The 57,671-nt window shown below is 44.7% G+C and carries 50 protein-coding genes, 8 tRNA genes and 1 pseudogene (2 of these 59 running past the window's edge); 24 read left to right on the forward strand and 35 right to left on the reverse strand.

Annotated features, from left to right (window positions below):
- The 8 genes from sdsA to KT990_RS05685 all read left to right on the forward strand — a co-directional run.
- A protein-coding gene (gene sdsA, locus KT990_RS05650) for an All-trans-nonaprenyl-diphosphate synthase (protein ID WP_218209286.1) crosses the window boundary here: on the forward strand, positions 1-49 show its 3' end. The gene continues 929 nt to the left of window position 1, outside the view; only the last 49 of its 978 coding nucleotides appear in the window; its start codon lies off the left edge, out of view; its stop codon occupies positions 47-49.
- 15 nt (positions 50-64) lie between these two features.
- Complete coding sequence (locus KT990_RS05655; RefSeq protein ID WP_218209287.1) at positions 65-2,107, forward strand: site-specific recombinase; 2,043 nt, start codon at positions 65-67, stop codon at positions 2,105-2,107.
- A gap of 159 nt (positions 2,108-2,266) precedes the next feature.
- Positions 2,267-2,869 (forward strand): phosphatase PAP2 family protein, encoded by a 603-nt coding sequence (locus KT990_RS05660; RefSeq protein ID WP_180101361.1) that lies wholly within the window; start codon positions 2,267-2,269, stop codon positions 2,867-2,869.
- A 35-nt stretch (positions 2,870-2,904) separates the two neighbouring features.
- Positions 2,905-4,170 carry an efflux RND transporter periplasmic adaptor subunit gene (locus tag KT990_RS05665; RefSeq protein ID WP_034608437.1) on the forward strand — a complete coding sequence of 422 codons (1,266 nt, stop codon included), beginning with the start codon at positions 2,905-2,907 and terminating at the stop codon, positions 4,168-4,170.
- Between the two features lie 13 nt (positions 4,171-4,183).
- Entirely contained in the window at positions 4,184-7,360 is a 3,177-nt protein-coding gene (locus KT990_RS05670; RefSeq protein WP_005169787.1) for an efflux RND transporter permease subunit, read from the forward strand.
- Positions 7,360-8,832 (forward strand): multidrug efflux RND transporter AdeIJK outer membrane channel subunit AdeK, encoded by a 1,473-nt coding sequence (gene adeK / locus KT990_RS05675; protein ID WP_005097784.1) that lies wholly within the window; start codon positions 7,360-7,362, stop codon positions 8,830-8,832. Before KT990_RS05670 ends, adeK begins: the two co-directional genes overlap by 1 nt.
- A 106-nt stretch (positions 8,833-8,938) precedes the next feature.
- Entirely contained in the window at positions 8,939-9,295 is a 357-nt protein-coding gene (locus KT990_RS05680; protein WP_005097785.1) for a YbjQ family protein, read from the forward strand.
- Positions 9,296-9,298: 3 nt separating this feature from the next.
- Positions 9,299-9,748, forward strand: coding sequence for a YbjQ family protein (locus tag KT990_RS05685; RefSeq protein WP_159138255.1), 450 nt, complete (start codon positions 9,299-9,301; stop codon positions 9,746-9,748).
- Positions 9,749-10,098: 350 nt separating this feature from the next.
- On the opposite strand, the gene KT990_RS05690 is transcribed toward KT990_RS05685, so the two are convergent.
- Together KT990_RS05690 and KT990_RS05695 are read right to left on the reverse strand one after the other, a co-directional pair.
- Entirely contained in the window at positions 10,099-10,596 is a 498-nt protein-coding gene (locus tag KT990_RS05690) for a DUF2505 family protein (RefSeq protein WP_005097789.1), read from the reverse strand.
- Between the two features lie 147 nt (positions 10,597-10,743).
- Positions 10,744-11,019, reverse strand: a complete 276-nt coding sequence (locus KT990_RS05695; protein ID WP_100357877.1) for a hypothetical protein — start codon at positions 11,017-11,019, stop codon at positions 10,744-10,746.
- A gap of 170 nt (positions 11,020-11,189) precedes the next feature.
- Between KT990_RS05695 and KT990_RS05700 the strand changes: the two genes are divergently transcribed.
- Positions 11,190-12,074: an alpha/beta fold hydrolase gene (locus KT990_RS05700; RefSeq protein ID WP_180049588.1), complete on the forward strand. Its 885-nt coding sequence runs from the start codon at positions 11,190-11,192 to the stop codon at positions 12,072-12,074.
- 53 nt (positions 12,075-12,127) lie between these two features.
- On the opposite strand, the gene KT990_RS05705 is transcribed toward KT990_RS05700, so the two are convergent.
- Complete coding sequence (locus KT990_RS05705; protein WP_005097792.1) at positions 12,128-12,613, reverse strand: hypothetical protein; 486 nt, start codon at positions 12,611-12,613, stop codon at positions 12,128-12,130.
- Positions 12,614-12,984: 371 nt separating this feature from the next.
- On the opposite strand from KT990_RS05705, the gene KT990_RS05710 reads away from it, so the two are divergent.
- A complete protein-coding gene (locus tag KT990_RS05710) occupies positions 12,985-13,452 on the forward strand; it encodes a GNAT family N-acetyltransferase (RefSeq protein ID WP_081273089.1) in 468 nt (155 codons plus the stop codon).
- On the opposite strand, the gene KT990_RS05715 is transcribed toward KT990_RS05710, so the two are convergent.
- The 5 genes from KT990_RS05715 to KT990_RS05735 all read right to left on the reverse strand — a co-directional run bounded on the left by KT990_RS05715 (position 13,449) and on the right by KT990_RS05735 (position 18,252).
- Positions 13,449-15,251, reverse strand: a complete 1,803-nt coding sequence (locus KT990_RS05715; RefSeq protein WP_218209288.1) for a diguanylate cyclase — start codon at positions 15,249-15,251, stop codon at positions 13,449-13,451. The two genes, KT990_RS05710 and KT990_RS05715, sit on opposite strands and share 4 nt — an antisense overlap.
- A gap of 229 nt (positions 15,252-15,480) precedes the next feature.
- Positions 15,481-15,819, reverse strand: coding sequence for an FKBP-type peptidyl-prolyl cis-trans isomerase (locus KT990_RS05720; protein WP_005097798.1), 339 nt, complete (start codon positions 15,817-15,819; stop codon positions 15,481-15,483).
- Positions 15,820-15,903: 84 nt separating this feature from the next.
- A complete protein-coding gene (locus KT990_RS05725; RefSeq protein ID WP_005097799.1) occupies positions 15,904-16,527 on the reverse strand; it encodes an MgtC/SapB family protein in 624 nt (207 codons plus the stop codon).
- An 85-nt stretch (positions 16,528-16,612) separates the two neighbouring features.
- Positions 16,613-17,143 (reverse strand): YaeQ family protein, encoded by a 531-nt coding sequence (locus KT990_RS05730; RefSeq protein ID WP_005097801.1) that lies wholly within the window; start codon positions 17,141-17,143, stop codon positions 16,613-16,615.
- Between the two features lie 101 nt (positions 17,144-17,244).
- Entirely contained in the window at positions 17,245-18,252 is a 1,008-nt protein-coding gene (locus KT990_RS05735) for a CobW family GTP-binding protein (RefSeq protein ID WP_218209289.1), read from the reverse strand.
- A gap of 390 nt (positions 18,253-18,642) precedes the next feature.
- Here KT990_RS05735 and KT990_RS05740 point away from each other — a divergent pair, with 390 nt between their 5' ends.
- Together KT990_RS05740 and KT990_RS05745 are read left to right on the forward strand one after the other, a co-directional pair.
- Complete coding sequence (locus KT990_RS05740) at positions 18,643-18,873, forward strand: hypothetical protein (protein ID WP_005097806.1); 231 nt, start codon at positions 18,643-18,645, stop codon at positions 18,871-18,873.
- A 348-nt stretch (positions 18,874-19,221) separates the two neighbouring features.
- Positions 19,222-20,826: a bifunctional 3-(3-hydroxy-phenyl)propionate/3-hydroxycinnamic acid hydroxylase gene (locus KT990_RS05745; RefSeq protein ID WP_218209290.1), complete on the forward strand. Its 1,605-nt coding sequence runs from the start codon at positions 19,222-19,224 to the stop codon at positions 20,824-20,826.
- Positions 20,827-20,908: 82 nt separating this feature from the next.
- Here the strand turns inward: KT990_RS05745 and KT990_RS05750 are convergent, their stop codons facing one another.
- The 7 genes from KT990_RS05750 to KT990_RS05780 all read right to left on the reverse strand — a co-directional run bounded on the left by KT990_RS05750 (position 20,909) and on the right by KT990_RS05780 (position 27,195).
- Positions 20,909-21,523 carry a glutathione S-transferase family protein gene (locus tag KT990_RS05750; RefSeq protein ID WP_180078251.1) on the reverse strand — a complete coding sequence of 205 codons (615 nt, stop codon included), beginning with the start codon at positions 21,521-21,523 and terminating at the stop codon, positions 20,909-20,911.
- A 133-nt stretch (positions 21,524-21,656) separates the two neighbouring features.
- Positions 21,657-22,550, reverse strand: coding sequence for a LysR substrate-binding domain-containing protein (locus tag KT990_RS05755; protein WP_005097811.1), 894 nt, complete (start codon positions 22,548-22,550; stop codon positions 21,657-21,659).
- A 1-nt stretch (position 22,551) separates the two neighbouring features.
- On the reverse strand, positions 22,552-23,751 hold the full coding sequence (locus KT990_RS05760) for an MFS transporter (RefSeq protein ID WP_218209291.1): 1,200 nt from the start codon (positions 23,749-23,751) through the stop codon (positions 22,552-22,554).
- Positions 23,752-23,782: 31 nt separating this feature from the next.
- Positions 23,783-24,346, reverse strand: coding sequence for a TetR/AcrR family transcriptional regulator (locus tag KT990_RS05765; protein WP_005169748.1), 564 nt, complete (start codon positions 24,344-24,346; stop codon positions 23,783-23,785).
- Between the two features lie 511 nt (positions 24,347-24,857).
- Positions 24,858-25,379 (reverse strand): acyl-CoA thioesterase, encoded by a 522-nt coding sequence (locus KT990_RS05770; RefSeq protein ID WP_004280680.1) that lies wholly within the window; start codon positions 25,377-25,379, stop codon positions 24,858-24,860.
- A gap of 289 nt (positions 25,380-25,668) precedes the next feature.
- On the reverse strand, positions 25,669-25,845 hold the full coding sequence (locus KT990_RS05775) for a hypothetical protein (protein ID WP_005097818.1): 177 nt from the start codon (positions 25,843-25,845) through the stop codon (positions 25,669-25,671).
- A 345-nt stretch (positions 25,846-26,190) separates the two neighbouring features.
- Positions 26,191-27,195 carry a patatin-like phospholipase family protein gene (locus KT990_RS05780; protein WP_218209292.1) on the reverse strand — a complete coding sequence of 335 codons (1,005 nt, stop codon included), beginning with the start codon at positions 27,193-27,195 and terminating at the stop codon, positions 26,191-26,193.
- 124 nt (positions 27,196-27,319) lie between these two features.
- On the opposite strand from KT990_RS05780, the gene chrA reads away from it, so the two are divergent.
- A complete protein-coding gene (chrA, locus tag KT990_RS05785; RefSeq protein WP_218209293.1) occupies positions 27,320-28,525 on the forward strand; it encodes a chromate efflux transporter in 1,206 nt (401 codons plus the stop codon).
- Positions 28,526-28,579: 54 nt separating this feature from the next.
- Here the strand turns inward: chrA and KT990_RS05790 are convergent, their stop codons facing one another.
- Positions 28,580-30,055, reverse strand: coding sequence for an alanine/glycine:cation symporter family protein (locus KT990_RS05790; protein ID WP_071850767.1), 1,476 nt, complete (start codon positions 30,053-30,055; stop codon positions 28,580-28,582).
- 43 nt (positions 30,056-30,098) lie between these two features.
- Positions 30,099-31,337, reverse strand: coding sequence for a sodium/glutamate symporter (gene gltS, locus KT990_RS05795; protein WP_218209294.1), 1,239 nt, complete (start codon positions 31,335-31,337; stop codon positions 30,099-30,101).
- Positions 31,338-32,250: 913 nt separating this feature from the next.
- On the opposite strand from gltS, the gene KT990_RS05800 reads away from it, so the two are divergent.
- The gene (locus tag KT990_RS05800; protein WP_005097826.1) at positions 32,251-32,958 is read left to right on the forward strand and encodes a nitroreductase; all 708 of its coding nucleotides are present in this window, start codon (positions 32,251-32,253) and stop codon (positions 32,956-32,958) included.
- Between the two features lie 79 nt (positions 32,959-33,037).
- Here the strand turns inward: KT990_RS05800 and KT990_RS05805 are convergent, their stop codons facing one another.
- Positions 33,038-34,255 carry a multidrug effflux MFS transporter gene (locus KT990_RS05805; RefSeq protein WP_180101340.1) on the reverse strand — a complete coding sequence of 406 codons (1,218 nt, stop codon included), beginning with the start codon at positions 34,253-34,255 and terminating at the stop codon, positions 33,038-33,040.
- Between the two features lie 139 nt (positions 34,256-34,394).
- On the opposite strand from KT990_RS05805, the gene yccS reads away from it, so the two are divergent.
- From yccS to KT990_RS05825, 4 genes are all read left to right on the forward strand, one after another.
- Positions 34,395-36,569 (forward strand): YccS family putative transporter, encoded by a 2,175-nt coding sequence (gene yccS, locus KT990_RS05810; protein ID WP_074383432.1) that lies wholly within the window; start codon positions 34,395-34,397, stop codon positions 36,567-36,569.
- An 85-nt stretch (positions 36,570-36,654) separates the two neighbouring features.
- Positions 36,655-37,215: a YcxB family protein gene (locus KT990_RS05815; RefSeq protein ID WP_005169724.1), complete on the forward strand. Its 561-nt coding sequence runs from the start codon at positions 36,655-36,657 to the stop codon at positions 37,213-37,215.
- Between the two features lie 170 nt (positions 37,216-37,385).
- Complete coding sequence (locus KT990_RS05820) at positions 37,386-39,965, forward strand: PepSY domain-containing protein (RefSeq protein WP_218209295.1); 2,580 nt, start codon at positions 37,386-37,388, stop codon at positions 39,963-39,965.
- A gap of 95 nt (positions 39,966-40,060) precedes the next feature.
- Positions 40,061-40,855 carry a YdcF family protein gene (locus KT990_RS05825; RefSeq protein WP_218209296.1) on the forward strand — a complete coding sequence of 265 codons (795 nt, stop codon included), beginning with the start codon at positions 40,061-40,063 and terminating at the stop codon, positions 40,853-40,855.
- 24 nt (positions 40,856-40,879) lie between these two features.
- Here the strand turns inward: KT990_RS05825 and KT990_RS05830 are convergent, their stop codons facing one another.
- The 11 genes and pseudogenes from KT990_RS05830 to KT990_RS05880 form a co-directional block, all read right to left on the reverse strand.
- Entirely contained in the window at positions 40,880-41,338 is a 459-nt protein-coding gene (locus KT990_RS05830) for a DUF2750 domain-containing protein (RefSeq protein WP_005097833.1), read from the reverse strand.
- Between the two features lie 71 nt (positions 41,339-41,409).
- Positions 41,410-41,485 (reverse strand) — tRNA-Val (locus tag KT990_RS05835).
- A gap of 99 nt (positions 41,486-41,584) precedes the next feature.
- A tRNA-Asp gene (locus tag KT990_RS05840) sits at positions 41,585-41,661 on the reverse strand.
- Between the two features lie 12 nt (positions 41,662-41,673).
- A tRNA-Val gene (locus tag KT990_RS05845) sits at positions 41,674-41,749 on the reverse strand.
- Positions 41,750-41,818: 69 nt separating this feature from the next.
- Positions 41,819-41,895 (reverse strand) — tRNA-Asp (locus KT990_RS05850).
- A gap of 14 nt (positions 41,896-41,909) precedes the next feature.
- Positions 41,910-41,985 (reverse strand) — tRNA-Val (locus tag KT990_RS05855).
- Positions 41,986-42,006: 21 nt separating this feature from the next.
- Positions 42,007-42,083: transfer RNA gene (locus KT990_RS05860), tRNA-Asp, on the reverse strand.
- Between the two features lie 48 nt (positions 42,084-42,131).
- A tRNA-Asp gene (locus KT990_RS05865) sits at positions 42,132-42,208 on the reverse strand.
- A gap of 28 nt (positions 42,209-42,236) precedes the next feature.
- Positions 42,237-42,312: transfer RNA gene (locus KT990_RS05870), tRNA-Val, on the reverse strand.
- Between the two features lie 492 nt (positions 42,313-42,804).
- The gene (gene elsL / locus KT990_RS05875) at positions 42,805-43,338 is read right to left on the reverse strand and encodes a cell wall-recycling L,D-carboxypeptidase ElsL (protein WP_218209297.1); all 534 of its coding nucleotides are present in this window, start codon (positions 43,336-43,338) and stop codon (positions 42,805-42,807) included.
- Positions 43,339-43,460: 122 nt separating this feature from the next.
- Positions 43,461-43,814, reverse strand: a pseudogene (locus KT990_RS05880) (YbaN family protein); the annotation flags it as partial.
- A gap of 87 nt (positions 43,815-43,901) precedes the next feature.
- On the opposite strand from KT990_RS05880, the gene KT990_RS05885 reads away from it, so the two are divergent.
- The 3 genes from KT990_RS05885 to dapE all read left to right on the forward strand — a co-directional run bounded on the left by KT990_RS05885 (position 43,902) and on the right by dapE (position 46,300).
- Complete coding sequence (locus KT990_RS05885) at positions 43,902-44,777, forward strand: DUF1853 family protein (RefSeq protein ID WP_218209299.1); 876 nt, start codon at positions 43,902-43,904, stop codon at positions 44,775-44,777.
- Between the two features lie 112 nt (positions 44,778-44,889).
- Positions 44,890-45,042, forward strand: coding sequence for an entericidin A/B family lipoprotein (locus KT990_RS05890; RefSeq protein WP_004280704.1), 153 nt, complete (start codon positions 44,890-44,892; stop codon positions 45,040-45,042).
- 121 nt (positions 45,043-45,163) lie between these two features.
- Positions 45,164-46,300 carry a succinyl-diaminopimelate desuccinylase gene (gene dapE / locus KT990_RS05895; RefSeq protein ID WP_159138274.1) on the forward strand — a complete coding sequence of 379 codons (1,137 nt, stop codon included), beginning with the start codon at positions 45,164-45,166 and terminating at the stop codon, positions 46,298-46,300.
- 65 nt (positions 46,301-46,365) lie between these two features.
- On the opposite strand, the gene KT990_RS05900 is transcribed toward dapE, so the two are convergent.
- The 6 genes from KT990_RS05900 to pilG all read right to left on the reverse strand — a co-directional run bounded on the left by KT990_RS05900 (position 46,366) and on the right by pilG (position 54,900).
- Positions 46,366-46,824 carry a hypothetical protein gene (locus tag KT990_RS05900; RefSeq protein WP_218209300.1) on the reverse strand — a complete coding sequence of 153 codons (459 nt, stop codon included), beginning with the start codon at positions 46,822-46,824 and terminating at the stop codon, positions 46,366-46,368.
- Between the two features lie 3 nt (positions 46,825-46,827).
- Complete coding sequence (locus KT990_RS05905; RefSeq protein ID WP_218209301.1) at positions 46,828-51,291, reverse strand: Hpt domain-containing protein; 4,464 nt, start codon at positions 51,289-51,291, stop codon at positions 46,828-46,830.
- A gap of 168 nt (positions 51,292-51,459) precedes the next feature.
- On the reverse strand, positions 51,460-53,532 hold the full coding sequence (locus tag KT990_RS05910; protein ID WP_005097845.1) for a methyl-accepting chemotaxis protein: 2,073 nt from the start codon (positions 53,530-53,532) through the stop codon (positions 51,460-51,462).
- Between the two features lie 46 nt (positions 53,533-53,578).
- Positions 53,579-54,115 carry a chemotaxis protein CheW gene (locus KT990_RS05915; RefSeq protein WP_005097846.1) on the reverse strand — a complete coding sequence of 179 codons (537 nt, stop codon included), beginning with the start codon at positions 54,113-54,115 and terminating at the stop codon, positions 53,579-53,581.
- A 5-nt stretch (positions 54,116-54,120) separates the two neighbouring features.
- Positions 54,121-54,489 (reverse strand): response regulator, encoded by a 369-nt coding sequence (locus tag KT990_RS05920; protein WP_005097847.1) that lies wholly within the window; start codon positions 54,487-54,489, stop codon positions 54,121-54,123.
- A 27-nt stretch (positions 54,490-54,516) separates the two neighbouring features.
- Positions 54,517-54,900: a twitching motility response regulator PilG gene (gene pilG / locus KT990_RS05925; protein ID WP_005097851.1), complete on the reverse strand. Its 384-nt coding sequence runs from the start codon at positions 54,898-54,900 to the stop codon at positions 54,517-54,519.
- A 287-nt stretch (positions 54,901-55,187) separates the two neighbouring features.
- On the opposite strand from pilG, the gene KT990_RS05930 reads away from it, so the two are divergent.
- The 3 genes in view from KT990_RS05930 to KT990_RS05940 are tightly spaced (at most 51 nt apart) and all read left to right on the forward strand, a layout consistent with a single transcriptional unit that may run on beyond the window.
- A complete protein-coding gene (locus KT990_RS05930) occupies positions 55,188-55,835 on the forward strand; it encodes a hypothetical protein (RefSeq protein ID WP_180096939.1) in 648 nt (215 codons plus the stop codon).
- A gap of 51 nt (positions 55,836-55,886) precedes the next feature.
- Positions 55,887-57,014: an efflux RND transporter periplasmic adaptor subunit gene (locus KT990_RS05935; protein ID WP_100329131.1), complete on the forward strand. Its 1,128-nt coding sequence runs from the start codon at positions 55,887-55,889 to the stop codon at positions 57,012-57,014.
- Between the two features lie 24 nt (positions 57,015-57,038).
- Positions 57,039-57,671 carry the start of an efflux RND transporter permease subunit gene (locus tag KT990_RS05940; protein ID WP_218209302.1) on the forward strand. It continues 2,475 nt past the right edge of the window, so only the first 633 of its 3,108 coding nucleotides appear in the window; its start codon is at positions 57,039-57,041; its stop codon lies off the right edge, out of view.

Here is a 57,671-nt window from a genome sequence, read left to right on the forward strand (position 1 = left end):
TCAGGCTCTGATTAATCTGGCCAAACTGGCCCTTCACCGTATACAGTAAAGTTTAAGCCCGCCTATGCATATTAATTTTCTTGATCTTTTCCAAAACATGCAGCATCAGCTTGAACAACCTCAGGCGGTGCTGGATGAAAATCTTCTGATTGAACTGATAGAAAGAATCAGACCAGAAGACAGCAGAAATACCGAAGAAATCGAAGCAAAATTCAATGCATTTATCCAGGCTTTGTTACTGACGCCGAATGCAGTGTCAGCACTACAGACCTTTACCCTGCGAATCATTAACCGCTATAAGCAGACCAGCCTGTTTTCCGATACCGGCATTTTGTCTCTGGATGGTTTCTGGAATCAGCTTAATCAGCGTATTGGTGCGCATGTCCTGCCGATCATTCCAGACCATCAGCAATTACAGGAATTGTTTCGCAAGGTTTTTTATCAGCCTAACGATAAATACTGGCTCGACTATTTTGATGAAGATGACTGGCAACGGTTATTTTCGGTTTTGAATCAGGGACATTCCAATCAACCTGAAAAGACCCGGATTAAAGATCAGATCATCAAGGCCCTGACCATTTTGTCGTATCGGATCAGTGGTATTGGTCTGCATCCTGAATTTATTAATGCACAGCCGGAACTGATGGAATATGAATCTCCTTTTCTGGTGCAGAACCGTGAGATTAACGAATTTATTCAGGAATACAAAAAACGCTATAACACGGTCACGCTGGTCGATTCGATCACCCCGCCAGATGCTTCGCAAGCGCTGGTCATGCTGGAACAGTGCCATGATGTCGTGGCAAAAATTCGCCGCTCTACCAAACGGATTGGGGTCAGTGTGAGTCTGACCTATATGCTGGCACTGCTGGAGCAGTGTCTGGAGCGGGTTGAAATCCTGCTCAACATGGTCATGGACGAGGATGACCTACGCTACCAGTCCATCGGCCTGTTTATTGCAGATATCACTGAAGCGATTTATAGCGAACGCAGTGTACGTGCCCTGCTGGCGACCAACAGTGAACTCCTGGCCTTGCAGGTGACTGAGAATGCCAGTAAAACTGGCGAACACTATGTCAGTACTGACAAAAAAGGCTTTCTGGCCATGTACAAATCGGCCGCCGGTGCAGGTGCAATCATCGCGACGATGGCCACCCTGAAAATCCTGATGACACGCCTGAGCATGGCGCCTCTCATGCAGGCCTTTAGCTATAGCATGAATTATTCGCTGGGTTTTATGCTGATTCATGTGCTGCATTTTACCGTGGCGACCAAACAGCCAGCGATGACAGCCGCTGCACTGGCGGCCACAGTCCAGCAACGCAAAGGCTCAAAAATGGCGCAAATTGCCGAGCTGGCTGCGCTGATTGTGAATATTATCCGTACCCAGTTTGTGGCAATTCTGGGCAATATTTCGATTGCCATTCCGGTGGCGGCATTGATTACCTTAATGTGGGACGTTGCTCTGCATGAACCCTTAATGAATCATGCCAAGGCAACCAAAACCTTACATGACCTGAATCCCTTTACCTCTTTGGCGATTCCGCATGCTGCGATTGCCGGGGTATGTCTGTTCCTGTCCGGGTTATTGGCCGGTTATTTTGACAATATGGCCGTCTACCGCAAGGTAGGCCCCCGCCTGAAAGCCCATATACGTTTATCGCAATTGATGGGACAGGAACGGTTGTACCGGTTTGCAGATTATATTGAACGTAATCTGGGAGCGCTGGCAGGTAATTTCATGTTTGGCATCATGCTCGGCAGTATGGGCACCATTGGTTTTATTCTGGGGTTGCCGCTCGATATCCGGCATATTGCCTTTGCCTCGGCCAACTTTATTCAGGGCCTGATCAATATTAATGGCCCGGATATTGGCTTGATTGTGGTGTCTTTCCTCGGTGTGTTGTTGATTGGCCTGACCAACTTATTTGTCAGTTTCAGTTTGACCATTATTGTGGCCTTACGTGCACGACGGGTGCGTTTTGAACAGTGGAAACCGTTGGCAAAACTGGTCATGACTCACTTCCTGACCCGGCCAAGTGATTTCTTCTGGCCCCCCAAGCAAAGCATTGAAATTGACGAAAATCATACATCGACGAAATCTTAAAACTGCGACAATTACAGTATATTTAGCAACAAATTCCTTACTAAAAAAATGGAATTCGCATAAAATACGCACACTTGAAAAAAAGTGTACTGACAAGTACACTTCTACTCCAGACAATTAACCGATCTGCGAACGGTTAAAGGGACAAGGATTTTTGGCATGCATTACTTGTTACTTTTTGTCGGTATTTTATTTTTAATTTTCAGTGTGTTCATCCTGAATATCCCTGCTTTAAGCAAGCTTGATTTGCACGCAGTGGAAGGGATGAGTCTGTATCGCACCGAGTTTTGGAATCGAATTACTCTGTCCTTATCAGTGATAGGTGGCATGCCATTTGTATTATTTTTATCCACACTATGGTGTATTGCCTTGCTGTGGTATAAAAAGCATACAAGCGTAATTTTTATATGTATCGGAATTATCGGAGGAATACTCCTAGCTTGGCTGTTAAAGTTTGCAATTGCCCGACCCCGACCACCAGAGTCCTTGCATCTGGTTGAAAGTTTTGGAAGTTCCTTTCCAAGTGCGCATAGTCTGTATGCGGCATGTCTGGCTTGTCTGGCAATTTACATGTATCGGCAACATTCTCGCTTTACCATCATCATGATCGGTGCAGGCTTATGGATGCTGATGATGGGGATTTCAAGAGTTTATCTAGGCGTACATTTTCCTTCAGATGTCATATCCGGCTGGAGTATCAGTTTTATTTGGATTTCGTTGTGGTATATGGTCTGGATCAGATATTGCGCGGCGCACAAATAAGAAAATTTAGATAAAGATCTAATAGAGGTGAAACAATGATGTCTGCAAAGCTTTGGGCACCTGCCCTGACTGCTTGCGCATTAGCAACAAGTCTTGCACTTGTTGGTTGTAGCAAAGATCCAAAAGAGGGCCAGCAAGCTGGTGCTCAACAACAGATGCCACCGACTGAAGTCGGTGTTCTTGTTGCACAACCACAAAGTGTAGAGCAGTCTGTAGAGCTCTCGGGTCGTACAACAGCATTTGAAATTTCAGAAGTACGTCCGCAAGCCAGTGGTGTGGTGCTTAAACGCTTGTTCACTGAAGGCAGTTATGTGCGTGAAGGTCAGGCTCTGTACGAAATCGATTCAAGCACCAACCGTGCGACCGTGGATAATGCTCGTGCAGCAATTGCCCGTGCTGAAGCCAATCTGGGTGTATTACGTGTGAAGGAAGGCCGTTACCGCCAGCTGGTTGGAACCAATGCCATTTCTAAACAAGAATATGATGACATCGTGGCACAGGTCAAACTGGCTGAAGCCGATCTGAATGCCAACCGTGCCACCTTGCGTAATGCCGAAATTAACTTGGGCTATTCGACTGTACGTGCACCGATCTCGGGCCAGACCAACCGTTCCTCTGTGACTGCGGGTGCATTAGTGACGGCGAATCAACCAGAGCCATTGGTTACCATTCAGCGTTTAGATCCAATTTATGTGGATATCAACCAGTCGAGTGCCGAGCTTTTACGTTTACGTCAGCAGCTCAACAAAGGCGATTTGAATAGCTCAAACAACACTAAAGTGAAGTTAAAGCTTGAAGATGGCAGCATCTACCCGATTGAAGGCCGTCTTGCATTTTCGGATGCCAGCGTAAATCCGGAAACAGGTACGGTGACTTTACGTGCGGTATTCCCGAACAAAAACCATTTACTCCTGCCAGGTATGTTTGCGACTGCGCAAATCGTACAGGGTGAAGTGCCCAATGCCTTCCTGATCCCACAAGCGGCGTTGACCCGTACTCCAACAGGTCAGGCAATGGCGATGCTGGTCGGTGCTGATGGTAAAGTGGCACCACGTCCAGTCACGACCACCGGCTCTCAAGGCAACAACTGGATTGTGACTGAAGGTCTGAATCCAGGTGATAAAGTGATTGTGGACGGGATTGCAAAAGTGAAACCTGAACAGCAAGTTGTAGCTAAACCTTATCAACCTCAAGCTGCTGCGCCACAAGGTGCTGCACCGCAACAGCCTGCAGCAAGCGAGAAAAAGGCAGATGATGCAAAGAAAGAACAACCTGAACAAAAACCTGCTGCAAATGCATAAGGAGTAATGGTTCATGGCTCAATTCTTTATTCATCGCCCGATTTTTGCATGGGTGATTGCATTGGTTATCATGCTGGCCGGTATTTTAACCATCAGCAAAATGCCAATTGCACAATATCCAACGATTGCTCCGCCAACCGTGACCATTTCTGCGACTTATCCAGGTGCATCTGCTGAAACTGTTGAAAATACAGTCACCCAGATCATCGAGCAGCAGATGAACGGTATGGATGGCTTACGTTATATCTCGTCTAACAGCGCGGGTAACGGTTCTTCTTCTATTTCCTTGAACTTTGACCAGGGTGTTGATCCTGATATCGCACAGGTTCAGGTTCAGAACAAATTACAGTCTGCCACTGCACTTCTTCCCGAAGATGTACAGCGTCAGGGTGTGCGTGTCACCAAATCCGGTGCCAGCTTCCTTCAGGTATTGGCTTTCTATTCACCTGATGGCAGCCTGACCGCCGATGACATCAAAGACTATGTCAACTCGAATATTTCTGAACCTTTAAGCCGTGTGGCCGGGGTTGGTGAAGTTCAGGTCTTTGGTGGCTCTTATGCGATGCGCATCTGGCTAGATCCGGCCAAAATGGCCAGCCTGCAAGTAACACCGAGCGATATTGCGACTGCAATTCGCACCCAGAACGCACAGGTTGCGGTCGGTCAGCTTGGTGGTGCTCCTGCTGTTGAAGGTCAAGTGCTGAATGCAACCGTAACGGCTCAAAGCCTGTTACAAACCCCAGAACAGTTCAGCAATATCTTCCTAAAAAATACCACTTCGGGCGCGCAAGTTCGTCTGGGTGATGTTGCACGGGTGGAACTCGGTGCAGATAACTATCAGTTTGATTCGAAATTTAATGGCAAACCGGCTGGTGGTGTGGCAATTAAACTTGCCACAGGTGCTAACGCGCTTGATACAGCAAAAGCGGTTGAAGAACGCTTAGAACAGTTACGTCCGAACTATCCGCAAGGCATGGTCGATCAACTGGCCTTTGATACAACACCATTTATTGAACTGTCGATCAAGAGCGTAGTCAAAACGCTGATCGAAGCGATTATCCTGGTGTTCCTGGTCATGTTCCTGTTCTTGCAGAACTGGCGTGCCACGATCATTCCAACCATGGCCGTTCCAGTCGTGGTCTTGGGTACCTTTGCCGTGATTAACGTCTTCGGCTTCTCGATTAATACCCTGACCATGTTTGCCATGGTGCTGGCGATCGGTCTTCTGGTCGATGATGCGATTGTTGTAGTCGAGAACGTAGAACGGGTCATGGTGGAAGAGCATCTTGATCCGGTGTCTGCAACTGAAAAATCGATGAGACAGATTTCCGGCGCACTGATTGGTATTACCTCGGTGCTGTCTGCAGTATTCGTTCCAATGGCCTTCTTCGGTGGAACCACCGGGGTCATTTATCGTCAGTTCTCGATTACGCTGGTCACGGCAATGATCCTGTCACTGATTGTCGCCTTGACCTTTACCCCTGCCCTATGTGCGACCCTGCTCAAACAGCATGATCCGAACAAGCCGGAAAGCAATGGTATCTTTGCGCGTTTCTTCCGCTGGTTTAACAGCAGCTTTGACAAGGTGTCTGTGAAATATCAGGGCGGCGTGAATCGCATGACCCACAGTAAGATTTTCTCAGGTATCGTGTATGCGGTGGTACTGGGTATTATTGTGCTGTTGTTCCAGAAACTGCCGTCTTCATTCTTGCCGGATGAAGACCAGGGTGTGGTCATGGCACTGGTTCAGTTACCACCAAATGCCACTCTGGAACGTACCGACAAGGTGGTCAATACCATGACCAACTATTTCCTGGAAAACGAGAAAGATCATGTCGAGTCAGTCTTTAGTGTGGCGGGTTTCTCCTTTACCGGTGTGGGTCAAAACGCAGGTCTGGCCTTTATTAAACTGAGAGACTGGTCAGAACGTACTAGTCCGGAATCTCAAGTCGGTGCCATTATCCAGCGTGGTATGGCGCTAAACATGATTGTTAAAGATGCGTCTTACATCATGCCACTGCAATTACCTGCAATGCCTGAACTGGGTGTGTCGGCTGGCTTTAACTTACAGCTTAAGGCGGCAGGTGGTCAAAGTCATGACCAGCTTCTGGCAGCACGTAATGCGGTTCTGGGCCTGGCAGCACAAGACTCGCGTCTGGCAGGTGTGCGTCCAAATGGTCAGGAAGATAATCCACAGTACCGTGTCATTGTTGATCATGCACAAGCCGGTGCACTGGGTGTCAGCGTTGCCGAAATTAACAGTACTATGGGTATTGCTTGGGGCGGTTCGTATATCAATGACTTCATTGATCGCGGTCGGGTCAAGAAGGTATATGTTCAGGGTGAAGCTGGCTCACGTATGATGCCGGAAGATCTGGACCAGTGGTATGTGCGTAATAATCGCGGTGAAATGGTGCCTTTCTCGGCCTTTGCCACAGGCGAATGGACCTATGGTTCACCACGTCTTGAACGTTATAACGGCGTATCGTCGATGAACATTCAAGGTACACCGGCTCCGGGAATCAGTTCGGGTGATGCCATGGTGGCCATGGAAGAAATTGCGGCGAAGTTACCAGAAATGGGCTTAACCGGCTTTGACTTCGAATGGACCGGTCTGTCTTTGGAAGAGCGTGAATCTGGTGCACAGGCGCCGTTCCTGTATGCCCTGTCACTCCTGATCGTATTCCTGTGTCTGGCAGCCCTGTATGAAAGCTGGTCGATTCCGTTCTCGGTTCTGCTGGTGGTGCCATTGGGTATCGTCGGTGCATTGCTCATGACTTATGGCGGGATGGTGCTGCTGCAAAACCCGAACCTGTCGAATAACATTTACTTCCAGGTGGCGATCATTGCCGTGATTGGTCTTTCTGCGAAAAATGCGATCTTGATCGTGGAATTTGCGAAAGAGCTACAAGAACAAGGTGAAGATTTATTTGAAGCAACCTTGCATGCGGCGAAAATGCGTTTACGTCCAATTATCATGACCACTTTGGCCTTTGGTTTTGGTGTATTGCCGCTTGCCCTGGCTTCAGGTGCAGGTGCAGGTAGTCAACACTCAGTCGGTTATGGTGTACTTGGTGGCGTGATCAGCTCGACCTTGTTAGGTATCTTCTTTATCCCAGTATTCTACGTGTGGATTCGAAGTATCTTTAAATACAAACCAAAACAACAAAATCAGGAGTATAAGTCGTAATGCAAAATGTATGGTCTATTACAGGTCGTAGCATTGCGGTATCTGCCCTTGCGCTTGCTTTGACAGCCTGTCAAAGCATGCGTGGTCCAGAGCCGGTTGCACAGGCAAATATCCCGAGCAGCTATACCAATGCGTCTGGTACTTCTGTAGCAGAACAAGGTTATAAAAACTTTTTTGCCGATCAGCGCCTGTTACAGGTGCTCGATCTGGCATTAAACAATAACCGTGATCTGCGCACTGCTGCCCTGAATATTCAACGCGCCCAGCAACAGTATCAGATTACTGAAAACAATCAGTTACCGACCATTGGTGCCAGTGGCAGCGTGTTACGTCAAGACACGGGCAGTAGCAATCCTCAAAGCCGCGGTGCTGTAACCACCTATAATGTAGGTCTGGGTGTAACCGCATTTGAGCTGGACTTTTGGGGGCGTGTACGTAGCTTAAGTGACAATGCACTGGATAACTTCCTGGCGACTCAAAGTGCGCGAGATGCGACGCAAATTGCACTGATTGGTCAGGTGTCTCAAGCCTGGCTCAGCTATTCATTTGCCAATGCCAATCTGGCTTTGGCTGAACAAACGCTAAAAGCACAGCTTGAATCGTTTAACCTGAACAAGAAACGTTTTGATGTCGGGATCGACAGCGAACTTCCTGTGCGTCAGGCCCAGATTTCCGTCGAAACGGCACGCAATGATGTCGCGAATTACCGCACTCAGGTGGCACAGGCACAAAACCTGTTAAACCTGCTGGTCGGTCAGCAAGTGCCTGCGACTTTATTGCCGGCACAACGCGTAACCCGCATCACGTCCAATACGGCACTGGGTGCAGGCTTGCCAAGTGATCTGCTGATTAACCGTCCAGATGTACGCGCTGCCGAGTATCGTCTGTCTGCAGCGGGTGCCAATATTGCGGCAGCACGCGCACGCCTGTTCCCGACCATCAGTTTGACCGGTTCAGCAGGTTATGCATCGACCGATTTAGGCGATCTGTTTAAATCAGGCAGTTTTGGCTGGTCCTTTGGCCCAAGTCTGGATATTCCAATTTTCGATTGGGGTACCCGTCAGGCCAATATCCAGATTTCTGAAACCGATCAGCAAATTGCATTATCAGATTACGAAAAGTCGATTCAAGCCGCTTTTCGTGAAGTAAATGATGCGCTAGCAGTTCGCCAAAACATCGGTGATCGAATTGCTGCACAGCGCCGTCTGGTAGAAGCCACCAATACCACCTATCGCTTGTCGCAGGCACGTTTTCGCGCCGGGATTGACAGCTATCTGACAGTACTGGATGCACAGCGCGCCTCTTATGCCGCAGAACAAGGCTTGCTCTTGCTTGAACAGGCCAACTTGAACAATCAGGTTGAAGTCTACAAGACCCTCGGCGGAGGCTTAAAAGTCAATACCACGGATACCCTGCCGAATCAGCCGTCCGTGACTGAACAACGCCGCGCAGCAGAACAGCAGGCGAAATAGATTTAAAATAGAAAAAGAAAAGCTCACTTCGGTGGGCTTTTTTATTGCATTTTCAAGGCAGTTTTCCTATTGTCATAGACCAGCAATTTATTTAGAAAACATACGCATGTTACTTAGCAATCTGGAATCTGTACCGGGACATACTATTCGCCAACAAATTGATGTGGTTTATGGCAGTACGGTACGCAGCAAACATGTCGGGCGTGATTTACTCGCTGGCCTGAAAAATATTGTCGGGGGTGAACTTACTGCTTATACCGAGCTGCTGGAAGAATCCCGTCAGGAAGCGATGAACCGGATGGTTGAAAAAGCCCGTAGCATGGGTGCCAATGCGATTGTCGGTATTCGTTTCTCGACCTCCAATATTGCCCAAGGCGCCTCTGAACTGTTTGTCTATGGAACGGCAGTCATTGTTGATCCAGTCATGCCAAAATTACCCGACCCTTTTCCACAGGCAGAATAATTCATGGACGGTTTAATTTTTCAGATCGTCATTTTTGTCATTCTGTTTAGCGTCGGTTTTGGCTTTGGTCGTTATAACGAACGCAAACATTTTCGTTATCTAGACGAACAGGAACAACGACTGGCTTATATCCAGGTCAACAACAGCCGCTTTATCTTATCTGAACATTCCGGACAGATGATCAGCAGTAATGTGGTTATTTCCCATGATTATTTTAAATACGCAATTGCCAATGTGCAGAACATGTTGGGAGGTCGTTTGACCAGCTATGAAAGCGTGGTAGAGCGGGCACGGCGTGAGGCGATTGTACGTTTAAAACTTGAAGCTGAAAAAATCGGAGCCACCCAGATTATGGGGATTCGGCTGAGCACTACGGAACTGGGCATGCAAGGCGGTATGGTCGAAGTCTTTGCTTATGGCACTGCAATTCAGCAGCCTACTTCACTAATCTAAAAATAGCTATATAAACAATAGCATGCAGATGGTTAGCTCATGTTGCGCAGTACGCGCAGATAATTACTGAATGTGGATCAACTCGCTTATCGACTGGGGATGCAATATCATAGAAGAAGTGATTAAGCTCAAAGTTAGCGGCATAAATACAAATAATATGATGCCGTTTCTTCAGTCGATCAAACGGCACTCAATCCCATCTGTATTGCCTTATTATTTTTCTACGTCTTAAGCCGCATTGCTTAGAGAACGGCAGCAAGCTAAATGGCTATACATTGCCGAATTGACCGCCACCACCCAGCTTAAAAGTGCCCTTTTTAAATATTGGTGAACGAGATGGGTGCACTGATTCAGGCTGTTAGGCTCTTGCGTAATTCATCTTCAACGATACTGAGTTCAATTTCACTAAATTTACGAATCTCGCCTTCTGCATGCTTTTCCAGCATACCGCCGAGCAATGGTACTTTAACTTTTACTGTCCAGTTAAGCTGAAACTGGATCTGGTCTTCATCTCCAGTGACTGCACGCTGACAGGTCGCCTCGATCGGTAAATTTGCCCCGAGTTGTACCGTCGATGTCATTTGATTCAGATCGCTGATATCGGTACGCTGCAAACGGAATGCATCCTTGAGTAATTTTTTTGCCATATCCGGGATGTTGACATCCAGATTATAGGCACGTTTCAAGGTATACATATGCCCCTGCTTTTCCGAGACCAGTATTTCTAAATTTTGCGCAGGAATTCGATGACAGACTGCCTCATGCAAACGAATATCATTGGCCAGACGTTTAAATTCATCAATAGACACGCCATTGATAATTGCTTTCACAGTGAACTGATGTGCCATGCTATTTTTCCTTATTTTTATTGCATTATTCGCTTAGGTCACTCCGGACTATCGCAAATAAAACCAAACACAGAGATGATTCTGCAATTTATATCAACTTTATAGCATCTGTCATTATTCTTTTATCGGGAAATAGCGGCAATTCGGTCAATCTTTGCAAGATAGTTTTGCAGACAACTGTGTCTGGCCACAACTGATCTGTAGCTGCGCTGTGGCATAGTCAATCACGACATGAAATTCATCGGCGCCATCGTCTAGACCGGACACATACCATGTGGTGCCGTTTGGAAAATCCCGCAGCCAGTCTGCTTTATAAAAGTCTGAAACCGAATCAAACTGCACATACAGTTCAGGTTGCGCTTCGATCTTCATTGCCAGAGCCATAAACTTCTGTAATTGCGTCTGCTGAAAATCAATAATCATACTATTTTTCCCTGTTTAGACATGATGATAGCGCAGCGATCTTCATATATGTTTAAAGGGTTCTTCTCGCTATACGACTGCCGAGTTTTGACATCTGGCCCATTATTGGATTAAACATAAGCTAGCGCACAAAAAACAAGATCTCATCCAATATAACGAAGGATATACTCATGGTGCAGGGAAAAATGCAGGTAGAAAGTGTCCAGTTTCTGGCAGAAGATGGTTATAGCTTAAGTGGCAAACTCTACCGTACACCGTCTGTGGCGAAGGCCAATATTGTCGTTGCCTGTGCGACGGGAGTACCGCAAGCGTTTTATCGCCGTTTTGCAGAATATGCAACTCATGCCGGTTTTCAGGTGCTGACCTTCGATTATCGAGGGGTGGCCGCTTCCGCACCGAAACAGCTCAAAGGCTTTAAAATGTCTTATCTGGACTGGGGAGAATATGATCTAAGTGCGGCAATTGAATATTTGGGCCGGACAGGACTGGATATTTATATGATTGGCCATTCCTATGGAGGTCAGGCATTAGGTCTGTGCAAACATCATGACCGCATCGAAGCGATGTACTGTTATGGCACAGGCGCCGGCTGGCATGGTTATATGCCGCTCAAGGAAAAAATCAAGGTTCAGATGATCTGGAATATTGTTTTCCCTCCACTCGTAGCAATCACCGGCTATTTGCCATGGAGCAAATTTAACATGGGTGCAGACTTGCCACGTGATGTCTATCGTCAGTGGCGTAAGTGGTGCAAATATCCGACCTATTTCTTTGCCGATCCGGATTTGAAAGACTTACACATACGTTATGCTGCGGTAAGTACTCCGATTTATGCGGTTGCTGCTCTCGATGATGCCTGGGCCCTGCCTAATTCCAGACATGCTTTTATGCAATATTACCGTCAGGCAAACGTGCATTATATTGATCTTAAAGCTGAAGATTATGGTTTAAAGGACATTGGTCATATGGGCTATTTCCGTCAGGGGGCAGAAAAAATCTGGCAAGATGCCTTAAATACCTTTTCCGAATTACATCGGCTTAAATATGCAGCTTGATGTTTAACGCCTATCGTCTCCTGCAAAACTTACAAGCTTCCTGAGCAGAGAGATCAAGCACAATCTGGCCGTAAAAGATCGGTACGAATTTCCTGACGATGCTCTTGGCCAAAACGGTCGACATGCGTATAAAACACGCCATAGCGGCCGACATAATATTCCAGTGACTGATGGTAAAAATTCCAGAAAATCGACCACTCCCCTAAATCCATCTGACGAATTTGTGTACTGCTTTGCATGGGCATTTTTTGCAAGATTTCCTGCTGTAACTGCTCTGCCTGTGCCCTGTCCTGAATAGCTACATGACGCTGAAAAAACAGCTGAGCAACATCATCAAACAGTTCCAGTTCATAAGCATCAACCAGATGCACCTGTTCCTCATGCGTGGTCATGACATGTTCTGAAATACTAGCAATTTGTTCAGGTTTTTCTGCACGCTGCGCAGAGAGATAAGACTGAGTTTTATAAATTTTCCGCCCCACGATCCAGGCAGCATTGAACAGCAAAAAAATACACAGCAAGAGCAACAATTTAAACATAGTAGATCATCTCGTGTGGCTGATTTTATTTTTATTACCGAGCACTTCATATTCATTTGAATAATGGCCTAACACCTAGCATACGTCTATTTTTTAGACAGTGCAAACTCCTGCACTATTTCTATGATGGCATCCTTGACTCGATTTTATGGGGATTTAAAGTAAGCACGGCGATTCTAGTAAAGCTTGCTGTAAATTTGAGCACCCGCTCCTGAGAAACGTTGATTCTAGAAAATCAGATAAACAAAACCGACAGATCAGCAACATAAGTTATCTTCACCTACTGGTTTTTAAGAAAATCCTCTCAAAAAACTACAAGATTGTTATTTTGTTTCAACCTGCATTTCTCTTCCAATGAAGCCTTCCTGTAAATGTTCGAGAAAATGAATAACATGGTGATTCGTGAAGGGAAGATTCAGGATATACCTCAAATTATTCAGGTGATTCATGACAGTATTCAATCTTGTGTTTTAGATCATCAACGTGAGGACAGTCGCATCCAAAGCTGGCTGGAAAAATTTGATCATGCCAGCCTGATTGTCGATATGCTTTATAACGATTGTTGGGTTTGCCTTGTGCACGACAAAGTAGTCGGGTTTTTATTGGTCAGTGATACTGGAGAAATCCGGATGCATTATGTCGCCCCACATTGCCAGAGGCTTGGATTTGGCACCGAATTATTTAATCAAATGCATGCAGCATTAGTAGAGAAAAAAATCTATCAGATTGCAGTCAAGTCGACTCAAACAGCCCTCAGCTATTATCAGCGATGTGGATTTGATTCCAGCCCTGCACATTCACAAGATGATGGATCATATCTGTATAAATACGTTTTTTAATCCGCGCCCTGCTCAAAGTTTAATTGATCACGCCCGGTCTGTTTAGCCAGATACAGCTGTACATCTGCAGCTTTCATCAAGGCATGAATATCGGCATATTGATGTTGTGGGCTTATCCAAGCCGCGCCCACACTGACCGTGATCCAGGCTTTGCCATCCGGCCGGTTTAGATGTTCAAATTGTTGCTCCCGAATCTGCTGAATGACACGTTCCAGATATTGCAGGGCAACCTGAATCGGTATATCACCAAGCAGAATGGCAAATTCCTCCCCGCCATAACGCGCCAGATAACCCGATTGAGGCAAGCTGGACTGAATCACTTTAACCAGGTTTTGTAGAATCTCATCACCCTTTAAATGGCCATAATGATCATTATAATTTTTAAAATAATCAACATCCAGCATGGCAAAAAGCAGTGTGGCATGTGAATGTTGCTGGCTTTGCAAAAACTTCTGCTGGATTTCACTATTTAAAGCACGCCGGTTAAAAGCACCGGTCAGCGCATCAATCTTCATCTGATGTTCCAGTTTGGCATTCAGTTGATGCAGTTGCTGGGTACGTTCTTTGACTTTTTGATCAAGCGAACTGTTGAGCTCGATGAGGTTAAAATTTAGCTGTTCTGTCTGATAAGTTTGATGCGCATAGTGTCTAGACTGCTGAAACATAATCAACAAGGCATATAAACTGGTGGAAATGAAAGACAAATGTGTGGTTTGAATGACATTAATCAGCAAGAGATAGTCATTTAAAAATGTCAGACACAAGAAAATAATGGCAAACAGATTCAGGCGTGAATACGGTTGCTTATCACGTAGGGTCTGATAAAACCCGTACATAAAATTCCCAATAATCACCAGACCATAAATCGCACTATAGAGCGCAAGACGTTCAAATAACTCGGGGGTAGAAAATAGCGTCACACTGATATTCAAAATCAATAAGACGATCGCAATATAATAAATCAGCGGTTTTAAATAGCGCTGATTAAACAGATGCATATAACTGAGGAAAAATAATACCGCCAGAAACGTAAACAGATACTCTAAACGTGTTCCCCATAACCAGTCGATATTGGTAAATACCGAATAGGCATAGGGCGCTGAAAACATATTATGCAGGGCCAGAAAGATAATAAAACAGCCAAACACAAAAATGCTTTTGCTATTACGCTCTTTCGATCCTCGAAATATTGAAAACAGGATATTGAAAACACCCACCCCGAGTACTGCGCCACAGGCCATGGCAATACTCATCATCAACTGCTGGAATTGACGATTGACTGTACCTGCGACCCCAATCTGCATTGGGCGTTCCAGCCCTCCATGCAAATGAGTGTAATTCGAGGCCTGAATGCTTAAGGTAATGTATTCACTGTCTGCAACGAAATAGCCAATCCGGGGGGCTTTTTCAGTGATCTGCTGTTCAGGTGTTTTACTGATTTGCCCAAGCCGGACAATAAATTCGCCATTTACATAGACCCGATAAGCGCCATATTGAGCAGGAATCCGAATGGCAATCCGGCGTCCGATAAATTCTTGGGGAATTTTATAATGACTAATAAATGTGCCATAACCAATATTTGAGTTGGTCAGTATTTTAAAGGAAGCCGGTAATTCCACTGTTTTTGATAACAGTACGGAACTTGGCTGGACAATAAACTGGCTCGGATAAAATAACCATTTCCCCTGCAAAGGGCTGCTGCTGTGTTCGCTAAAATGAATTTCAGAGATATGATCACGGAACTGCTGCTGCACCCCGGGGGATGTGGCAGCGATCTGGGCAGATACTGAAGTGCTCATCAAGATGCCCCAGCTTATGGCCCAAACCCACATTACAAAATAGACATTCCTTATCACGTTTTGCAAAGACAGTAGTTTCCTGAAAAAGAGCTTTATTCTTCTTATAATCTACTTGGAATATCAGGGAGTTCAAATATTTTTTTGTAGTTTATCGGAAGAAGCCCCCAATACTGAGACTTCTCCCGATCAGCATTCACTCATGATATTGAAGGAATCTTATTTCAATGAATTAATCACGTGTTTTTACATCAAACAGTTCAATTTCAAAAATCAGGTCTGAATTGGCTGGAATCACTTTGCCCATTTTACGTTCGCCATAGGCCAAATGTGCCGGCACTAGCAGTTTACGTTTACCGCCCACTTTCATGCCCAAAATGCCCTGATCCCAACCTTTGATCACACGGCCTGTTCCGATCACGGTTTCAAAATAATTACCGCGATCAATCGATGAATCAAACTTGGTTCCATCTTCTAGCCAGCCGGTATAGTGTGTGGTAATCAGCGCGCCTTTTACCGCCTCTTTCCCTTCGCCTACTTTTAAATCAATAATTTCAAGTTCGTTAATCATGCTTATTTACCTGAGATTGGCATAAATTCAAAAACCAGTATAAACCGGATTGATTGATTTTTTTAGGCTTTAGTCCTTGATGGATTAAAAGCTGAGTTCCTGAATATTCTGATCATTGAGTAAATGCAGGGTGAGTTTTTGATGGTTTTTGGCCGATCCCATCAGCACCCATCTTCCGCTAATCTGCTGCTCAACCTTGCGCTGTGAAGAATGCATTACTTTTAGCTTATATTGTTTGAAAAGCGATTCATAATGGTTGAGCTCATGTTTCTCAAAAGGACAGACAATTTCGTAATTACGTTCCTGATTCAGCGACTCGATCCCGCGCTGTACATACATCAGTAGAACCAGTACCACCATGACCATTAAAGTGGCCCAGATACTCAGGATTTCATAACCCGCACCGGCTGCCATGCCCAGTGCTGCGGTCATCCAGATGGTGGTGGCCGTGGTAATTCCTGAAATACGGTTCTCATCTTTGAGAATGACCCCTGCCCCTAAAAAGCCTAGCCCCGTCAGGACATTGGCCGCCAGCCGGTCAGGATTTTCCACGCCTATTTTCAGGGAAATGATAGTAAACAGACAGGAGCTGAGACTGACCATGATCATGGTACGCAGTCCGGCAGATTTACTGTGATATTCACGTTCTGCACCAATAATGGCCCCGATCGCGACGGCCAGCAGTAAATCATAAAGTTCATGGTACATGACATAACCCTGAGTATTTTTATTCCTCAGGTATACGCAATTTAAGCGACAGGATACAAGTCCAGACGTGCATCCTTATGCGTCCTTATTGTAACTGTTCCCACTCGACCAGCACCTGCCCCTGATCGCCAATCAGAGTCCATTCACCATCCATCACATTGAGCTGTAACTGCATGGTGCGTGCACATAATTGTGGCAATGCATCGGTGGTTGTAGTCGATAATTTCCACACCTCCACATTCTTTAACGTCTTTAATTTGCTGCTGCGCTTATACCATTCATCTACCGCAGAACCATAGGTCACCACAGCCACTTGCTTACAACGCGCACTGGCTTTTTTGACTTTATCTTCATCCGGGCTACCGACTTCAATCCATTTCACCAATTGACCAGTGAGGTCTTTTTCCCACAAGGCCGGCTCATCGGTTTCAAACAGATCCTTGGTAAATTCCAGCGTTTCATCGGCATAACGCGCATACGCCAGAATACGCACCATCAGGCGTTCAATGGTTTCTGAAGGATGCAGCGCCATCGTCAACTGATAATCTGCATAACGGTGCGTATCCATATCTGCAATATTCAAATCAACCTTATAAATCGTCGCTTTTAACGCCATAACACAATCCTCAAATTTGGCGCCTAGCATATAAGATTTAGCAGTATTTTGCTGAACAGATTTAGGTCAATAACTCATTCAGTGCACTGGAAACAGTACTATTATTTTTCCGGATCAATACGGCATTGCATCAACGTGCTTTCAAACTCCAGCCAATCGCGTGACTGTTGATAAATCACTTCGACCCGGTTATCAATACCTGCCTCGACCGACTGATAATTAAACTGCTCCGGATTGAAATTAAAGCTTTTCCAGCCCTGATCGGTATTAAAAATTCCTTTGATTCTGAGCCAGTCTTTTTGTTCACACAGCAAGTCGAGCAAATCATAAAAATGAAATTGCCAGCGTTTCGGCAACTTCCAGCCCGCAACCTGATAGCCCTGCGCGCTTTCCACATAATGATAAGGCAGCTGCTGAATCAGCACGGGTACCTCTGGGGAAGGATTGATCTGTTGCTGTTTTAATAAAGGCTGGAGCTGACGTACAGAACCTTGATAATCCTGTTTAATCTGCTCAATGCTCAGCTGTCCCTGCTCTGTGCACAACCACTGCTGGGCATAGACTTGATATTCCGCCTGAAGCTGCATAAGCGCAGCATGATCTTCGGCTGTCATTAAATCTGTATGGGAAATCACCACAATATGCGCAGCCTTAAGCTGGTCTGCATACAGGTTTTGCTGAGTCCAGTCCCGGTCATGCAAACGTGAACCATCGACCACCGTGACCAAGGCCTGCATGTTTAAATGGCTATGCCAATGCGGTTCGGTCAACTGTTCCAGGAGTTGCCCGGGATGCCCCAATCCGGTCGGCTCGATAAACAGCCGATCCGGTTTCACTTCGGACAGTAAACGTGACAAGGCAATCTGCATCGGCAACTGACTACTACAACATAGGCAGCCACCCAGTAATTCCTTTACCGCATAGCCTGAATCTTGTGGTAATAACTGCTGATCCACCCCGATCTGACCGAACTCATTCATCAGTACGGCCCAGATTTCCTGTTCAGGTTTCTGCTGTAATAAATGTTTAAGCAGTGTGGTTTTACCCGCCCCCAAAAATCCAGAAATGATATGGACAGGAATCGGCTGTGCTGCGGACAGAATTTTCAAAATCGGTTCTCAAGAGATTAAATAGACAAGATCATGCCCTGTATTATAGGGCACAGCATGGTTTTAGAGACATTTTCTTGCTCAATGGCGACTTGAAACTATCAGTTTATAAGTTAATAGAATTATCTCAAATAGAGAGTCTTGATGTTTATTCATATTTAAAATTCAGCTTTTTTGAAACATTCATATACATTTTCATTAAATAGAACACTGCATAATTAACAGTAATTAAACAACTTTCTGCATTGTGTATATGCTGAGTTATTCACTCCGTGTCGCTTTTGTTAATTGATTTGCTCATCAAAATTTCAGTGCTTAGGATGAACTCCTGTCGAATTGATGTGATGGTCAGCTCGGCAAATTACATGACATAAATAAAGGATGCCAAAAATGAAATATGCACAAATCTTACTTGCAACAACGCTTACTGCTGCTGCAGCCACCAGCTTTGCCGCGACTGAAACAACAAACGCAAATACAAACACTGAAGAAAAAGTGATTGTCAGTACCCAGGAATTGCCTGAGTCAAATGCTCCGGTTGCTGGCGCAAATGCAGAACAACCAGCTGCATCTGAAGCTGCTGCAGAAAGCGCAACACCTGCACAACCTGCAGCACGTTAAGTGATTTAACGACGGGTTAAATGATCAAAGAAAATATCAGGGCAGTATTTCTCCAGTAGGCTTAGCCTGTACTGCCTCATATTGATCGATGCTGAATCATGCTTTGCGCGGGTTCAGCATTTTTGTTGACTAGATTTAAATGCCCATCATAGTTAAAACTGATCACAGGATTGAGAATGACTATTGAATTATTTTAACTTTATCATTTAAATTCAATAATTTAATTAATAAAAATCTATTTAAAATTAATATTATTGATATAGCTCAACTACTATCGCCTAACTTGTTTACAACTCAGAACTGTCCCTTAATAGATTGAAATGCAAGTCGATTGAATGGACATTCACTATGAGCAATACCAATTACAGCACTGATGTAGCAATCCTCGGCGCTGGGCCTGTAGGCTTAACCATTGCCAACTATCTGAGCAAGCAAGGCGTGAGCGTCACGATGGTCGAGCAACTCGATAGTTTGATTGATTATCCACGTGCCATTGGGATCGATGATGAATCTTTGCGTACCATTCAATCCTTAGGTTTGGTCGATCAAGTCTTGCCCCATACCACGCCCAATCATGCCATGCGCTTTTTAACACCTAAGGGTCGCTGTTTTGCAGATATTCAACCTTTAACCCGTGAATTTGGATTTTCACGCCGTAATGCCTTTATTCAGCCACAAGTCGATCAGATTCTGCTTCAGAGCTTAAAACAATATGAAAATACGCAGGTACTGTTCTCACGTCAATTGACCCAGTTTAGTCAGGATGCCGAGGGTGTAACGCTTAACCTGCAAAACGAACAAGGGGATACAGAAACAGTCCGTGCCCAGTACCTGATTGCCTGTGATGGCGGTAACTCTTATGTACGCCGCAATCTGGGCATTGCTTTTGAGGGTGAAACTGCGCCGAATCAATGGATCGTGATCGATCTTGAAAATGATCCGCTTGCGACACCGCATATTTACCTGTGTTGTGATCCGGTACGTCCTTATGTATCCGCCGCATTGCCCCATGGAATTCGCCGTTTTGAATTTATGGTTATGCCGGGTGAAACTCAGGAAGAACTCAGCAAACCGGAAAATATTGCCAAATTACTGGCCAAAGTGCTTCCAAGTACCGACGGCATCGAAGTGATCCGTCAGCGTGTTTATACCCATAATGCCCGTATTGCGGACAAATTCCGGGTAAACCGTATTTTACTGGCAGGTGATGCTGCGCACATTATGCCGGTATGGCAAGGTCAGGGTTATAACAGCGGGATGCGGGATGCCTTTAACCTGGCCTGGAAAGTCGCACTGGTGGTTCAAGGCAAAACCGGCCCCGCACTTTTAGATTCTTATCAGATTGAACGTAAAGACCATGCCAAAGCCATGATTGATCTGTCCGTGATGGCCGGTCATGTATTGGCACCACCAAAAAAGTGGCAAGGTTTTGTCCGTGACGGTATCGCCTATGCCCTGAACTATATCAAGCCGATCAAACAGTACCTGCTGGAAATGCGCTTTAAACCGATGCCGAAATATCATGATGGTGTGCTTTTGAGCAACGGCGCCAAAAATTCTCCAATTGGCAAGATGTTCATTCAGCCTCAAGTTCAGCTTGCATCAGGTGAAACAGTGTTACTGGATGAAGTGATTGGCAATGATTTTGCCATTATTGCCTGGGGTGTCGATCCAAAATGGGGCCTGAGTCCAGAGACACTGCAACAGTGGAAAACCCTCGGTGTGAAATTTATTCAGGTCATTCCGGCAGTACAGTTACAAAATACCCAGCGCCAACAGTTTGAAGATGTCATCACCATTGGTGATAGCGGCACAGAAATTCGCTCCTGGTTTGGCAATACTTCCGATTCAGTGGTGATCTTGCGTCCTGACCGTTTTGTGGCCGCACTGGCCATTCCACAATCACTGGAAAACACCAGTCAGCAACTGTTTAAAAAACTGTACCTGAAATAATTTTAAGGTCATTTTTTACCACGCTTCGGCGTGGTTTTTTATTGTGATGAGATATCCAGATCAAGTGATACAGAGCGATGAACTAAACTCGATAGTCTTGAAACCACGGCATGTCTTTCAGGGAATCACGAGAGGCCATCTGCTGCAAATAGGGTCTGAACTCGTCAAATGGCGGTAAAATTTTTGCAGAGATCGCAAAGACTAAACAATAAGCCGCATATAAGTCTGCTGCGGAAAATTCTTCACCCAGCAAATAGGGATTGGCCTGGCTTATGCCCTGTTTCAGAAAATCAAATACGGCTGCTTCATTCCCGAAACTTAAACTTCTGCGGTTCTGTTCAATATTTTCTGGCGAGACCTGCAAATTTTTTATATCGATATATTCGGTGAAGGGCCCATGACAGAACAATATCCATTTTAAATATGCCCCACGCTTGGGTTCATCCAAAGCAGGTGCCAAGCCTTGGTCAGAATACTTATCTGCCAGATAGATAAAAATGGCGGCCATTTCTGAAATGACAATCTCCTGATCGACCAGACAGGGAACTTTTCCCATCGGATTAATCTGTAAATATTCAGCTTGATGCATATATTCATAGGACACTTCCACCTGCTCAATCTGGTCTTCAATCTGCAATTCTTTCAATAAGGGCAACAGGGTCAGGCCCCGTGATTGCGGATTGTTATAGAGCTTCATCATATTGCTTTAACCATTTTTTATTTTTAGAGCTTCAGTATAAAACGGTTTTCTGTGTCAATTTACACAGATGTGCTACAGATCATTTCTGTCGCACAGCTTTTAAAATATAGGCAGACCAAAGATGTAAATCTTAAAAAAGATCGACACAAAACTTTTCTTTTAAGACTTTTAAAATCAGATCAATCACCACATGTTTTTGGTCTTTACGATAATTGGCATATAGCCCAATCATGGGCAAAGGTTCAAGGGTCTTTTTGACCACGATATTATCGCCGAGTAATGGAATCACATAGGCCGGCACCAGACTCCAGCCCACGCCCATCCCGACCAGATTGACATTGAGCAGGATATTGGTCGAATGCTGCACCACATTGACCTTCAATTTGGACTGTTTAAAAAAGTCTTGAATAATTCGATGCAATTGTGGTGAAGCCTGTTCATCACTAATGACAAAATCCTGATTTTCAAAGCTCTTAATACTGACATGTGGCAGGGTCGCAACCGGAGAATCTTTAGGCACAATCAGGGTTAAAGGTTCATCAAAAATCCGGATCGAATCAAACTCGCTCGACTGTCCCGGATAGCGGGTAAAAGCAATATCGATCTGGCCTTTTCTTAAAGCACTAAACTGCTCAGCGTCGGTCAAACTATGAAATAGTGCTTTCAGTTCAGGAAAATGTGCGCGGATATTGGGCATGATATAGGGAAAGACTTTCATTTCCGCAACCGGTACAAATCCGATATTCAGCTGATCCTGATGTGCATTGGCAATCTGTCTGGCAGCGTGGATCGCACGTTCTGCATGTTCCAGACTGAGCAAAGCTTCTTTTAAAAAAACCTGTCCGGCCTCGGTCAGGTTGACCTTACGGTTATTTCGCTCCAGTAACTGTACGCCTACCTCACGCTCCAGATCCTTGATTTGCTGACTTAAGGAAGGCTGTACAGTATTCAATTTTTCCGCAGCCCGGGTAAAATTCAGTTCCTCGGCCACAGTGACAAAATAACGTAAATGTCTTAATTCCATTTTATGCTTCCTGATTTTCCGGTGCGTGTGTTGGTCTTTTGGCCACATACTGACGATAAACCAATATCGTCACAATGACGAGTGCAGCACTCGACACATACATCGCTTCAAAGCCCCAAAAGGCGATCAATAGGCCCATCACCACAGAACCTACCGCCAAACCCAGATCAAACAGGGTAAAGAAGGTTGAAATCGCATGTCCCATACGCTGCTTATCGACAGATTGAATTGCGAGTGTCTGCAGACATGGAAATAATGAACCATAACCGATCCCCACAAAGACTGCTGATAACCAGAGCGTCCATTGATTGGATATCAGACTCACCATGACTAGGCCAATCGCAAAGAAAATAAAGGAAGGATAAATGACAGCACTTGGTCCCTTACGATCATAGATTTTCCCGACCCACGGCCGTACCAACAGCATCGAAGCCGCAAATACAATAAAAAAGACACTGGTATAAGCCAAAAGCTGCTTGCTTTCACTAAATGCCGTGATAAAACTCATGATGCCCGAATAAGCAAATGCCGTCAGCAACGCCACACAGCTTACCGCCAGGACTTTGACTTCCAATATATCTTGTAGACTCAATTTGGTTTTTTCTGTGCCGATCCGCCTTGATTTTGGCAGTTCGGTAATTTTCAGCATCCAGCAGAAAATCAGTCCCAGAGAAATAATAATAGCCAGAATCCCAAATAAGCTTTTAAAGCTGGTGAATTGAATGACGGTCAAGGCCAGCAATGGGCCAAATACCACCCCCAGATTGGTCGACATGACAAAATAGCCCATGCCCTCGCCTTTACGCTGTTCTGGAATAAATTCATTGGCCACCGGAACCGCCACCGTGGTCAAAATACTGAACCAAATGCCATGTAGAAATCGCACCAGCAACAGTGACCACAAGCTATCAATGAGCAAATAGCCAAAGGCAAACAGCGCAAAAATCACGCCTGCACCGCGCATCGAGATTTTCTTGCCCAGTTTTTCGATGATCATGCCGGAAAAAGGCCGAACTGCAATTGATGATGCCAGAAACAAGGTCAGTGCCAGACCCGCTTCTTTGACTGAGCCCCCTAAATCTTTCATGATGTAAATCGGCAAGATGGTCAGTAAGGCAAAATAATAAACAAACAGAAAAAAGTTATTGAATAAGCACAGGATAAATGAGCGATTCCATAAACGCTCGGGGCTGAGAGACATAAAAACCAACTTTAAGAAAAATAGACCAGGCTCAGGCTTGAATTACAACAGGATGCAGCACTAACCCAACCAGCGCCCGGATGTAATTTTCATCCGGCATACGATTGAAAAAAATAATCTGGTAATGGATCGGGCCGTACAAACTGTCCAGCATTAAATCAAAAGGATAATCCGCGCGAATCTCGCCACGCTCAATCGCTTGCTGAATCAGTTGATGAGTCTGCTGTCGACGCGGCAATAAATATTGCTGAAAGAATTCACCGGCCAGTTCACGATGATTGGCGATTACCACCAGTAAAGCCCGACCAATCGGATGGTTGAGCGCCTGAGACAACAAGCTTAGCTGTCGAATCAGATTACTTTTCAGGTCATTTGCAGGATCAGGCTCAAAGACTGAGACCGTATGTTGTTTGAAGGTATCTAGCACCAGCTCCGATTTATGCTTCCACCAGCGATAAATCGTAGATTTTCCCACCCCAGCTCGTGCTGCAACAGCCTCAATAGTCAGTTGATGATACTCTCCCTCTGCCAATGCATCGGCAACCGCTTGCAAAATACATTGCTGTCGTCGTGAGCTTTTTTCGTCATGATTCATAAAGTCTACTTATCTTCAAACACAATCGATACGATACGATACGATACGATACGTATCGTTTTATGTTAGAGCAAAAAACGATAAAACTCCAGACATAAACTGAAATTAAAGTAAAAAGACTCTCTTATAAAGTAATGCTGATCAGTTAAAGAATTTAAAAATAGACGCTTTAACTGCTTAGTCGTTCATGATGGAGTCTGAAGGTTTTAAATCAAATATTTTCAATATCATTTGTTACTTTGGTTTCATTCAAATGAGCAGCGGAACTTCGCAAGGAAGGCATCTTGCAGTCATATTCCTCACCGCAAAACTCGTCAGCCACCCTCGACTCGTCAATTTGTCATGGAGACCATCATTTTTTTAATCTTGCGGTGCAATACACCCCATGCCTCAAACAGTTGCGGATGACTTTTCCACCTATCACATATAATCCTCAATTTAAAAAAGAAAATGCCAGTCAATTGGTTAACTGACTGGCATTACTCTTATGAAGATGTTTTTAAATCACCGCTTAACTCTGTGCAGTCTTTTTATAAATACTGCATGAAGGATGATGATTCTCTTGCAAACGCGCGACTTTACGCTGTTCGGCTGCTTCAAAACGGCAACGTTTCCAGTCATTGTCCAGGTTCAAAGCCGGAATCTGTTTCGGTTTGCCATTTTCATCTACGGCCACCATAGTGAAATAACAGCTATTGGTATGGCGTACCGTTCTTTTTTGAATATTCTGCGCTTCTACACGAATCCCGATTTCCATCGAGGTGCGACCAACATGGTTGACACTGGCCAAGAAAGTTACCAGCTCACCCACATGAATTGGTTCCTTAAAGTTCACCTTGTCTACCGATAAGGTCACGACATAACTGCCCGAATAGCGACTCGCACATGCATACGCCACCTGATCCAGTAATTTCAGAATGGTTCCACCATGAACATTTCCTGAAAAATTTGCCATATCTGGCGTCATGAGAACTGACATCGTTAACTCTGACTGGTCATCTGACACTGCTGCAATTTGATCTAAAGGGGCCATCGTTTTCTTTGAACTCTTTGAATGACAAGGTTATCGCTTATTATTATAGCGTTTTTAACATGAATAAAATGTTCAATTCGGCAAATGAAGCATCATAATTATTGATATAGAAACTGCACTCATACAGAAAAAAATATATTTAACAGATCTCAAGGCTCAGCAAGAAGCTAAGTTCCAAACAAATAAACACTTATTGATCCAAAGCATCTGCTTACCCAGCTCAAGTTTTTTTCGGGCCGCTCTCATTTTGCAAAAAATAATTCAAGATGTTGGATAAATCATTACTGATTTAGCGCATGAGTGGTTTTAACATTTCCTGGGCGACATTTTCATAGCTGAGAATTTGCTGACCATCCAGTGTGGTAGTGACCGTGAAAGAACCATCCGGATGTGCAGCTGTCACTGTAAAAATATAGTGTTCAAATTGCGCCAACTTGACCTGATGTCCAATTTTAATCTGATTCATTGTCGTTACATCTATTCATTAATCTTTCAAAGCACATTCTGTCATGAACAATATTTAAATATTTGATCAACTTAAGTATAGGAATAATAATATTAAAATTTCGACTTAGAAAAGCAACACTTATTCCAAAAAAAATATAATTTATAATTCAACAACTTATAGTCAAAATAAAGTTTATCTCTCCTGAAAATTCTGGCCAATTCATATGCAGAAACAATGATTTAATCTTTTATAACGATCAGCCAGTGTTAAGATCAGAATCTGGAAAGCATAGGGATGCAATAGCTTTGCCTACCTGGTTCGATCTCATAAAAAATGAACAAAAAAATTTAACCGCAATATGCTTTAGGGCTGCTGCTGTTCCTGAGCCACAAAGAGCGGAATATGATGGCCGCGAGCATAATTATATTTTTGATAAGCGAGAGAAATATCCATCAGTTTTAACTGTGCAGCATCAATGCCGGCCTGCATGGTTAATTCTCTGCCACGTACATCAAAGATATGTCCTTTTTCCCGTAAATCGGGCTGGATCACCACATCGGCATGCTTTAATTCTTCTTGTGCCAAGTGTTGCTGCATAATATTAATATTCTGGTTAAACAGTCCCCAGACATTACTGGTTTCCGTATGAATAGGCTGTGCCAGAATATCAACCGCAATCACAATATCTGCTCCCAGCTCACGTGCCACATTCACCGGTACCGGGCTGACCAGCCCGCCATCGACATATTCTTTTTCTTCAATTATTGTTGGAATAAACATACTCGGAATCGACACTGAAGCACGTACTGCCTGTCCAGTATTGCCATAATTAAAAACGACTTTCTTGCCTTCTTTTAGTGCTGTGGCCACCACAAACATCGGGATTTTCATGGCTTCTAGTGGAGTTTGATCGACCTGCAAATTGACATAATCTTCAACTTTCTTGCCATCAAAAAATCCTTTTCTGGCCAGTTTGATATCACGGACATCATTCGGTCGCATGCTGAGAGCAATATTGCGCAGTTCAATCGCCGGTTTACCACTGGCATAAATAGATCCAACGATACTACCGGCACTGGTTCCGACAATAAAATCTGGTTGAATACCCGCCTGCTCTAGTACTTCCAGCGCACCAATATGCGCATAGCCACGCGCACCACCACTGCCTAGGACTAAAGCAACTACGGGACGCTGTTGGGTTTGCTTGATCTTTTGAAAATCAATTTGATTCAGACGTGCCTGAGCTTCTCCGTGTTGTGCAGCAGGTTGCAAATGACTGGTTGCCGCTTGGGCTGTCATTGGAGTCGTTTGGCAAGCACTTAGGCCAAATGTACCCAGTATCACCATACTCAACACATATTTCTGCATGCAGAGAATGTCCTCATTAATCTAAAGCAGCATAGTGTATAAACACATGCATAAATAGTCTGTAGAATTTCGTAAAACTGTCATACAGTTCAGCTACTTTATCTTCATTTTTCCCCATAACAGTATGCCTTCAATCTCACTGTACCGGATTTTCCTGATTTTTCTGCAACTGGGCTGCATTTCATTTGGCGGTCCGGCAGCACATTTGGTGTTTTTTCACCGAAAATTTGTGATGCAACTGCAATGGCTGAATGACACCCAGTACAGTCAACTGGTCGCTTTGGCGCAACTTTTACCCGGGCCGAGCAGCAGTCAGGTGGGGCTTTCGATCGGTTATCTACAACGGGGCTATACTGGTGCCGTGATCGCATGGCTGGGTTTTACCCTGCCCTCAATGATTCTGATGGGCTTGGTAGCGTTATTGGGTCAAAGCTATTTTCATATTTTAAACTCAAACAGCTTTCATACCATCCAGCTAATTGTATTTTCTGTAATCGCTTGGGCATTCTGGCAAATGCTGAGAAGCTTCTGTAAAACGGCCTGGCAATATGCGGTCTTAATACTCTCAGCAGTATTACTGATGGTGGTTTCAGCGAGTTTTAACCAAATTCTGGTGATTATGCTGGGCGCAATCTGTGGACTCTTGGCTGGACATTTTTCTCAATCAGATTCGAAACCCAAAGAAATTAACAAAACGGCAATCAGCTCGCCTTATATTCGATCTGCCGCTGCACCCTATTGGTTACTGGCATTTATCTTGCCGTTTATTCTACTCCCCTTAGCGGGGAAATTATGGGGTGAATCAGACCTGCAATTTTTTGCCAATTTCTATCAGACTGGCTCGCTGGTGTTTGGTGGCGGTCATGTGATTTTACCTTTGTTGCATCAGGACTTTGTCACAACCGGTTTGGTGAGTGCACAATCTTTTGATCTTGGCTATGCATTTGTCCAGCTCATGCCAGGACCTTTGTTCAGTTTTGCCAGTTATATCGGGGCCTTGCTGCCTTGGACGCCTTATGTCTGGCTGAATGCAGTTTTAGCGACCTGTGCAATCTTTTTACCTTCATTTTTCCTGATCTTTGCCACCTTGCCCTACTGGTCATGGTTGATGCAGCAGCGCCATATTCATCAGGCGGTGATGGGCATCAATGCTGCGGTGGTGGGTCTGTTACTGTATTTATTGCTGGATCTTTCACAACGCTATTTTAGTTATGGCTCCGACCTGGTCTTTGTCGCGGTGATGATTGCCCTGCTACGTTCAAAATTACCGGTCTGGTTCAGCCTGATTTTCGGCTTCGTGCTTTATCAAAGTTATTTAAATTTCTTCTAAATAAAACATTGGCACAAAAAAGCCCCGAATGATCGGGGCTTTTTATTTCAAGTCTTACCAGATATCTGATTTAACCTTGTCTTTAAATTTAGGATGGTTATCCAGTTTAAATTCAGGCTCTTTCACACCGCGCTTCAACTGACCGGTATAATCTTTGAGTAGCATCAGCAGGAATGGCATCAGCAACAGGATCGCAATCAAGTTGATACTTGCCATCACACCCATGAACAGATCCGCCATATTCCAGATCAATGGCACGCTGGCGATGGAACCGAAATACACCATCACCAATACAAATAAACGGAAAATCAACATAACCCGGCTATTGTTATTGATGAACTGGACGTTTCCTTCGGCATAGGCATAGTTACCAATAATCGAAGAATAGGCAAACAGGAACAGAATCAAAGCCAGGAAGTCATCACCCCAGGCACCAATCTGGCTTTCGAGTGCCATCTGGGTCAAGGTCACGCCTTCAAAGCCTGCATTTTCATACAGACCCGAAACCAGAATAATAATCGCGGTACATGAACACACCACAAAGGTATCTACAAATACTCCGAGCATCTGTACCAGACCCTGGTTGACTGGATGTTTGACATCCGAGGCTGCAGCAGCATTCGGTGCCGAACCCATCCCGGCCTCGTTAGAGAACAGACCACGCTTGATCCCCATCATCATGGCCATAGACACCATGGCACCAAAGAAACCACCAGCAGCGGCTTCAAATTCAAAGGCTTTACTGAAAATAAGCTGGAAGATGGATGGGAGCAGATCGTAATTGATAACCGCAATATATAAAGCCACCGCCAGATACAGTAGCGCCATAAAGGGCACTACCTTTTCTGCCACTTTGGCGATACGTTTAATACCGCCAAAAATGATTGTAGCTGTAATCAATACTAAGACTAGCCCAATCCAGGAAACTTCAAAATCCAATCCGCCTAAAGGCAAAATGATATTGGCCTGATCCCAGCCCCATGCGTGTGATGTTGCACCGGTAATGGCATTGGCCTGAACCGCATTAAACACAAAACCATAGGTCGTGATCAATGCAATTGCAAAGACAATCCCGAGCCATTTCTGTTTTAGACCCTGAGTAATGTAATACGCGGGGCCACCACGGAATTGCTGGTTTTTATGATCGCGCACCTTAAACAATTGCGCCAATGAGGATTCCACCAAAGCAGAGCTCATACCCAGAAATGCAGTAACCCACATCCAGAACACCGCGCCCGGTCCGCCAATCGCAATGGCAATGGCCACACCGGCGACATTACCCACCCCGACCCGGCTTGCAAGACCAGTGACAAAGGCCTGAAACGGGGTAATGCCGTGCGCATCCTGAACCTTGCCACGGCTGCCTTTCATGACTTTCATGCTGTGCCAGAACAAACGAATTTGTACTGCACCGGTCATGATTGTATAGAAAATACCAACTGCGACCAGAAACACCACCAGAAAGTCCCACAAAGGACCATTCACGGCATTAATCCAGCCAAGCAATGTTTCATTTAACTGATCATTCATGTCACATCCTTATGAGCTTATGACTCATCGTATCAGGTCTAAATTATACAAAGAACTTCAAGATCATTTGAATAACAGTGGCATTGATTAGGTCAACAAAGAACGCGCCACATAATGGAACGATCAGGAAGGCCTTATGTGATGCACCATACATATTGGTAATCGCCTGCATATTGGCAACCGCTGTCGGTGTTGCACCCATACCAAAACCACAGTGACCCGCTGCAAGTACCGCAGCATCATAGTTCTTGCCCATCAGGCGGAAAGTTACAAAACCGGCATACAAAGCCATGGTGATAGTCTGTGCACCCAGAATTACCATCAGTGGTCCTGCAAGGTCAGCCAATTGCCATAATTTCAATGACAACAATGCCATCGCCAAGTACAGCGACAATGAAGCATTACCGAACACATCAATCGCACGATCGAAAATCTGAACTTTGAAAATACCTTCCAGTACATTACGCAGGATGACACCACCCGCCAATGCCCACACGAATGTTGGCAGTTCAAATGCTGTACCTTTACTGAAACCCGTCATAAACTCTGCAAAAGCCAAACAGCCTGCAAACAGGCCCAAGGTCGTGATTGCATTATCAGCGGTAATTAAACGCACCTGATGCGGATATTCAAACGGTACATATTCGCTGGTGGTGCTGTCCATTGGCGTATTGTCACGCTTTTCGATCTGCTGATCGGTACGTGCAGTCGCCAGGTTATAACGGTTGATCAGCAACTTGGCCAAAGGTCCGCCAATAATACCGCCGATAATCAATCCAAAAGTCGCACTGGCCATACCTAGTGCCAGCGCACCTTGAATACCATGTTCAACTTCAAAAATTTCCCCCCATGCCCCCGCGGTACCATGACCACCGGTTAAGGTAACTGAGCCTGCAATCAGGCCAATCAATGGGTCAATACCGAGCAAGGTGGCCAGACTCATGCCGACTGCATTTTGCAAAATAATGAAAGCCGAAACAGCAAACAGGAAAATAACCAGACCGATCCCGCCTTCACGCAACTTGGAAAAGTTGGCACTCAGACCAATCGAAGCAAAGAAAATCAGCATAAAGCTGGTTTGTAATTCTGCACTGGTGGTGATGCTATATCCCCACAATGAATGCACCAGCAATGAGATGATCGCCGCAACCAAACCGCCCGCGACCGGCTCAGGAATATTGTAGCGCTTTAAAAAATCGATTTTATTAACCAGGAATCGGCCGAGTAACAAAACAATAACTGCGGCAATCAAGGTATAAAATGCGTTAAAAGTAAAATCCATAATTTTTTGCCCAAGATAATGTTGATTTTTTATCATTCTAAAAGTGATGCAGAGATACCGAGCTTTAGATCTCTCATCGATTTCGACCTAAAATATTCTGACCTCATCTAATGCTTTTAAAATAACAAAATGATCCACCATCTCTTTCAAACTTATGAATATCATCATCACGATCATATTCAACAAATGAGAGATTTATAAAAGCCAAAATACAGCTTTGATTTAAGCTCTATTGCTGTCAATGAATGGTATAAGCATACAAATTTAACAGGAGAGTCAGATCTATAAGACTGTGTTCTACTTCTCAAAAAACACCAAGGTTTAGTGAGCGCTTTTAACCTGACTAGCTTAATTCAAGCCACTTGGAATAGCGTTATTTAAAATAAATCTTGTGCATGCCGACCTTGAATTTTCCCAAAGCGCATGGATTAAGATGAAAAGCTGCATATTATGCTGTTTCTTTGTATAAAGTTTTATTGTTTTTTATTAAGAATAGTTAATCAATCTATAAAAAATAATTATTAGTCTAGGGTTTTTAGATGAGGGTCAAACTCTCTAGTTATCGAAAAAAAATATTAATCTCTTACTTAAAACTTTATCAAACCAAGAAATTTCAATGAAATTAACATGGTTTTCTATCCCAATCCACTTCATCTGTGCAGGCAATTGTTATGCTCAAATGGCTCAAGCATCCGAGTTTTAAGCTAATTTTTAATTTCATCAAAGCTTTTTAACCAATGCCCTAGCTATTTGACTGAGGCTATTTAAAACATCAAGCTAGATATCAATCTTTTGTTTCACTGATAAATACTTTTTCCATTCGGGCCAAGGATTTAATTTTTCTGTCCACCCTACTGTTTGTTTAGTTTATAGTCATTCAAAACTTCATATGGATATTCGATTGGACATCAAAATGGATCAAAAACTTGTTCATGCTGTAGATCAAACGATCACCTCTCGCCATTCGGTGCGCGCTTTTTTAAATACGCCGGTCAGTACAGACATCTTGAAACAGATTTTAACTGTGGCCAGCCGCGCACCTTCGGGCACCAATACCCAACCTTGGAAAGTCTATGTTGTGACAGGTAAAAAACGCGATGAACTGGTAGAACGCGTCTGTCAGGCCCAAATGCAAATCTATGCCAATCCCGAGCTGGCGGAACAATACCAAGAAACCTTTGCCTATTATCCTGAACAATGGCTCTCGCCGTTTATTGAACGTCGTCGTGAAAATGGTTGGGGCTTATATGGTTTGCTGAATATTCAAAAAGGCGAAAAAGAAAAAATGGCACGGCAGCAGCTGCGTAATTTTGAATTATTTGATGCACCGGTGGGACTGTTTTTTACCGTACATCGCTCTTTGGCCATTGGTTCGAAAATGGATATTTCGATGATGATCCAGAATGTCATGATTGCAGCAAAAGCCCGCGGTCTGGATACTTGCCCGCAGGCCGCCTGGAATCATTTCCATCCCATCGTACTCGATCTGGTCGGTGCACCTGAACATGAAGAACTGGTCTGTGGCATGGCCTTGGGCTATGCCGATCCAGAGCAGATCATTAACAGCTTTATTACGCCGCGTGTCCCGGTAGAAGAATTCGCTGTATTTATTGATGAGTGATTGAATCAAGGCTGAGTCTATCGACTTGGCCTTATTTTCAGATCTTTAGATTTTATCTGGCCAGAGCCAGATCAGGCATTTATTCATGTTTGAATACTGGCAGCTCAAGTTGACAAATTGCCCAGACGGCAATACAAACAAAAACCAGCATAATCAATGCCATATTTAATAAAGCATTCCAAACCAGAAAATTTAGTAAAAGCCCGCCCAATAAGCCACAGACAAATTGCATACTGCCCATAATCGCGCTAGCAGTTCCTGCACGTGCACCCTGCTTCGCCATAGCCAATGCCATAGCATTCGGGCCAGTAAAACCGATCGACGCCACCACGACAAACATGCCCAGCAAGACCAATGCAATAGAATCTACATCCAGATAGCCAAGCAATACTAAAAATAAAACGCCCACTAACTGTAGAACAATGCCGATTTTAAGGCGTTGCAATATCGAGAAACGTCCGGCCAGACGTTTATTCAAGGTCGAAAATAACATGATCCCGACGGCATTGGCACCAAAGGCATAGGCAAACTGCTGCTCAGTCAGTTGATAACGATCCATCAAAATGGCCGAAGATGCACTGATATAACAGAACATCACCGCACTGGAAAAACAGCCGGCATAAAGCGGATGTCGAAAGCTTTGATCCTGAAAAATGCTACGGTACAAACTTAGAACCTGTTGAACGTTCAGCTTGAGACGGCGTTCTGGTTCCAGAGTTTCTTTAAAGAGAAAATGTACACAGGCCAGACTCAGCAGACCGCAGCCCATCAGCACCAAAAAAATCACATTCCATTCATAAAACATCAACACCCAGGCCCCCAGACTCGGCGCGAGAATGGGTGCAATCGCGGTCACAATCATCATGCTGGCAAAAGCCTGAGCTGCTGAATGCATATCCAGACGATCACGAATGGCCGCACGGGCCATGACCACCCCGACACAACCACCCAAGGCCTGCAGAATCCGTGCAGCGATCAGACTCCATTCATCCTGTGCAAACACACACAGCAGACTTGCCACAATGTATAAACACAGCCCAAAATACAGCGGTGGTTTACGCCCAATCCGGTCACTGATCGGCCCATAAATCAGTTGCCCCACAGCCAGACCGAAGAAGTAAGCCGGCAAGCTATTCGAGACCATTTGGGTACTGACGCCAAAATCTGCTGCCATCGCCGGCAAGGCAGAAAGATACATATCAATGGATAAAGGTCCGAGCGCACTCAGTGCCGCTAGCAAAACAATCCAGGACATGGCATAAGGTGGTTGTACGATTTTATTCGATGGCATAAGCATGAAGATTTAAAGCGCTAATATGCAGACAAGTTAACACAGTGCATAGTATGATTTAACTTGAAATGAAATTTTATAAACCTACTATTTTTCATTGGCATATTCAGATTCACCTGTAAGACTGCAGTATAAAGGACGACCTTTGAAATCTTGGCTCACTCGTCTCAAGCAAACCACCTATAATACGACCTTGATGTATAACCTGCGAATGATGACGGCATTTGCAGGTACCGCCTTTGTTCCCTATTTTATGGGGCAACAATTGATGACGATTCCCCTGACTTTAGGCGTGGTCGCAGCCGGTTTAAGCGATATTGATGACCGCTTTTCGGTGCGTATTCTCAATCTGCTATATACCTACATGGGTTTCTTTATTACTGCGGTTGGCGTTTATCTGCTCTATCCTTATCCGCCGCTGTTCGCCTTGGCCTTGATTGTTTCTTGTATTGGCCTGATTCTGCTTGGCTCCCTTGGCAGGCGCTATGCCACAATTTCTTATGGCTGTCTGGTGGTTTCCGTCTATGCCATGCTGGGTGTCGAACTGTTCGATGAATGGTATAAGCAGGCCGGCTTGCTGGTCATCGGTGCGATGTGGTACGGCATTCTGTCGACGCTCAGCTTCCTGGTCTTCCCTGCCCGGTTGGCACAAGACAAGCTTGCCACCTCTTATGCTTCGCTTGGTGACTTTTTATATGCCAAGTCCAATCTGTTTGATGTGGACATGACCCCGACCAGTTATCAGCAGAGCATGATTGATCTTTCTCTTGAAAATGGCAAACTGATTGCCATTTTTAACGAAATGAAAACGGCGCTCTTGACCCGTCTAAAAGGCGACCGTGGGCAAAAAGATACCCGTCGCAGTCTGCAATATTATTTTGTGGCGCAGGATATTCATGAACGTGCCGATTCAGCCCATATTGATTATCAGAAACTGGCCAAGATTTTCCAGCACAGCGACATCCTGTTCCGCTTTCAGCGCATCATGTCGATTCAGGGCAAAGCCTGCAAGGACCTGAGCGAAAGTTTGCTGCTGCGCAAGCCTTATGTACATAACAAACGCTTCAAGCATGCTTTTGACAATCTTCGGCTGTCTCTGGAGAAATTACGTCAGGATCAGCATTATGATCAGGTCTGGATTAATGCCTTATTTTCACTATTTCAGAACCTGAAATCGATTGATGCCCAGTTACGTAACCTGGAAACCGAGCAAAGTATCAAAGCCGAGCGTTTTAAACATATTGAAAACCAGCTCAGAGATGATGACCTGAAAGGCTGGGATGACATCAAGGTTCGAATTAAACAGCATCTCACCCCAGAATCGGTGCTGTTCCGGCATGCCATCCGCCTGTCGATTGTGCTGCTGATCAGCTATATCTTTGTACAGGTCAGCAATATTGAATATGGTTACTGGATTTTATTAACTGCACTGTTTGTCAGCCAGCCAAACTTTAACGCCACCAAACGGCGTTTACGTCTGCGGATTGTCGGTACCTTGGTCGGTATTATTTTCGGTTATGCCATTTTATATTTTGTACCTTCTGTCGAAGGACAATTATTACTGCTGGTGTTCAGCGGGATCTTGTTCTTTGAATTGCGTAGTAAACAGTATGCCCAAGCCACGGCCTTTATCACGATTCTTGCGTTGATCAACTTCAATCTGGATGGTATGGGCTTTGCTGCGGCTATCCCGCGGATGATTGATACCCTGATTGGCTGTGCCATTGCCTGGTTCGGGGTCAGCTTTATTTTCCCGGACTGGAAGTTCCGACGTTTGCCGCGCAGTATCAAACGCAGCTTGCAGGCAGAAGCGGACTATTTAAGTGAAGTGATCGAGCAATATAAATCGGGGCGTAATAATGGCCTGAAATATCGGATTGTGCGCCGTGCTGCCCACAATACCGATGCAGAGGTGGCTTCACTCATTTCGACCCTGGCCACTGAACCGGATATTGATCCGGTACAAAAATCGCTGGCCTTTGAGTTCCTGTGTCTGAACCATACCTTTATCAGTTATATCGCCGCGCTGGGTGCGCACCGGGGAAGAATTGAGGATCAGGACATTCTGAATTTACTGGATAATGCATTAGAGAACATTCGCGGTGCATTATTACGAGACGAAACGCCCGATTTAAGGGCGCAAAATATGATCGTCCATATTCGTCAGCGCCTGTCACATGATCAGGAACAAGATCAGAAATCTCTGATCATTTTGCAGCAGCTGTCTTTAATGTTCAGTATTTTAAACCAGTTGAGCCAATTGAAACAAAGTTTGAGTCATGAGCGTGATGAACAGGCAACAGAACTCGGTTCATTATAATTTGGATGATTTTGGAACAATATACTCACTGAATTGGTACAATTAATGCTAAACTTTTTACAGTTTTAAATCTGCTAGTTTCACTATGACCGCGAAAAATTTATACGCTTATACCCTACAGCCTGTGAACTATGAAATTTCAGAAGCCGAGCAGCGTCATGCTCAGCTGGTGATCTGGCGTAGTACCAATAAAATTGGCATGAAAGCATGGCTGATCATGGGTGCTGTTGTTGCACTTTCTATTCTGGGCCTTCTGCTTCTCAAGAACTATTCAACCGTGTTCTGCTGGGTGGCGATTGCCTGTGTGGTGTTGTATTACCTGATCCGTACCTTTGGTCTGGAATGGTATGTTAAACGCAAGATGAATGAATTTCCGGTACAGGAAATCAAAGGTGTTCGTCTGGGCGTACAACCGCACGGTATCATCATGCGTCAGAAAATGGGCATGCAGGAAGGTGTGGGTGCGATCAGCTGGAAAGACATTTATGAATGGTACAACACACCAGAATTCATGTTGGTCAATTTCAAGGTAAAAGGCCAGCAAGGTGCTTATATCCTGCCTAAACGTCTGGACAGCAAAAACTTTTCTTTTAACACGATTCGTAAGCATCTAGAAGCAGAAGTTGGCGCAGCCAAACAAATCTAAACTTGTACACGTTTCAACAAAAAACCTCCTGCCCCGGCATGGAGGTTTTTTTAATCCTAAAACAATAAATGATAATGAGAATAAATATTATCCTCAACACCTATAATTCAGTATTAAAGTTCAGTTATAATTTGGCCACTTTTATAAAGCTCACCCTTAATCTGACGACCATGTTTAAAAAAACATTTTTCCAAATCCACTGGTTTCTGGGGATTACAGCAGGTTTAATCCTCTCTTTGATGGGCGTCACTGGCGCAATTTATTCCTATGAACAACAAATCTTAAAATGGATAAATAACGACAGTTATACGGTTCAGGTTCAGCAAGGTGACAAACTTACGCCTGCTCAGCTGTATCAGCATTTTCAAAATACCACTCCAGAGATGAAGATTAACAGTATTAGCGTGGCACAAGATCCAAGTGCTTCAAGTACTGTAAATATTGCCAAAGAGGGAGCACGGCGTGGTCATAACATCCTGATCAATCCCTATACTGCCGAAGTTTTGCCTGAAATTAAGGGTCGGGAATTTTTCCAGTTTATTCAGCAACTGCATCGTAATTTAACGGTTGGCCCGGTCGGCAAACAGATTACCGGTGCTTGTACTTTAATGCTGATCTTTTTCGTCTTGTCCGGTCTTTACCTGCGCTGGCCAAAGCGTCATTCGATCAAGCAATGGTTCTTTGTAAAACCCAAGCTGAAAGGCCGTAATTTTATCTGGGATCTGCATGCTGTTGTGGGAACCTGGGTGGTGATTTTCTACCTGATTCTGGCTTGTACCGGCCTGTACTGGTCCTATGACTGGTGGCGTAGCGGGATGTTTAAAGTTCTCGGCGTTGAACGTCCACAGCCTACCATGCAAGCCAATGCGGGCAATAATCGTGGTGAAGGACGTCAAGGTGGCGAACGCGGCCCACGTGGTGAAGGACGCGAAGAAGGCATGAATCCAGAACAGATTAGCCGCGCGCTAGATTTGAGCTGGACTGGCTTTAATACTGAATTTTCAGATAAATATTCCACAGTAACCTTTAATCTTCCCAAAAAACCCGACGGCAGCATGCAGCTCAGCTTTGTCGATCCGGTTGCCCAACATGAACGCGCGCGGAACAGTGCCACTTATAATTACCAGACAGCCGAATTTACAGAAGTTGAGCTCTATGAAGATAAAAAGCTCAATGAAAAGATCATGAGCAGCATGTTACCGGTGCATCGTGGCAGCTTCTTCGGCCCGATCTACCAGTTCTTTGCCATGGTCGCAGCCTTGTTAATGCCATTATTCTTTGTGACAGGCTGGATGCTGTATCTGAAACGTCGTAAACAGAAGCGCTTAACGCTGGCAGCGCGTCAGGGTGTCACTCCAGTTGACTTAGATGAAAATGCCAAACCTTGGCTAATTGCTTATGCATCACAAACAGGTGTCTCAGAACAACTGGCTTGGCGTACAGCAACTGCCCTGCAGGAAGCACGTCAACCGGCAACAGTAAAAGCGGTACAACAACTGACGCTTGCCGATTTACAGCAAACTGAGCAAGTATTATTTGTTGCCAGTACTTATGGCACAGGTGAAGCACCTGATCTGGCCTCTTCTTTTGAGAAAAAAATCCTGTCTGGCAAAGCTGATTTGCGGCATTTAAATTATGCGGTGTTGGCGCTCGGTTCTCAAGAATATCCGGATAGCTATTGCAGTTTTGGTCACCGTATTGACCAGTGGTTGCAGCAAAATGGTGCCCAGCAGTTATTCACTACCATTGAAGTGGATAATGCCAATAATGAGCACATCCAGCAATGGAATACTGCACTGGCACAAGTAACTCGCCTTGAACTGCAAGCCATGGATATCGATAAAACCTTTGATCAGTGGACACTGACTCAACGTGAAATCCTCAATCCAGGTAGTCTGGGTGCTCCTGCCTTTAATATCGAACTGATTCCTGAGCATGAAGCAATCTGGCAAGCAGGTGATATTGCCGAGATTCAGCCAGCTAACAGTCCGGAACGTATTCAGGCATTTATGCAACAACACAATATTGCTGCCGGCACACAAGTGCCTTCTATGCAGCAAAGCATTGAGCGCGCGCTTTGGGATCGTGATCTGACTCAGGCAGAACCTTTTGATTCAATGGATCAGCTCCTCAAGCAATTACCGGCTTTGGCATCACGTGAATACTCGATTGCCAGCATTCCAAGTCAGCAAGTCCTGCGTCTGGTGGTACGTCAGCAAGCTGATGCGAATGGAAATCTAGGTCTGGGTTCAGGCTGGTTAACCCAGCATGCCGCACTCAATGCACCGATTGCGCTACGCATTCGCAGCAACGAATCGTTCCACCTGATTGATGATAACCGTCCGATCATTTGTATTGGGAATGGTACCGGTATTGCTGGTTTAATGAGTCTGCTCAGCTCCCGTAACCGTCAGGAATACACCCAAAACTGGCTGATCTTCGGTGAACGTCAGCGTGAACATGATTTCTTCTTTGCAGAAACCATTCAGGCCTGGTTGCAAATGGGAACCCTGAAACGGCTGGATCTTGCGTTCTCTCGTGACCAGCAGGAAAAAGTCTATGTGCATCATAAATTACGGGAACAGGCTGAAGAGCTGAAAACCTGGGTTGCCCAAGGCGCAGTGATTTATGTCTGTGGTAGCATCAATGGCATGGCCAGTGATGTCGATCAGGCCCTGACCGAGATACTTGGTGAAACGCTGCTCGATCAATTACGTCTGGATGGCCGTTATCGCCGTGATGTATATTAAGATGAACTGATATACTAAAAACCGGGCGCAATAGCCCGGTTTTTGAAAATACAAAAGTAATAATAAAAATATGAATAAGAAAAAAGGAAACTTGGATGCTCAATCAACTTAAACGAAGTCTCAGTCTGATCTTTGGCTTGATCCTCTGTATCAATAGCGTCTGGTTACTGAATCAGGATCAAAGGCATTTTGGTATCATGCTGTCTATCATCATTGGTGTGGCACTGATCCTGTATGCCCTGCTTTTTTCATCTATTCAGCGCTGGAAACAAAATTCTCGACTCAGAATATTGTTCTGGAACAGTCTCTGGGGCGGATTTTTACTCTGGATGATCAGTGTTGCGATTTTTTTCGCTTATATCCAGATGTCGATCAACTCGAATATTCCTGCACAACCGGCTACAGCGATTCTGGTATTAGGTAGTGGGATTAACCAGGGTCAACCCTCACCCATCTTAAAAAATCGTCTGGATACTGCAGCAAAATATGCAGAACAATATCCAGATACGTTGATGATTATGACCGGAGGACGAAATTTCCGGGAAAGACAAAGCGAAGCTGAAGTCATGCAACATTATATTCATACGACCTATCCGCAGCTCAAAAACCCGATTCGCTTAGAAGATCAAAGCAGAAGCACCCAACAGAACCTGCAATATTCTCAGGCGATCTTGCAACAACAGAATATTGGCCGAAATGAGCCCATTGTGATTGTGACCAATGATTTTCATAGCCCGCGTGCCCGTGCTATTGCCAGACATCAGGGCTATCAGCAAGTGATCAGTCTGAGTGCCAGCACTCCTCAGAATGCTCGCTACCATTCATGGCTACGTGAATATTTTGCGTTGATTAATGGCTGGCTGCTGAATGAATATTCACTGTTCCAATAAACAAGCTGCTTAACAACAAGAAAATTAATTTAAACGAATGTGTCTTGGCAAAGGCATATCCGGATTTTTAAAAAGTTCCGGCTTTTGCACATAGATCTGATACAGATAATTTTTGATATCCAGTAATAATTTTTCCGGTGCCACCAGAATATTCTGCCCTTCTGGCGTCAGATCAAGAGACACAATGGTACTTTCCTGACGTAAAAACGGAATCACTTTCTCTACAAAATCCTTGAGACCAATTTCCTGAATATCGTAATTCACCCAATTGTCTTTAATCAGCAGACGAGCCAGACCTTTACTGTGCCAGCAAGCAAATGCACGCTGTCCAGTAGGGGTCGCACACAAAGCCCAGCCATCCTGATAAAGCGCAAAAATGCCGGCATTCGCGACAATCGATTCAATATACTGTTTATAAAGGTGTTGGGGGTCGTATGTAGTTTGAGATTTGGTCGCTGCCTTGCGCTGATATGGATTTCTCATCGTCGTGAAACCTTCAAATTATTATAGACTTCAAATTCTATGAAATGTTCAGTGTTTAGGCAAGAAAGATATGGTGGGCGCTGACGGGATCGAACCGCCGACATTCTGCTTGTAAGGCAGACGCTCTACCAACTGAGCTAAGCGCCCTGAGAAAAACAACAGCGTTGTTTTTAATGACGCAAGACAAGGAATGTCTTGGTATATTGAACACTCAGATCTCAGGAATCCAAGCTTCTCATCTTAGGATGGCGCAGCGGACGGGGCTCGAACCCGCGACCCCCGGCGTGACAGGCCGGTATTCTAACCAACTGAACTACCGCTGCATCGTAAGAATCTGGTGGGCGCTGACGGGATCGAACCGCCGACATTCTGCTTGTAAGGCAGACGCTCTACCAACTGAGCTAAGCGCCCTGATAAAGAGTGTCAATCTTTAGTTTATTAAATTCAGGCTCAGGAACCTCAATTTAATTTCTTTTGAAATGGCGCAGCGGACGGGGCTCGAACCCGCGACCCCCGGCGTGACAGGCCGGTATTCTAACCAACTGAACTACCGCTGCATCGCAAAAGAATCTGGTGGGCGCTGACGGGATCGAACCGCCGACATTCTGCTTGTAAGGCAGACGCTCTACCAACTGAGCTAAGCGCCCTCAAAAGTTCTATCATATAAATGGCGCAGCGGACGGGACTCGAACCCGCGACCCTCGGCGTGACAGGCCGATATTCTAACCAACTGAACTACCGCTGCATTTACACAATGTCGCTATTGTGGCAAACGAAAATCAAGATCTTAAAGTGGCGCAGCGGACGGGGCTCGAACCCGCGACCCCCGGCGTGACAGGCCGGTATTCTAACCAACTGAACTACCGCTGCAACTATAAGGTCTCAACATGAAAGAGCTTGGTGGGCGCTGACGGGATCGAACCGCCGACATTCTGCTTGTAAGGCAGACGCTCTACCAACTGAGCTAAGCGCCCTTTCTAAACGTCTATCATCGTTTGATGGGTGCATTATAGAGAATCTGCACAGCCTGTCAAACGCTTTTCGGAATGTTTTCCACTTTTTAGGTGTGAGTGATTAAAAAATAGGTTGTTTGTTAAAAAAAACAACACTTTTTGTTTATTTTTTAAGTCTCTACCGAAATTTTTTAATTTTCAAAATAAAAATAGAAGCGAAATTTTGTGTTTTGCCCTGCGAAGTTTCAGTCTAAACATACGATGTATTGCAATTCTGATTAAGGATTATACAAAGCTTTAAAATACTCGACGTTGTGTTCATGTAATCTTGCAATTGTCATTTATTTTTATGTGAAAATAGCGATAAATTTAAGCTTTAGAGGATGATTCAACCCGTTCTATGCGATAAAAATACGATCTGGATCAGATTAATCAACCTTTTCTGCTGTCTCCACCAAGCAGATTCAGTCTATAAAAACAAAACCATTTTCACATAATCTTAAAATCTAACTTTTATTCGCTCTTCGAAACATTCAGTCTACCCAGATCTAATGCCTGTTCTGAAATATAAACCAGTGCATCCTCACTGATCAGGTCAAATAATTCTGCAACCTCCGGATTACGCATACGAATACAGCCGTGCGACAGCGGCTCTCCCATCTTTTCGGTTTCTGGGGTGCCATGAATATAGATATAACGCTGATAGGTATCGCAGCCCTCGCCTTGATTAAAACCCGCTTCAAGGCCACTCAGCCATAAAATGCGCGTCAGGATCCAGTCACGCTGCGGAAATTCCGCTGCCAGTTCGGCATTATAAATTTCACCCGTCGCCTGACGTGCGACAAATACACTATTTAAGGGAGCATTCTGACCAAACTTTTCAGCAACTCTGTGCCAGCCACGCGGGGTCTTGCCACTATTTTCAGTTTCACCAATGCCATTTTTACCACTGGAAATCAGATATTGTTTGTTTAGACGGGGCAGATACAGTTTTTGTTGGGCGAGATCAATCAGGATATCTGCTTGATCCAGATGCAAGGTATTCATGACTTGTTATTCTCTGAATCTACTTTATTTAACTCTGTTTTCTTTAACTTTGTCTCTGTTTTCTTTAACTTTATCTCTGTTTTTTCAGTATGAATCGTTTCTTGATGAAGCATCACCTGATCCGGTTCAGGACGTCGCCATAACCAGATGGCCACAATCAGCATGGTGATATTGGTAAAGGCTTTTACTGCCAAGGGTGCGGTAGTAAACAGCATGATAATCCCGCTGATCAGCATCATGATACTGGCCAGCCATTTGGCCTTACGCGGTACAGTACCATGCGCCCGCCAATCTCTTAAAGTCGGGCCATATTTAGGATGGTTCAATAACCAGTTATCCATTTGTGGCCAACCTTTAGATGCCGCCCAAGCAGCCAGAATCAAAAAGACCGTTGTTGGCATACCCGGCAGGATTGCACCGATAAAGCCCAGGATCACAAACAGCACCACCAGACTCCGCCAAAACAACACTTTCATACATCAACCCTAACCGCAGAATTCAGGTAGTATAAAGCGTTTTCCGATACTGTCCGTTGTATTTCTGCACTTTTCACAGGTTGTACCATGTCTTTTTCCAGTTTAAACCAAAATTTTGTAGAAGCATGGCATCGTTATCAACATCCTCTGGTACGGCAACTGGCATTTGCTGTCGGCAGTCCGAATATTCTGTCCGGTATTCCCGAGGAGCTTGAACTCATACATCGCTTTGAGCTGCATGACAGCCAGACTTGGCAGCAATATCTTAGCCAGTATCATCCACGTTTGGAATTTCTCGATCAGCATCCAGAAGAATTAATCGAATTTGTGCAGCAACTGAAAAGCACGCGTTTGGGGCTGCGCTTTGAAATGCTGGTCTGGTTCTGGTTACTCGACGATGCTTATCATCCCTATCAGCTACTCGGTCATAGTATTCAGCAAATTGAGGGTGCAAAAACCTTGGGTGAACTGGATTTCCTAGTCCTTAATACCGATACCGGACTGGTTGAACACTGGGAAATTGCCCTGAAATATTATCTGGCCGAAGCAGATTTTAGTCTGCCGCATTGGTACGGCCTGAACCGCACCGATACCTTAATCAGAAAAATGAACCATTTCACACAAAAACAGTTCCAATTTGATGAAGCTTTAGCACATTCTATTCAAAAACGTTTTTGTGTGATGAAGGGACAGTTGTATCTGCCGACCCATCATGCTGACCAGCCTATTCCCACCTGGATCAATACCGAGCGTCGCCTAGGTCTATGGGGACAGCATATTCCTGCTGCACAAGATGCGTTCTATCGCCTGCAACGGCATGAATGGATTTATCCGCAAGCCCAGCCAAGCAGTTTGACTGCGACTTGGTGGACGGATGGTCTCTATAAAAAAATCGATCGCAATGACTTCTATATGTATCGCCAACCGGTACTAAGCCAGTATCCATCACATAAGCCCCTATAAAGCATTACATTTATTAACCGAAGCACTATGAAAACCACATATTTTTTAGTGCGTATATTTTCTACTCTAAGTTCCACATCATAATAATTTTATTATTGATTATACGGAGATGATGATGAAAAAAATTCTTGCTGCTTCATTAATGATGGCTTTTGTATTAACTGGCTGTAACACAGTAAAAGGTATGGGCAAAGACGTGTCTAAGGCGGGCGATGCGGTAACCAATACTGCTGAAAAAACCTCTGACGAAATCCGTCAAAACTAGTTTTTTCTTAAATGCTCATAGAACCCTATCTCAGATAGGGTTTTTTTATATCGATCGTTCACATTCAAGCCGATATTCGCCTATTATAGAGCCGAGAAAATTATCGACTGTTGAAAACCGCATGAGCTCTTCCGCTACTCTCGATTTAAGCCTGCAACTATTACGTCAGCCTTCTGTCACCCCCATTGATCATGACTGCCAGAATATTATGGCGGAACGTTTAAAAAAGATTGGTTTCAATATTGAATCCATGCGTTTTGAAGATGTCGATAATATCTGGGCACGCAAAGGCACAGAAGGTCCGGTCTTCTGTTTCGCTGGCCATACCGATGTGGTGCCAACGGGCAACCTGGATGACTGGAACTCAGATCCATTTTTACCCGAAATCCGTGAAGGTAAACTTTATGGTCGTGGCAGTGCCGACATGAAAACGGCTTTGGCAGCTATGATCGTAGCGACAGAACGTTTTGTAGAAAAATACCCAAATCATAAAGGTTCAATTGCTTACCTGATTACGTCAGATGAGGAAGGCCCATCAATTAATGGTACAGTCAAGGTCATTGAAACCCTGGAAGCGCGTAATGAAAAAATTACCTGGTGTCTGGTCGGTGAACCGTCAAGTACCCATAAACTGGGGGATATTGTCAAAAATGGCCGTCGCGGTTCTTTAAATGCCAATCTCACGGTAATAGGCAAACAAGGTCATGTGGCATATCCGCATCTGGCAGTGAACCCGATTCATAGCGCCTCTAAAGCGATTGCCGAGCTGTGTGACACCGTCTGGGACCATGGCAATGAATATTTCCCGGCAACCACTTTCCAGATTTCCAATATCAATTCGGGTACAGGCGCAACCAATGTTGTTCCGGGTAGCATGAATCTGCTATTTAACTTCCGTTATTCAACTGAAGTGACTGCCGAAGAACTTAAAGCACGTACTGTGGAAATTCTGGATCGTCACGGTGTGGATTATGATATTTCCTGGACTTTATCTGGCTTGCCATTTCTGACCCCGGTCGGCGAGCTGGTCAATGCAGCTAAAACCGCTATTCTAAATGTCACAGGCACTGAAACCGAGCTTTCTACTTCTGGTGGAACCTCGGATGGCCGCTTTATTGCACCTACAGGCGCACAGGTACTGGAACTTGGGGTGTTAAATGCCACTATTCACCAGATCAATGAGCATGTTGATATTGCCGATCTGGAGCCACTGGCTGAAATTTATGAACAGATTTTGGTAAATTTACTCGCCAATTAAGTAAATTCATAACGCAATAAAAAAGGAACTCCATGGAGTTCCTTTTTGATATTTGATAGTTTGCATTACAGCCCGATTGTAGCCTGAATATTCGTCATATTCGGAATATGGAACAGCTGTTCATTCATTCGTACATATTGGAAAATTGCAGGGTCATTCACCGGCTGATCGACATCGACCACTTCAGAAATACGAATCCGGATGGTTTTCGGCATTTCATTGCACATTAGGGCAAAACGCTGATTGATCTCATCACCTTCAATCACCAGTGCCACGCCATGTTGACGTGAAGGCTCATTGATGGCATAGACTGGCAATTGTGCTTCATGCCATTCCACTGTCTTGACCTGGGTAGTGCTGTCCAGCGCTGACAGCACAATGTTTTGTGGCAATAACATCGGATCTTTGCCATGACAGTCAATAATATAGGCATCAATAAATCCGGTCGATACCGTAATCAGATGCTGAAGTTCCTGCTGGCTAATCTGATCAGCCATTTTACTGCTTGAATTGGTCTGACTCATGTATTACCCCTGTTTTTCAGCAATGAGTTGTTGGATATTGGCCAGCAGTTCCGCTTCCTGGAACGGTTTACCCATATAATGCGTTACGCCCAGGCTGAATGCACGTTCACGATGCTTCTCACCGGTACGTGAGGTAATCATGATAATCGGCAAGTCACGGTGAATATCATGGTGACGAACCAGATTGGTCACTTCGAAACCGTCCATACGTGGCATTTCGATATCCAGCAACATCAGATCCGGTCTGACGTTTTCGAGCTGTTCGATCGCATCTACGCCATCTTTGGCAGTGACAATATCATAGCCTTGACGTTCCAGCAGACGCGACGTCACTTTACGTACAGTCACCGAGTCATCGACAATCATCACCAGACGACGTGCATTGGAATTACGCGAACCATCACGCTGATCATTCAGCTGTTTGACACGCTGTGTCGCCTGAATCTGGCGGGCAATATTCTGTCCATCGAGAATCAGACAGACCTGACCATCACCCAGAATCGTGGCACCAGCCACCACTCCGACATTGGCAAACTGCTGCCCAATCGGTTTCACTACAATCTGCGCTCGTGAACCGACCAGCTGATCGACCAGTAAGGCAATGGTCTGACCACTATTTCCTTTGATCAACAGCACCGGCAATGAATGTCCAACGTTATTCAGACGTGGAATCGGCTGGTTGCCAACAAACTCAGACAGATAACGCAGCTTATAGTTTGCGCCATCGATCTTGAAATAGTCATCTCTACTGTTGAAATAGCTTTCCAATGTGGTCGGCGCAATACGTACAATTCGGTCAATCTGCACCAGAGAAATCGCATATTGCTGATCACCTACTTTCACCATCAAGGCATCGCTGACTGCTACGGTCGTCGGTACGCGAATCGTAAAGACCGTGCCCTTGCCCAGTTCCGAGCTCACTGACACATGGCCGCCCAGCGATTTGATTTCACTTTGCACCACGTCCAGACCGACACCACGACCAGAAATCTGGGTGACTGCTTTCGCGGTACTGAAACCAGGATGGAAGATAAATTGCAGGATTTCTTCCTGATCAATAACTTGATCCGCTTTGATCAGATCCAGACTCAGCGCTTTTTCACGAATCTTCTCTGCATTGATCCCCTTACCATCATCACTAAAGGACACGATTACATCGGTACCCTGACGGCTGATGTTCAAGACAATCGAACCGACTTCCGGCTTGTTCAGTGCGCTACGGTCTGCAGTATCTTCCAGACCATGGTCAATCGCGTTACGCAGCATATGCTCAAATGGAGTGACCAGACGCTCGAGAATGTTACGGTCCAGCTCACCTTCGGTATTCTGTACGATCAGTTCTGCAGGACGGTTCAAGGTAGTCGATGTTTGACGCACAATACGCTGTAAACGCGGCAACATCCGGTCAAATGGTACCAGACGGGTACGCATCAGGCTTTCCTGAATTTCCGCCTGAATACGGGATTGTTGCAATAACAGTCCTTCGGTTTCGCGAATCTTGTCGGCAAGCGTACTCTTGAAGTCGACTAAATCCGATGCAGATTCTGCCAGTGATTTGGACAGCTGGTTGAGAGAGGAATATTGGTCCATTTCCAGCGGATCAAAGTCGGCATAACGCGAGTTCTCTGAACCATGTTTGGCAATAATCTGTGATTCCAGCTCGCCTTCCATTCGACGTAACTGATCGGCAAGACGCTTGATCGCCAGTTCCATCTCGTTCAAGGTATTGCCCAGCTGCCCCAGATCCATCTCGATACGCGAACGGTTAATCGAGTTCTCACCCGACAGGTCAATCATTTTCTCGACCAGATCCGCAGAGATACGGATCATTTCGTTATTGCTGTCGCTAGTGCCGGTATTTGCCCACTCACCCATCATTTGTGGCGGTTCAGTACCATCGCCTTCAACAAAACCAAAGTCGGTGCTGACCACCAGATGTTCTGTTTTTGCCAGACGCTCCGGTAATTGCGCAGTGACATCGACATAGGCGATCTTTTTCAGACTGCTTTGAATCTGTTCATAATTGCTATAATCGCGCTGGAAAATTGCCTGTTTTAACCATGCCAGTGTTTTCTGCAACAAGCCATCATAGGCATTCGAGTTAAATTGATAGACCGCAAACTGCTCGAACGTGCTTTCCAGCTCATAGGCAATGCTGGCCACCTCTTCAGTTTCAATCATGCGTGCACCACCTTTAATACTGTGGGCAGCACGCTGTAACTGGAGTAATAAACTACGGTCACTACGCTGATCAAACCATTGATTGAGCAGCTTCTCTGCATTGGCCAGAATTTCTTCAGACTCTTCGAGGAAGGTTTCTTCAACGATTGATTTCAGCTCATCTTCTTCAGAGCGTTCAACTTGATTTTCAGTAAATCTAGGGGTTTCAACAGTTTCAACAGTTTCAACTAATTTTTCTGTTTCAGCCAGACCAATTGCAGGCTGCTCTGTCGCCACTGATTCTTCGAATGGCACTTCAGGAGTCGATAGCATCTCTAACGCGGTCACGTTGAATGCAGCAGTTGTGCTTTCAACAGCAGCCAGCGTTTGCCCAGAAAGTAGTGCCTGAATATTTTGTAAAATTGCCACCGCTTCTGTCGCCGGATAATCAATGCCATCATCTCGAATGGACTGAATACGGTCGGACACATTGTCCTGTACCAGACGGACAATCTGGATTAAAGCAGGTGTTACGGCAATCTGCTGACGGATCACCCGTTCATAAATACTTTCCAGTTCATGGGCAATCAAACCGATATGCGAAGCCGCAATCATGTTTGCACCACCTTTTAAGGTATGCAAATGACGCATCAGATTGTTCAGTGAAGTCGTATCATCCTGTTTTTTGCTCCAGGTATTCAGATCTTCATCAATACCTGCCAGCAATTCATCGGCTTCTTCCAGAAAGATACCTAATAATTCTTCATCGAAATCACGGTTGGTTTCAGCACTCTCGCGCTGTTGACGATCGGCTGCAATACGCTGGCTCAAGGCAGCAAAATCTACGCTGCCTGTGCTTAAGGTGTCAGCCGTTGGGATAATATCTGTGGTCGGCTCAACGCCTGACTTTTCAGTCTCTTCAGCAAAGATCTCAAGATCCTGTTGTACAAATGCCGACAGTTCACTTAAAGTTTTTTGAATGTCATCATTTAGAATGACGCGCTGTCCTGCAGCCAGGGTATCAAATAAATGAATAAATTCCTGATGTGCCTGTGCAAACAGTTCATAAGCATAATTGCTGTTTAACAGCACCGGCTTTTTAAGCAGGGCATCATAAGCCGATTTCAGATCTGCCGTGAATTCATGAATTCCTTTGGCCGCGCGGCTATCAGTATGCGCCAGTAATTCTGCAGCCTGTTGACTCAGTGCCTGGATATATTCCGGATAATCGACTTGTGCGCGTTTATCGAATTCAAACTCAGCATCGAGCAACAGGTCAATATCCAGCTCAACCAGTTTGGACACCAGACCTTGGGTTTGAACCGCATCTGATTCAGTGACCGCAAAGCCATAATCACTCCAGACTGCTTCAAAAGTGGCATAGACCGCATCTAGTTTTTCGGTATCCCCCTGACCTAATAAATGCACATAGTCACTGATAAATTCGGCATATTGAATCAGTAAGGCTGTTTCTTTTGAGGTCGAGACTATTTCATCTTGTAGCAAGGTTTTAAATAACTGTTCAACTTTAGAGCTGGCTTCAAAAATCTGTTCAATCTGCGCCATCGATGAACTGCCACGCAAGGTGTGAATGGCACGAATCAGGGCATTATAATCTTGTGATTTTTCATCTTCAGTACGCAGGAAGGTGGCAATCGTTTCCAGATGCTCTTCGGCTTCTTCAATGAAGATGGCCACGGTTTCTTCAATATCAGTGCGAACCGCTACTTCTACCGGCGCTGTTTCGATAATAGCAGCAGATTCACTTAGGTCATGATCTGCAATTTCCAGCCCTGTGGTCTGACCTTCGGCAGTCAAATGATCGGCCAATGCTAATAATTCTTCTAACGCAGGTTCAGGTGAAAGGTTTTGTTGTAATTGTTGTCCCAACAGCAGCATTGGACGCAGGTCGAGATCCAATTCCTGTACATGTTTGAATTTTGGATATAAAGCATATTGATAGACATTCAGTACCGCTTGGGCAAATTTTTGCACCGTCGCTGTCAGCTGAATTGAACCGGACAAGACCCGGTTCAGGGTATCTTCAACTGCCCAGGCCATTTCCCCTGCCGATTTTGCCCCCACCATACGACCTGAACCTTTCAGGGTATGAAAATGGCGGCGAATGGTCTTCAGATTTTCCTGATGATCTGGATTGACCAGCCATTCTGGAAATAAAGCATTTAACTCAACGAAGATTTCTTCGATTTCCTCAACAAAAATTTCAAGAATTTCTGCATCTTGATCAAGATAACTATCTTCAGGAAGCGTTGTCGTTTCAACTAAATTTTTTAATATTTCTTTCATAGCTTATGCTTCTTACGTTATGCCGCCAAGAAGGGCGCTCAAACTTAATTGTGACCGTCACGCAATACCTAACGTTTGAGGTTAAGTACATCTTGTCGAGGCTTTATCTGTATTTTTTGAATGTGCCTCAATCGTAATTAAGGCACATTCTCCCCATCATCTCTAACTTTATTCTGGTAGTTTAAAGTCAGCTACAGATTCACGTAATGCATCGGCCATATTTGCCAGTTCAGATACCGAACGTGCTGTATCGAAGGTGGCACTGGTGGTTTGCGAAGTAATTTCCTGTACGACGTTCATCGTGGTCGCAATATGACCTGCAGATGCAGACTGCAGTTTCGCTGCATCAGAAATGTTCGCAATCAGTTTCGCCAGGTTATTCGATACGGTTTGAATCTCATCCAGTGCCACACCGGCATCTTTAGACAAGTTCGCACCACGTACAACCTCGGCTGTGGTTTGCTCCATCGAAATAACCGCTTCGTTGGTATCGGTCTGAATGGTTTTTACCAGGCCTTCAATCTGCTTGGTTGCAGACGCAGAACGTTCTGCAAGACGCTGTACTTCATCGGCTACAACTGCGAAACCACGACCGGCTTCACCCGCCATCGACGCCTGAATGGCTGCGTTCAATGCCAAAATGTTGGTTTGGTCGGCAATATCGTTAATCAAGGCAACGATGTTACCAATTTCCTGAGAAGATTCACCCAGACGTTTAATACGTTTTGAGGTTTCCTGAATCTGTTCACGAATCGTGTCCATCCCCTCAATCGAGCGTTGTACGACATCCGCACCATTTGCAGCAATTTGTACCGAACGGTCTGCTACCACAGCAGATTCATCGGCGTTGGCAGATACCTGATCAATCGACATGGCCATTTCGTTAATTGCCGCAGAAGCACCGGCAATTTCCTGAGCCTGATGTTCAGAGGCTTCAGCCAACTGGTTGGTAATGCCCTGTGTGGTCGCGGTATATTGCGCAACTTCTTGCGAAGTTTCAGTAATACGTGATACCAGGTCACGTAACTGGTCGATTGCAAAGTTAATCGAGTCGGCAATCGCACCGGTAAAGTCTTCCGATACTGTTGCGTATGAACGTAAATCACCATCTGCAAGATCGGCGATTTCATCCAGTAAACGTAAAATCGCATTCTGGTTACGGTCATATTCTTCTTGTAAACGGCCTACACGCTGCTTATCCGATACACCACGCAAAGAAAGCAATTTGAATACACAAAGCAAGAAACCTAGTAACAAGGCAATCAACAGGATGGCTGGAATAACGGTTTTAAGACCTGAGTTACCTGATAATTTGTTCAGGTTATCTAAAAGCACATCAGACTGGGCAAAAATAGACGCAGCGGCCTGACGAACTTTTACAATTTCAGTCGAGTTCTTCAGAATAATTGCTGATGCTGATTCGAGTACTTCATCATATTCAGCCTTAATACCTTCTAGAGATTCACGCATTGCTGGATCAGCAATACGCTGTACGCCCAGTTCAACAGAACCATTCAATTGTGCATTTAAATAAGAGCCGAAAGTTTCGGTATCGGCACTAAAGTCATCCGCCGATTCACGAGAGCCATCACTACCCGTCAATACCAGACTGATGGAACGTAAAATACGTTCTGCAATAAACACCTGGTTCTTGGCAATCACCACCTGGCTCGATGGCATATCTTGACGCGCCATCTGGTCAACCATCAAGTTATATTCCGCCTGAATCCCGGGAATTGCTTCACCAATGGCAATGTTGGTGTCGTATAACTGGTTAATGATTTTTTGTTGCGAGGTAATCAGATCAATACCGCTAGAAACTTCTGTCCACTGTTTATCAACAGCTTGTAGCGCCTCATTATCTGAATGAATATTTTTAACTGTTTCAAGGTTCTCAGCAAAAGATTTTTGCGAGTCAGTTAGGTTTTTCATTGCCTCCGGTGTACCCGAAGCGGTTGCTTCAGTTGCTTGGCGCGAAATCGTTTGCGAGAGGAGACGTAAATCACCCAGACTTTGAGTGAGTTCGTTGCTACGTGGCACACTATAAAAAAGATATAATAAAGTGATCAGTGCGGCTAAAAGACAGCCTGCTGCCCCATAGATCAGCGGTTTTGACTTTTCACTATCACCAAATACACGTGATAATTGATCTATTTGCGATTGAATCTTAGTGAAAAAAGCATTACCGCCTTTGCGGCCAGTGCTTTCACCTGTATTTTTCTTTTTAAGTTTAAAGCCCATGCAGCCTCTCCCCGGTTGACGCCTTGATCACTTTCGTGCGCGACATTTAATTTATAAATTTTATAGATGCGTTCATAAAATTTGGATTTTGCAACAGACGACTGAATAAGAACACATGCCACTGCTGGTTGTGCTGATGAAAAAATCCTTGACAGTATTCTTGTAAGTTTTCATCTAATTCAGATTTCTTCGAAAAGAAACTTTTCTTATTGAAATGTTGTATACCCAAAACTTGATCTACGACCAAACCGACATACTGGTCATTATGGTTGATGCACAATACTTTTTGAGTCGGTGAAAACTGACTGCTATGCCCTGATACGTATTGAGTGAGATCAGAAACGGATAACAATCTTCCCCGGATATTCGCCAGACCCAACACCCATGCTTGTGTCTTGGGTACCGGCGTATATTTTGGGGGATAAATCACTTCTGATACTTCCCCCAGCGGAGCAACAAAATATTGCCCCATCATCTCAAAAGCAATGCCCGACCATCGGTTCACTTCATTGTCATTGGAAACGTAGTTTTTATTTCCCCGTTTCGCAATGCGAAGCAATTCGATAAATCCATTTGCTGCCATAGAGCTTATCCTGCATTGAGGTGTTGCTTAATTACTTCTATTAATTGTTTTTCATCTACTGGTTTTGTTAGATAGTCTGCTGCACCCTGACGCTTGCCCCACACGCGGTCAGTGGCCTGATCTTTGGTACTGACAATCACAATTGGAATGTGTTTGGTGGTCGCCCCACGCGCAATCTGACGGGTCGCCTGGAATCCGTTTACGCCCGGCATCACAACGTCCATCAGGACCAGATCAGGCAATTCAGCCTGTGCCATGGTGACGCCATCGGCCCCATTGGCTGCTTCAATCACCTCAAAGCCATGTTTAGAAAGAATTTCTCTAAAGCGAAAAGTTTCTGTCGGTGAGTCATCCACAATTAGGATACGTGCCATGCCAATTCCCCAAAAAAAAATCAAATATTAAGCACTAATATGGTTACGGATTGCGTTCAGCAATTCATCTTTACTAAAAGGTTTGGTCAGGTATTCATCTGAACCCACAACACGACCTTTGGCCTGATCAAATAAACCATCTTTACTTGATAGCATAATCACAGGAATATTCTGGTAATTCTGAGAATTTTTAATTAACGCGCAAGTTTGATAGCCATCTAGACGCGGCATCATGATGTCGACAAACACGATATCTGGATTTGCTTCGGCAATTTTTGACAAAGCTTCAAATCCGTCGACGGCAGTAATCACTTCATAACCTTCGCGCTGAAGAAGAGTTTCCGCGGTACGACGAATGGTCTTTGAGTCATCAATAACCATAACTTTTAGATTTTGGAATTTATCGTCCATTTGTTTAACCCTTCCCATTTTAGAAACTATTATGCCATAAGGCTCATAGGATTATTTTATTACGATCGATAAACATTTTTAACATAAAGTCACTTGTATTATCAACGAACATTTTCTACACAAGTAGACAAAATCAGTTATTTTTAACAACAGCTTCACATTTTACCCACGCCGATGTTTTTTTTTTGACTAACGGTAGTTTTTAATTCGTAAATTTAAGTCTAATATAACAAGATTATTACTTTAAAATAAGTAATTTAGTCAACTTTAAATTTAGGGAGCCAATGATGGGTCAGTTTTCAGAAAAACTTGCTGTCATTGATAAAAATAAAATGACTGGTCAATTCATTGTTGCTGTGCTGTTACTATTACAGGTGACCTTAGTTTGTGCCAACAATAACCAAATCCAGCAAAAGGCCACTTGGTACCGCTATTATGATAGTAAAGGCGTGGCCAATATCAGCACTAATGTGACGCCCAATCATATCCGTTACGGTTATGAAGCGCTTGACCAGAATATGCAGGTCATTAAACGTGCTCGTCCTTATAATGCCGAAGCCGATATCAGACAGGCTCCCCAACGTGCTCAACAGGCCAAGCGGATCGCTGAAGACAATAGACTGAAGCGAGCGTACAATAATAGTCAGACCGCCTTACAGAAAAAAAATGACAGTCTGCTACAGTTGAAAAAGCAAATTGATTTTCAGCAAGAACAAATGAAGCAATTGCAAAAAGATCGAGTGATGTTTGTACGCCAAGAACGTGAATATTTACGTAAAGGTAAGGCTCCACCGGCACACCTGAAAACCACACTTGAGAATAATCATAAAAATCTCATTTCCCAAAAAGAAAATATTCAATCTTTACAAAGTCGCTATCGAAATCTGGAAGCAGAATACGACAAAATTATCGCCCGTTTAAAAGCACTTGAATAAATACAGATAGCTTGTGTTGGTTTTAAACCACAATAAGCTGTAAGGACTCTTATGCAAACTGCACCACATGCTCATGGTTTAAATATGCCTTCTCCGCGCTCTATCCTGATCATGAGTGCACTTTGCTTAAATATGTTGTTAGTGGCTTGTGATAAAAATGAACCCGTACAGCAAGCCGAAACACCCAAATCCATTGAAGTCATTCCTCAAGACCTGATTGCAGTACAGTCCGGCAACTCAGTTCAAAAAACTGCGTTTACCGGCACGATTCGGGCTGTCAATCAAAGCAGTATTCAGGCGCAGGTGTCTGCCACCGCCACCAGTGTCAATGCCCAAGTCGGTCAGACCGTTTCCAAAGGTCAGGTGCTGGTACGCCTAAATAATCAGGACAATGCTGCCCGACTGGCACAGGCACGTGCCAATCTGGCCTCTACTCAAGCTCAGGCCAATCAGGCTCGAAACATGATGCAACGTAAAAAGCGTCTGCTCGATCAGGGCTTTATCTCAAAAGTAGAATATGAACAGAGTCAGGTCGATTATCAGGCACAGCTGGAAAATGTACGTGCCCAGCAAGCCAATGTCGATATTGCCGAGAAAGCAGATCGTGACGGAACCATGACCAGTCCGATCAGTGGCGTGATTACCCAGCGTCAGGTGGAACCTGGCCAAACCGTGGCGATTGGACAAACCCTGTTTGAAATTGTCGATCCTAAACAGTTGGAAATTCAGGCACGCGTGCCTAGTGACCTACAATCAAACTTAAGGCTAGGCAGTCAAGTCGAATACAGCATTCAAGGCAATCCCAATCGGCTCACTGCAGTGATGAGCCGGATTTCCCCGATCGCCGATCAGGCCAGTCGCCAGATCGAATTCTTTGCTACACCGAATGAAACGATTCCTTCTTTAAGTATCGGTTCCTTTGTAGAAGGCAATATTTTGAGTTCACGCCAAATCAGTGGGCAGATTATTCCCCTAGATACGCTGCAGGATATCCAGAACAAACCCTATGTCTGGGTGATTCGCCAGAATAAACTTATCAAGGTCAATGTGCAGGTACTGGAACAGCGCTATAACGACAATATTGCGGTGGTCAAAGGATTGGAAAGCACCGATCGGGTCAGCCGAATTAGATTTAGCGAAGCCGATCTACAAAAAACTGTCACACTTCGCTCGAACTAAAGCGCCTCACACAGGATCATTGACATGTGGTTTACCCGAATTAGTGTGAAGTATCCAGTTTTCACCATTATGATGATGTTCTGTCTGATGGTATTGGGACTGGCTTCCTGGCAGCGGATGGGCGTTGAAGAATTTCCCGATGTCGATTTTCCCTTTGTGGTGGTGTATACCAACTACCCGGGCGCTTCTCCAGAAACGGTCGAGTCAGAAATAACCAAGAAACTCGAAGATCAGATCAATACCATTTCTGGTTTAAAACAGGTGATTTCACAGTCCAGTGAAGGCCTGTCGATGATCACCACTGAGTTTAATCTGGACGTACCTTCTACCACAGCCGCTCAGGATGTGCGGGATAAAATTGCCTCTGTGACTGCTGAATTTCGTGATGAAATTCAGGATCCGATTGTCGAACGTTATGATCCAACCGCAAATGCGGTCATGTCGATCGTATTTGAATCCAATAACATGGATATCAAAGCACTCAGTTCTTATCTGGATCAGCGGATTGTGCCCCAACTGCGCACAGTTGCCGGCGTGGGAACGGTAAATTTACTCGGCGATGCACAGCGCCAGATCCGGATTCAGGTAGAACCGCAAAAACTGCAAGCTTTTGGCCTTGGTGTAGACAGTGTCATCAATACCTTAAAGGCTGAAAAT

The organism is Acinetobacter sp. F9, from assembly GCF_019195275.1.
Taxonomy (GTDB): domain Bacteria; phylum Pseudomonadota; class Gammaproteobacteria; order Pseudomonadales; family Moraxellaceae; genus Acinetobacter; species Acinetobacter pseudolwoffii.

Coding starts and splice junctions, on each gene's coding strand:
- KT990_RS05690 (WP_005097789.1), bottom strand. CDS start 10,596: ATGGCACATCAGTTCACTGTGAAAGCAATTATCAATGGCGTGTCTATT.
- KT990_RS05730 (WP_005097801.1), bottom strand. CDS start 17,143: ATGGCGTTAAAAGCGACGATTTATAAGGTTGATTTGAATATTGCAGAT.
- KT990_RS05800 (WP_005097826.1), top strand. CDS start 32,251: ATGGATCAAAAACTTGTTCATGCTGTAGATCAAACGATCACCTCTCGC.
- KT990_RS05680 (WP_005097785.1), top strand. CDS start 8,939: ATGTTACTTAGCAATCTGGAATCTGTACCGGGACATACTATTCGCCAA.
- KT990_RS05740 (WP_005097806.1), top strand. CDS start 18,643: ATGAAATATGCACAAATCTTACTTGCAACAACGCTTACTGCTGCTGCA.
- KT990_RS05815 (WP_005169724.1), top strand. CDS start 36,655: ATGACCGCGAAAAATTTATACGCTTATACCCTACAGCCTGTGAACTAT.
- KT990_RS05745 (WP_218209290.1), top strand. CDS start 19,222: ATGAGCAATACCAATTACAGCACTGATGTAGCAATCCTCGGCGCTGGG.
- KT990_RS05900 (WP_218209300.1), bottom strand. CDS start 46,824: ATGAGTCAGACCAATTCAAGCAGTAAAATGGCTGATCAGATTAGCCAG.
- KT990_RS05705 (WP_005097792.1), bottom strand. CDS start 12,613: ATGTTTAAATTGTTGCTCTTGCTGTGTATTTTTTTGCTGTTCAATGCT.
- KT990_RS05695 (WP_100357877.1), bottom strand. CDS start 11,019: ATGATTATTGATTTTCAGCAGACGCAATTACAGAAGTTTATGGCTCTG.
- KT990_RS05670 (WP_005169787.1), top strand. CDS start 4,184: ATGGCTCAATTCTTTATTCATCGCCCGATTTTTGCATGGGTGATTGCA.
- dapE (WP_159138274.1), top strand. CDS start 45,164: ATGAGCTCTTCCGCTACTCTCGATTTAAGCCTGCAACTATTACGTCAG.
- KT990_RS05655 (WP_218209287.1), top strand. CDS start 65: ATGCATATTAATTTTCTTGATCTTTTCCAAAACATGCAGCATCAGCTT.
- KT990_RS05710 (WP_081273089.1), top strand. CDS start 12,985: ATGTTCGAGAAAATGAATAACATGGTGATTCGTGAAGGGAAGATTCAG.
- KT990_RS05700 (WP_180049588.1), top strand. CDS start 11,190: ATGGTGCAGGGAAAAATGCAGGTAGAAAGTGTCCAGTTTCTGGCAGAA.
- KT990_RS05820 (WP_218209295.1), top strand. CDS start 37,386: ATGTTTAAAAAAACATTTTTCCAAATCCACTGGTTTCTGGGGATTACA.
- KT990_RS05910 (WP_005097845.1), bottom strand. CDS start 53,532: ATGGGCTTTAAACTTAAAAAGAAAAATACAGGTGAAAGCACTGGCCGC.
- KT990_RS05755 (WP_005097811.1), bottom strand. CDS start 22,550: ATGGAATTAAGACATTTACGTTATTTTGTCACTGTGGCCGAGGAACTG.
- gltS (WP_218209294.1), bottom strand. CDS start 31,337: ATGGATTTTACTTTTAACGCATTTTATACCTTGATTGCCGCAGTTATT.
- KT990_RS05665 (WP_034608437.1), top strand. CDS start 2,905: ATGATGTCTGCAAAGCTTTGGGCACCTGCCCTGACTGCTTGCGCATTA.
- pilG (WP_005097851.1), bottom strand. CDS start 54,900: ATGGACGATAAATTCCAAAATCTAAAAGTTATGGTTATTGATGACTCA.
- chrA (WP_218209293.1), top strand. CDS start 27,320: ATGCCTTCAATCTCACTGTACCGGATTTTCCTGATTTTTCTGCAACTG.
- KT990_RS05770 (WP_004280680.1), bottom strand. CDS start 25,379: ATGGCCCCTTTAGATCAAATTGCAGCAGTGTCAGATGACCAGTCAGAG.
- KT990_RS05685 (WP_159138255.1), top strand. CDS start 9,299: ATGGACGGTTTAATTTTTCAGATCGTCATTTTTGTCATTCTGTTTAGC.
- KT990_RS05720 (WP_005097798.1), bottom strand. CDS start 15,819: ATGATTAACGAACTTGAAATTATTGATTTAAAAGTAGGCGAAGGGAAA.
- KT990_RS05930 (WP_180096939.1), top strand. CDS start 55,188: ATGGGTCAGTTTTCAGAAAAACTTGCTGTCATTGATAAAAATAAAATG.
- KT990_RS05725 (WP_005097799.1), bottom strand. CDS start 16,527: ATGTACCATGAACTTTATGATTTACTGCTGGCCGTCGCGATCGGGGCC.
- KT990_RS05885 (WP_218209299.1), top strand. CDS start 43,902: ATGTCTTTTTCCAGTTTAAACCAAAATTTTGTAGAAGCATGGCATCGT.
- KT990_RS05765 (WP_005169748.1), bottom strand. CDS start 24,346: ATGAATCATGACGAAAAAAGCTCACGACGACAGCAATGTATTTTGCAA.
- KT990_RS05915 (WP_005097846.1), bottom strand. CDS start 54,115: ATGGCAGCAAATGGATTTATCGAATTGCTTCGCATTGCGAAACGGGGA.
- KT990_RS05780 (WP_218209292.1), bottom strand. CDS start 27,195: ATGCAGAAATATGTGTTGAGTATGGTGATACTGGGTACATTTGGCCTA.
- KT990_RS05760 (WP_218209291.1), bottom strand. CDS start 23,751: ATGTCTCTCAGCCCCGAGCGTTTATGGAATCGCTCATTTATCCTGTGC.
- KT990_RS05825 (WP_218209296.1), top strand. CDS start 40,061: ATGCTCAATCAACTTAAACGAAGTCTCAGTCTGATCTTTGGCTTGATC.
- elsL (WP_218209297.1), bottom strand. CDS start 43,338: ATGAATACCTTGCATCTGGATCAAGCAGATATCCTGATTGATCTCGCC.
- KT990_RS05660 (WP_180101361.1), top strand. CDS start 2,267: ATGCATTACTTGTTACTTTTTGTCGGTATTTTATTTTTAATTTTCAGT.
- KT990_RS05830 (WP_005097833.1), bottom strand. CDS start 41,338: ATGAGAAATCCATATCAGCGCAAGGCAGCGACCAAATCTCAAACTACA.
- KT990_RS05715 (WP_218209288.1), bottom strand. CDS start 15,251: ATGAGCACTTCAGTATCTGCCCAGATCGCTGCCACATCCCCCGGGGTG.
- KT990_RS05805 (WP_180101340.1), bottom strand. CDS start 34,255: ATGCTTATGCCATCGAATAAAATCGTACAACCACCTTATGCCATGTCC.
- KT990_RS05920 (WP_005097847.1), bottom strand. CDS start 54,489: ATGGCACGTATCCTAATTGTGGATGACTCACCGACAGAAACTTTTCGC.
- KT990_RS05790 (WP_071850767.1), bottom strand. CDS start 30,055: ATGAATGATCAGTTAAATGAAACATTGCTTGGCTGGATTAATGCCGTG.
- adeK (WP_005097784.1), top strand. CDS start 7,360: ATGCAAAATGTATGGTCTATTACAGGTCGTAGCATTGCGGTATCTGCC.
- KT990_RS05775 (WP_005097818.1), bottom strand. CDS start 25,845: ATGAATCAGATTAAAATTGGACATCAGGTCAAGTTGGCGCAATTTGAA.
- KT990_RS05905 (WP_218209301.1), bottom strand. CDS start 51,291: ATGAAAGAAATATTAAAAAATTTAGTTGAAACGACAACGCTTCCTGAA.
- KT990_RS05890 (WP_004280704.1), top strand. CDS start 44,890: ATGATGAAAAAAATTCTTGCTGCTTCATTAATGATGGCTTTTGTATTA.
- KT990_RS05935 (WP_100329131.1), top strand. CDS start 55,887: ATGCAAACTGCACCACATGCTCATGGTTTAAATATGCCTTCTCCGCGC.
- KT990_RS05750 (WP_180078251.1), bottom strand. CDS start 21,523: ATGAAGCTCTATAACAATCCGCAATCACGGGGCCTGACCCTGTTGCCC.